The 57671-nt window shown below is 60.9% G+C and carries 45 protein-coding genes and 2 pseudogenes (2 of these 47 only partly in view); 23 read left to right on the top strand and 24 right to left on the bottom strand.

The window, feature by feature from the left end; genetic code table 11:
- The 4 genes from JTY93_RS02205 to JTY93_RS02190 form a co-directional block, all read right to left on the bottom strand.
- Positions 1–75: the 5' portion of a glycosyltransferase family 2 protein gene (locus tag JTY93_RS02205; protein WP_205476201.1), read on the bottom strand. The gene continues 852 nt to the left of window position 1, outside the view; only the first 75 of its 927 coding nucleotides appear in the window; the start codon lies at positions 73–75; its stop codon lies beyond the left edge, outside the window.
- Positions 47–1801 (bottom strand): carbamoyltransferase family protein, encoded by a 1755-nt coding sequence (locus JTY93_RS02200; RefSeq protein ID WP_205476202.1) that lies wholly within the window; start codon positions 1799–1801, stop codon positions 47–49. Before JTY93_RS02200 ends, JTY93_RS02205 begins: the two co-directional genes overlap by 29 nt.
- A 150-nt stretch (positions 1802–1951) precedes the next feature.
- A complete protein-coding gene (locus JTY93_RS02195; protein WP_205518969.1) occupies positions 1952–2293 on the bottom strand; it encodes a YceK/YidQ family lipoprotein in 342 nt (113 codons plus the stop codon).
- Complete coding sequence (locus JTY93_RS02190; protein ID WP_205476203.1) at positions 2290–2625, bottom strand: YceK/YidQ family lipoprotein; 336 nt, start codon at positions 2623–2625, stop codon at positions 2290–2292. The genes JTY93_RS02195 and JTY93_RS02190 overlap by 4 nt, the downstream gene beginning before the upstream one ends.
- 177 nt (positions 2626–2802) lie before the next feature.
- Between JTY93_RS02190 and JTY93_RS02185 the strand changes: the two genes are divergently transcribed.
- Positions 2803–4908, top strand: coding sequence for a TonB-dependent receptor family protein (locus JTY93_RS02185; protein ID WP_205476204.1), 2106 nt, complete (start codon positions 2803–2805; stop codon positions 4906–4908).
- 161 nt (positions 4909–5069) lie between these two features.
- Here JTY93_RS02185 and JTY93_RS02180 read toward each other — a convergent pair whose 3' ends face one another.
- From JTY93_RS02180 to glnE, 9 genes are all read right to left on the bottom strand, one after another.
- Positions 5070–5381: a hypothetical protein gene (locus JTY93_RS02180; protein ID WP_205476205.1), complete on the bottom strand. Its 312-nt coding sequence runs from the start codon at positions 5379–5381 to the stop codon at positions 5070–5072.
- Between the two features lie 212 nt (positions 5382–5593).
- Positions 5594–7045 (bottom strand): lipopolysaccharide kinase InaA family protein, encoded by a 1452-nt coding sequence (locus tag JTY93_RS02175; protein WP_205476206.1) that lies wholly within the window; start codon positions 7043–7045, stop codon positions 5594–5596.
- Positions 7045–7797 (bottom strand): lipopolysaccharide kinase InaA family protein, encoded by a 753-nt coding sequence (locus JTY93_RS02170; protein ID WP_169992152.1) that lies wholly within the window; start codon positions 7795–7797, stop codon positions 7045–7047. Before JTY93_RS02170 ends, JTY93_RS02175 begins: the two co-directional genes overlap by 1 nt.
- Positions 7794–8528 carry a lipopolysaccharide kinase InaA family protein gene (locus tag JTY93_RS02165; RefSeq protein ID WP_205476207.1) on the bottom strand — a complete coding sequence of 245 codons (735 nt, stop codon included), beginning with the start codon at positions 8526–8528 and terminating at the stop codon, positions 7794–7796. The genes JTY93_RS02170 and JTY93_RS02165 overlap by 4 nt, the downstream gene beginning before the upstream one ends.
- Positions 8528–9334 (bottom strand): lipopolysaccharide core heptose(I) kinase RfaP, encoded by an 807-nt coding sequence (gene rfaP / locus JTY93_RS02160; RefSeq protein ID WP_169992148.1) that lies wholly within the window; start codon positions 9332–9334, stop codon positions 8528–8530. The genes JTY93_RS02165 and rfaP overlap by 1 nt, the downstream gene beginning before the upstream one ends.
- A complete protein-coding gene (locus JTY93_RS02155; protein WP_205476208.1) occupies positions 9334–10455 on the bottom strand; it encodes a glycosyltransferase family 4 protein in 1122 nt (373 codons plus the stop codon). The genes rfaP and JTY93_RS02155 overlap by 1 nt, the downstream gene beginning before the upstream one ends.
- A complete protein-coding gene (gene waaC / locus JTY93_RS02150) occupies positions 10455–11516 on the bottom strand; it encodes a lipopolysaccharide heptosyltransferase I (protein WP_205476209.1) in 1062 nt (353 codons plus the stop codon). The genes JTY93_RS02155 and waaC overlap by 1 nt, the downstream gene beginning before the upstream one ends.
- Position 11517: 1 nt before the next feature.
- Positions 11518–12552 (bottom strand): lipopolysaccharide heptosyltransferase II, encoded by a 1035-nt coding sequence (gene waaF / locus JTY93_RS02145; RefSeq protein ID WP_205476210.1) that lies wholly within the window; start codon positions 12550–12552, stop codon positions 11518–11520.
- Between the two features lie 199 nt (positions 12553–12751).
- The gene (gene glnE, locus JTY93_RS02140; protein ID WP_205476211.1) at positions 12752–15691 is read right to left on the bottom strand and encodes a bifunctional [glutamate--ammonia ligase]-adenylyl-L-tyrosine phosphorylase/[glutamate--ammonia-ligase] adenylyltransferase; all 2940 of its coding nucleotides are present in this window, start codon (positions 15689–15691) and stop codon (positions 12752–12754) included.
- A gap of 383 nt (positions 15692–16074) precedes the next feature.
- On the opposite strand from glnE, the gene aceE reads away from it, so the two are divergent.
- From aceE to msrA, 5 genes are all read left to right on the top strand, one after another.
- Positions 16075–18720: a pyruvate dehydrogenase (acetyl-transferring), homodimeric type gene (gene aceE / locus JTY93_RS02135; protein WP_057958114.1), complete on the top strand. Its 2646-nt coding sequence runs from the start codon at positions 16075–16077 to the stop codon at positions 18718–18720.
- A gap of 11 nt (positions 18721–18731) precedes the next feature.
- Positions 18732–20375, top strand: a complete 1644-nt coding sequence (gene aceF, locus JTY93_RS02130) for a dihydrolipoyllysine-residue acetyltransferase (protein WP_205476212.1) — start codon at positions 18732–18734, stop codon at positions 20373–20375.
- 195 nt (positions 20376–20570) lie between these two features.
- On the top strand, positions 20571–21776 hold the full coding sequence (locus JTY93_RS02125) for an ISL3 family transposase (RefSeq protein WP_205480964.1): 1206 nt from the start codon (positions 20571–20573) through the stop codon (positions 21774–21776).
- Positions 21777–22104: 328 nt separating this feature from the next.
- Positions 22105–24795, top strand: coding sequence for a putative bifunctional diguanylate cyclase/phosphodiesterase (locus tag JTY93_RS02120; RefSeq protein WP_205480456.1), 2691 nt, complete (start codon positions 22105–22107; stop codon positions 24793–24795).
- 67 nt (positions 24796–24862) lie between these two features.
- Positions 24863–25510, top strand: coding sequence for a peptide-methionine (S)-S-oxide reductase MsrA (msrA, locus tag JTY93_RS02115; RefSeq protein ID WP_205480448.1), 648 nt, complete (start codon positions 24863–24865; stop codon positions 25508–25510).
- 119 nt (positions 25511–25629) lie between these two features.
- On the opposite strand, the gene JTY93_RS02110 is transcribed toward msrA, so the two are convergent.
- Positions 25630–26466: a 23S rRNA (adenine(2030)-N(6))-methyltransferase RlmJ gene (locus tag JTY93_RS02110; protein WP_169992133.1), complete on the bottom strand. Its 837-nt coding sequence runs from the start codon at positions 26464–26466 to the stop codon at positions 25630–25632.
- A gap of 251 nt (positions 26467–26717) precedes the next feature.
- Here JTY93_RS02110 and JTY93_RS02105 point away from each other — a divergent pair, with 251 nt between their 5' ends.
- Positions 26718–27986, top strand: coding sequence for an O-acetylhomoserine aminocarboxypropyltransferase/cysteine synthase family protein (locus JTY93_RS02105; RefSeq protein WP_205480446.1), 1269 nt, complete (start codon positions 26718–26720; stop codon positions 27984–27986).
- Position 27987: 1 nt separating this feature from the next.
- Here JTY93_RS02105 and JTY93_RS02100 read toward each other — a convergent pair whose 3' ends face one another.
- From JTY93_RS02100 to JTY93_RS02080, 5 genes and pseudogenes are all read right to left on the bottom strand, one after another.
- Entirely contained in the window at positions 27988–28701 is a 714-nt protein-coding gene (locus JTY93_RS02100; RefSeq protein WP_205480444.1) for a DUF4123 domain-containing protein, read from the bottom strand.
- Entirely contained in the window at positions 28698–30734 is a 2037-nt protein-coding gene (locus tag JTY93_RS02095) for a type VI secretion system Vgr family protein (RefSeq protein WP_205480442.1), read from the bottom strand. Before JTY93_RS02095 ends, JTY93_RS02100 begins: the two co-directional genes overlap by 4 nt.
- 148 nt (positions 30735–30882) lie before the next feature.
- Positions 30883–32106: pseudogene (locus JTY93_RS02090) on the bottom strand (IS3 family transposase).
- A 132-nt stretch (positions 32107–32238) separates the two neighbouring features.
- A complete protein-coding gene (gene putP / locus JTY93_RS02085) occupies positions 32239–33723 on the bottom strand; it encodes a sodium/proline symporter PutP (protein ID WP_205480758.1) in 1485 nt (494 codons plus the stop codon).
- Between the two features lie 174 nt (positions 33724–33897).
- A complete protein-coding gene (locus tag JTY93_RS02080; protein ID WP_169991618.1) occupies positions 33898–34152 on the bottom strand; it encodes a hypothetical protein in 255 nt (84 codons plus the stop codon).
- Between the two features lie 29 nt (positions 34153–34181).
- Between JTY93_RS02080 and putA the strand changes: the two genes are divergently transcribed.
- Both putA and JTY93_RS02070 read left to right on the top strand, forming a co-directional pair.
- Complete coding sequence (putA, locus tag JTY93_RS02075) at positions 34182–38135, top strand: trifunctional transcriptional regulator/proline dehydrogenase/L-glutamate gamma-semialdehyde dehydrogenase (protein WP_205480768.1); 3954 nt, start codon at positions 34182–34184, stop codon at positions 38133–38135.
- 468 nt (positions 38136–38603) lie between these two features.
- Entirely contained in the window at positions 38604–40406 is a 1803-nt protein-coding gene (locus JTY93_RS02070) for an acyl-CoA dehydrogenase (RefSeq protein WP_205477368.1), read from the top strand.
- Here the strand turns inward: JTY93_RS02070 and JTY93_RS02065 are convergent, their stop codons facing one another.
- Both JTY93_RS02065 and JTY93_RS02060 read right to left on the bottom strand, forming a co-directional pair.
- Complete coding sequence (locus tag JTY93_RS02065) at positions 40407–40700, bottom strand: cell division protein ZapA (protein WP_169992119.1); 294 nt, start codon at positions 40698–40700, stop codon at positions 40407–40409.
- Positions 40697–40927: a hypothetical protein gene (locus JTY93_RS02060; RefSeq protein WP_029299225.1), complete on the bottom strand. Its 231-nt coding sequence runs from the start codon at positions 40925–40927 to the stop codon at positions 40697–40699. The genes JTY93_RS02065 and JTY93_RS02060 overlap by 4 nt, the downstream gene beginning before the upstream one ends.
- 208 nt (positions 40928–41135) lie before the next feature.
- On the opposite strand from JTY93_RS02060, the pseudogene JTY93_RS30250 reads away from it, so the two are divergent.
- From JTY93_RS30250 to selO, 5 genes and pseudogenes are all read left to right on the top strand, one after another.
- Positions 41136–41924, top strand: a pseudogene (locus JTY93_RS30250) (MCP four helix bundle domain-containing protein); the annotation flags it as partial.
- Between the two features lie 30 nt (positions 41925–41954).
- A complete protein-coding gene (locus tag JTY93_RS30245) occupies positions 41955–42827 on the top strand; it encodes a methyl-accepting chemotaxis protein (RefSeq protein WP_446000215.1) in 873 nt (290 codons plus the stop codon).
- A gap of 353 nt (positions 42828–43180) precedes the next feature.
- Positions 43181–44923 carry a potassium/proton antiporter gene (locus tag JTY93_RS02050; RefSeq protein ID WP_169992115.1) on the top strand — a complete coding sequence of 581 codons (1743 nt, stop codon included), beginning with the start codon at positions 43181–43183 and terminating at the stop codon, positions 44921–44923.
- 70 nt (positions 44924–44993) lie between these two features.
- Positions 44994–48332: a mechanosensitive channel MscK gene (gene mscK, locus JTY93_RS02045; protein ID WP_205477366.1), complete on the top strand. Its 3339-nt coding sequence runs from the start codon at positions 44994–44996 to the stop codon at positions 48330–48332.
- A gap of 48 nt (positions 48333–48380) precedes the next feature.
- Positions 48381–49844: a protein adenylyltransferase SelO gene (gene selO, locus JTY93_RS02040; protein WP_205477365.1), complete on the top strand. Its 1464-nt coding sequence runs from the start codon at positions 48381–48383 to the stop codon at positions 49842–49844.
- Between the two features lie 6 nt (positions 49845–49850).
- On the opposite strand, the gene JTY93_RS02035 is transcribed toward selO, so the two are convergent.
- Together JTY93_RS02035 and JTY93_RS02030 are read right to left on the bottom strand one after the other, a co-directional pair.
- A complete protein-coding gene (locus JTY93_RS02035; RefSeq protein WP_205477364.1) occupies positions 49851–50252 on the bottom strand; it encodes a helix-turn-helix domain-containing protein in 402 nt (133 codons plus the stop codon).
- Between the two features lie 7 nt (positions 50253–50259).
- Entirely contained in the window at positions 50260–50547 is a 288-nt protein-coding gene (locus JTY93_RS02030) for a type II toxin-antitoxin system HigB family toxin (RefSeq protein WP_205477363.1), read from the bottom strand.
- 237 nt (positions 50548–50784) lie between these two features.
- Between JTY93_RS02030 and trxC the strand changes: the two genes are divergently transcribed.
- On the top strand, positions 50785–51219 hold the full coding sequence (trxC, locus tag JTY93_RS02025; protein WP_205477362.1) for a thioredoxin TrxC: 435 nt from the start codon (positions 50785–50787) through the stop codon (positions 51217–51219).
- 116 nt (positions 51220–51335) lie between these two features.
- Here trxC and JTY93_RS02020 read toward each other — a convergent pair whose 3' ends face one another.
- The gene (locus JTY93_RS02020; RefSeq protein ID WP_029296134.1) at positions 51336–52106 is read right to left on the bottom strand and encodes a ParA family protein; all 771 of its coding nucleotides are present in this window, start codon (positions 52104–52106) and stop codon (positions 51336–51338) included.
- 348 nt (positions 52107–52454) lie between these two features.
- Between JTY93_RS02020 and JTY93_RS02015 the strand changes: the two genes are divergently transcribed.
- The 8 genes from JTY93_RS02015 to JTY93_RS01980 form a co-directional block, all read left to right on the top strand.
- Entirely contained in the window at positions 52455–53174 is a 720-nt protein-coding gene (locus tag JTY93_RS02015) for a beta-ketoacyl synthase chain length factor (protein WP_205477361.1), read from the top strand.
- Entirely contained in the window at positions 53150–53962 is an 813-nt protein-coding gene (locus JTY93_RS02010) for a lysophospholipid acyltransferase family protein (protein ID WP_205477360.1), read from the top strand. The genes JTY93_RS02015 and JTY93_RS02010 overlap by 25 nt, the downstream gene beginning before the upstream one ends.
- Complete coding sequence (locus tag JTY93_RS02005; RefSeq protein WP_169992098.1) at positions 53940–54209, top strand: phosphopantetheine-binding protein; 270 nt, start codon at positions 53940–53942, stop codon at positions 54207–54209. Before JTY93_RS02010 ends, JTY93_RS02005 begins: the two co-directional genes overlap by 23 nt.
- 9 nt (positions 54210–54218) lie before the next feature.
- Entirely contained in the window at positions 54219–54473 is a 255-nt protein-coding gene (locus JTY93_RS02000; RefSeq protein ID WP_003209389.1) for an acyl carrier protein, read from the top strand.
- A complete protein-coding gene (locus JTY93_RS01995) occupies positions 54470–55015 on the top strand; it encodes a COG4648 family protein (RefSeq protein ID WP_205477359.1) in 546 nt (181 codons plus the stop codon). The genes JTY93_RS02000 and JTY93_RS01995 overlap by 4 nt, the downstream gene beginning before the upstream one ends.
- On the top strand, positions 55012–56691 hold the full coding sequence (locus tag JTY93_RS01990) for an acyl-CoA synthetase family protein (RefSeq protein ID WP_205477358.1): 1680 nt from the start codon (positions 55012–55014) through the stop codon (positions 56689–56691). Before JTY93_RS01995 ends, JTY93_RS01990 begins: the two co-directional genes overlap by 4 nt.
- Before the next feature lie 113 nt (positions 56692–56804).
- The gene (locus JTY93_RS01985) at positions 56805–57539 is read left to right on the top strand and encodes a glycosyltransferase family 2 protein (protein ID WP_205477357.1); all 735 of its coding nucleotides are present in this window, start codon (positions 56805–56807) and stop codon (positions 57537–57539) included.
- Positions 57536–57671, top strand: partial view of a lysophospholipid acyltransferase family protein gene (locus JTY93_RS01980; RefSeq protein ID WP_205477356.1) — the start only. It continues 803 nt past the right edge of the window; only the first 136 of its 939 coding nucleotides appear in the window; the start codon lies at positions 57536–57538; the stop codon falls past the right edge of the window. The genes JTY93_RS01985 and JTY93_RS01980 overlap by 4 nt, the downstream gene beginning before the upstream one ends.

Below are 57671 nucleotides of genomic sequence, written 5' to 3'. Positions count from 1 at the left end.
CGTGTGTGCGTAGTTATAGGTGGGAATGACGACGCCAATCCGCCTCTCAGTCAATGACTTGCCCTTCCACACCATCTTTGACCACCAGGATGTCCTCCATGATCAGGTACTGCAGGTCGGAGCCGAAGAACATGTTCAACGCGTCGGTTGGCGAGCAAATCATCGCTTCGCCACGGCGGTTGAGCGAGGTGTTCAGGGACACACCGTTGCCGGTCAGCACTTCCAGCTCTTTCATCATGTCGTAGTAGCGCGGGTTGTACTCGCGCTTGAGCACCTGGGCGCGGGAGGTACCATCTTCATGGACCACTTCCGGCACGCGGGTTTTCCATTCTTCCGACACTTCAAAGGTAAAGGTCATGAACGGGGCCGGGTGATCGACCTTGATCATCTGCGGGGCCACGGTGTCGAGCATCGACGGGCAGAAAGGCCTCCAGCGCTCGCGGAACTTGATCTGGTGGTTGATCCGGTCAGCCACACCCACGGCGCTCGGGCAACCGATGATCGAACGTCCGCCCAAGGCACGCGGACCGAACTCCATGCGCCCCTGGAACCAGGCCACCGGGTTGCCGTCGACCATGATCTGGGCGATGCGCTTGGGCATGTCCTCGATCTGGCGCCACTTAGGCTTGCTCGGGTGCTTGGCGCACGCGGCAATCACTTCTTCGTTACTGTAGGACGGGCCGAGATAGACGTGTTCCATCTTCTCTACCGGTACGCCACGGGCATGGGACACATAGGCCGCCGCACCTACCGCGGTGCCGGCATCGCCGGACGCTGGCTGCACGAACAGCTCCTTGACGTCGTCGCGGGCAATGATCTTCTGGTTCAATTTAACGTTCAGCGCACAGCCGCCGGCGAAGGCCAGCTTGCCGGTTTCCTTGAGGATATCGCCCAGATAATGGTCGATCATCTGCAAGGCCAGCTTCTCGAACAGGGCCTGCATGCTGGCTGCGTAGTGAATGTACGGCTCGTCGGCGATGTCGCCTTCGCGCTTGGGACCCAGCCACTCGATCAGTTTTGGCGAAAAGTAGAAACCCTTGCCCTTCTCTTTATAACGACGCAGGCCAATGACGTTGGCGTAGTCGGTGTTGATCACCAGCTCGCCGTTTTCAAAGGAGGCCAGGCGCGAAAAGTCATACTTGCTGGCATCGCCATACGGCGCCATGCCCATGACCTTGAACTCGCCATCAAGCATCTCGAAACCGAGGAACTCAGTAATCGCGCCGTACAGGCCGCCGAGGGAGTCCGGATCGTAGAATTCCTTGATCTTGTGGATCTTGCCGTTCTCGCCATAGCCAAAGAAGGTCGTGGCGTACTCGCCCTTACCGTCGATCCCCAGGATCGCGGTCTTCTCCTGGAAGCCCGAGCAGTGATAGGCGCTGGAAGCGTGGGCCAAGTGGTGCTCAACCGGTTCGATCTTGATCTTCTTCGGATCAAAACCCAGCTGTTCCAGGCACCAGACAATCTTGTTGCGGTAGCGTTTGTAGCGACGGTTGCCCATCAGGATCGCGTCGAGGGCGCGGTCCGGGGCGTACCAGTAGCGCTTGGCGTAGTGCCAGCGGGCCTCGCCGAACAAGCTGATCGGGGCAAACGGGATCGCCACCACATCAACGTCAGAAGGCTTGATGCCGGCTTGTTCCAGACAGAACTTCGCCGATTCGTAGGGCATGCGGTTCTTTGCATGTTTATCGCGTACGAAGCGCTCTTCTTCGGCGGCCGCGATCAGCTTGCCGTCGATATACAACGCTGCGGAAGGATCATGGCTAAGGGCGCCGGACAGGCCAAGAATCGTCAATGCCACTGGGGTCTAGCCTCTTTTAGTCTGCATGCAGGCGCTGACGCCTGAAAAATGTGTGCTCCTCGCCTCGGCGAGAAAAGCTAAAGGGCGGGATTATAGCTTAAAAGCGGCAAAACGCCTCTAGCGGCAAATGGCAGGGAGAAACAAGCGGCATCAGCGGAAGATCTCGATACTGCCATCACGGTGCTGACGATAGACCGTATACGGCAACATCAATGTATCGAGAACACCGGAGGCCATGAAATCGACAGCGACAGAAGGAATATCGTTGATGGCTTGGTCATTCATGCTCCTGCTGCCATTGGGCTCGCCGTTGAGCGAACAAAAACCAGAGATCACACCACTGTAGATACGTGGCACATTTTCACAGTTGCTGCGCAGCGCCTTGAGGTTCTGGCTGGCAACTGCGTCCGGACGAAAGACCGTATTGACCGTGCTGCAACCGCCCGCAACCAGCAGGCAAGCGAGCAACAGGACTTTGGATGTACGACTCATGAACGCCTCGCCTGCCAGTAAATGCCAATGTTGCCATAAGTACTTTGCCGGTAAATAGTGTAAGGCAGCAAAATCGTGTCGACGGCACCTGACGCCACAATGTCCACCAACACCGCCGGCACCAGTACACCGGTAAAATCCGGCTGAGCATTGAGCAGGCAGAAATCGAAGGCTACACCGCTGTAGACCCGAGGAATGGATTGGCAATAGGTTTTTTGCTTGCGTAGCTCACGGGTTGCCGCAAGATCATCACGCAAGACCGTGTTGACTGTTCCGCAACCGCTCAACATCAGAGACATCACACTCAAGGCAGTTGTCACTTTCATGTTCATCACGCGTCTTCTCCTGGCTGTGCGCCACGCTAACATTGCCCCTGGCAGCACCCCAGATCAGACACGCCGATAGGCAACGTAAGAAAACTCTGAAATGGCAAAACCTGGCTGAGTCGTTAAACTCGCGCCCTTTTTCGCACGCAGCCCCCTCTGCGTGCCACGAACACAGGCTTGCCCATGATCAATCACGCCCGTTTCACCCTGCTGCTGCCAGGCCTGTTTGCCTTGTGCAACACCGCTCTGGGCGACGACTCGCCGCTGATCCTCGATCCCAGCGTGGTAACCGGCTCGCGCAGCGCCAGCCCCAGCTTTGACCTGCCCTACTCGGTGGACAGCATCAGCCGTGAGCAGATCAGCGACGGCCAGTTGGGCATCAACGCCTCGGAGGCCCTGTCCCGTGTGCCAGGACTGGTGGTGCAGAACCGCCAGAACTACGCCCAGGACTTGCAGATTTCTTCCCGGGGTTTTGGCGCGCGCTCGGCGTTTGGCGTGCGCGGGATCAAGCTGATTGCCGATGGCATCCCCGCCAGCACCCCGGACGGCCAGGGCCAGGCGGCAACGTTCAACCTGGACACCGCCGACCGCATCGAAGTACTGCGCGGCCCAGCCGCCACCCTGTATGGCAGCAACGCCGGCGGGGTGATCCAGATGTTCTCGCGCAACGGCGAAGGCCCGCCCCGTATCGGCGCCGAAACCCTGGTCGGCAGCGACGGCCTGAACAAAAACCACCTCAGCGCCGAAGGCGCGGTGCAGGGCGCCGGTTTTGTCCTCGACGCCTCGCGCATGGACACCGACGGCTACCGCGACCACAGCAGCGCCCGCCGCGACCAGACCTTCGCCAAGCTCAACGTCGAGCCCGATGACGACAGCAAGCTGGCCCTGATCTACAGCAGCCTGGAACAGAACGGCACCCAGGATCCACTGGGGCAAACATGGGCCGGCTACAAGGCTGATCCGCGCTCGGTCAGCAGCAACGCCCTGGCGTACAACACGCGCAAGAGCATTGATCACCAGCAGTTGGGGATGAATTACGAACGGTATATTGGCGATGCGACTTTGCAGGTCAATGCGTATACCGGGCGGCGGAGTGTGATTCAGTACCTGTCGATACCTGACAAGTTCGCCAATGGAAACCCCAATCCCGCCAATGCTCGCGGAGGAGTGGTAGCTTTTGATCGCAAATTCTACGGAGGTTCGGTCCATTGGCTGCAACCTATCGAAAGCGCCCCCGGAGAACTGACTCTTATCACGGGCGTGGACTACGACCGTAGCGAGGATGACCGCCAGGGTTACTCCAACACTGTCAATGGTGAACACGGCGTAAAAGGCGCCTTGGGCCGTGACGAAATCGATACCGCCACGAGCGTAGACCCATTCATCCAGGCAAACTGGCTCTTGGGCGACTGGACCTTGCAAGCAGGACTACGCCACAGCACGATGAAAATGGACGTAGACGATCACTTTGTCAGTAGCAATGACGGCAACGACAGTGGCAGCAAGACCTACCAAAAAAACACACCTTCAATTAGCGCAATGTACGCCTTCACTCCGGACCTGCACGCTTACGTAAGTGCAGGGAAAGGCTTCGAAACACCAACCCAGGCAGAGTCGGCATACTCCAGCACGGCAAACGGCTTCAATTTCTCGCTCAAACCTTCAGTCAGCACACAGTATGAGGTCGGCCTGAAAGCACGGATTGGGCAAGACACCCGGGTAAATGCAGCACTGTTCCAGATAACCACAGACGATGAACTGGTAGTACAGCAATCCAGTGGCGGGCGCAGCACTTACCAAAACGCAGGCCGCACCCTACGCCGCGGCTTCGAACTGGGTATGGAAAGCCAACTAAGCGAACAGTGGAGCGCCAACCTCGCCTACACCCGCCTGCAAGCCACCTATGACAGTGACTTCACTAACAACGGCAAAACCGTGGACAAGGGCAACTACCTGCCCGGAGTCCCGCAGACCACACTGTTCGCCGAGCTGAACTGGAAGCCACGGGACTGGATCAGCACCGCCGTCGAAGGTATGTACCGCAGCAAGATCTATGTGGAAGACACCAACCAGAAGCATGCTGCTCCGGGTTACAGCGTGTTCAACTGGCGTGCGCGGTTTGAGCAGAAGGTCGAACACTGGACCTTTCACCAGACCTTACGCCTGGACAACCTGCTGGATCGCCAATACGTCGGCTCTGTGATTGTCGGCGACGGCAACGACCGTTATTACGAAGCCGCCCCGGGCAGGTCCTGGTATGCGGGTGCAGGAGCCCAATACAGCTTTTAAACGATACAAACCAATGGGCAACTTACGTTACCCATTGGCTCTCACATTAAAAAGACACTTCCTACAGTCAAACTTCCAAACTTCTACTTCCTAAAAAACAACCAACCAACAAGCGCAATAAATAACTATAGATAAAAAGACCCACTCAACCTTTCAGGCATTTATTTATGAACCTTTAATTGCCACCCCCCATCCTGCCCATAAACCAACTCATGATCTATAGGCTCTCGATAGGGAGAGCCAAAGTTCACATAACCACCACCATTTTTGCCATCAGAAGCGGTTGGCTGCCATTCCTGGGTATCGGCGTTGAAAAATTCGGCGTCATCGCCAGCGGTTGTATCTGTAGGATTGCGCAGACCCGACTGCACCTTGTCTATTGGGCTTGGTGGATTCACCGGGTCTATTGGTTTATTTTTACCAGCTAGATCACTGTAAAAAGAAAATGGATTAAAGCCTGTAATCGAAGTCATCTGCATACTCCTGGGATTAACATTTCGATCACTCAATGAAATCTATCTATATAAGATATTCCCATCAAGCGTCGAGACAACCTATTAACCCCAATGAGCAATGTCCAGAGCACGACTTAATCAAAATATTAAGTCGCGCCCCTACCCATAGAAAACATTACGACTTCCCAACCCTGAAGAAATCACTACGACTTATGACGACCTAACGCAGATCACCTAACCAACTCGCTCAACTTGGGCAGCCGCTGATCAATCACTTGGTAAAGCGCGCTACTCTCAGGCCAATTGCGCAGAAATCGTGCCCGATCCTTGGCGTAGGCCGCAGCAAAGCTAGTCAGGCCCCCATGCTGGCACATCGAATCCAGATCAATCAGCACCCAACGCCCCCCCTGCCAGAACAGGTTGCGCCCCTTGAAGTCGCCATGACTGATCCGCTCGCGAATCAGTTCGCCAAACAAGCGCTCCAGGGCCACCAGCTCAAGCTCGGGTACCTCGCCGTTTTCTACATAAGGGGCCAGATGCTCAATCAGGTCTGGCCCGGCCAAGTGCTCGGTGACCAGATATGCCCGGCTGCGCAGCCAGAAAAAGCGCCGCTCCAGGATTGCCAGGGGCTTGGGCGTGGCGATGCCCAGGAAGGTCAGGCGATTGCCTTCGCACCAGGCGTGCCAGGCGCGGCTTGGCCGCCAGAAGCGCTTGAGCCAGTGCACAAACCCCTTGATGTTGTAGCGCTTGACCACCAACGGCCGCCCGGCGACATCCACCCTGGCCACCGTGGCCGAGGCGCCACCCTTGTACAGCTGGCCCTGGTCGATAAGCTCATCGACGCTTGCCAGTACCGGCAGCAGGGTCGCCTCTTCTTCCCGGCGGATCGCCCGCAGCCCAAAGGCCCCGCGCACGACGCTGAACAAGGTGCACTCGCGGCCGACCTTGCCCAGGAAGTCTTTCAAGCGCCAGGCCCGCACTTTGTGCACCTGCTTTTGCAGGGCTTCGAGGGGCAACGCGTGTTCGCCATTGCTTAACAGGTAGTACACCAACAACTCTTCGGTAAACGGCTCGAGGTTGCTCGGTAACTGGGCAAAAAATACCCCGAGGTTTTCCAGTACCCGGTTGCGTGACAGGGGTTTGCCCGCCTGTTCGACGCAGACTCCACCCCCATCGATCAAATACAGCTTGTCGCCCTGACGCATCAGGTTGTCCAGGTGCAGATCTTCCTGCCACAGGCCCTTGGTGTGCATCTGTGCAATTGCACCCAGCGCTTGCGCCAGAACCTCTTGTTGCTCATCGGCCAATGGCGGCAAGGCTTCGACTGCCGTCCAGTCATCGGCCAGGCTCCGGGCCCCTTCCAGGAACTCGAACAGTAACCAGCCGCCCTCGCCGTCTTGCAGGCCATCGGCGAGCAACAGCGGGGTGCTCAGGCCTTGTTCGGCCAGCAGGCGCGCGCCCTGGAGTTCACGCTGGAAATGCCGGGCGGCGCTGCCACCCACCAGCAACTTGGCCAGCACCGGCCGGCCGCGCCAGATCGCCGCGCCCACATAACGCTGGCCCGGCAACACCCGCAACAGGCTCAACAGCTGCAATTGCCCCGGGCCAGCGGCATCCGCCAACTCAATACTCAAGGGCAGCGCAGGCGTGCGCCCGGCATTTTTGAGTTCAGACAAGCGCATCAGCGGGCCTCCTTATGACTGCGCCGCCCAGCCAGGTAACTTGCCCAGGTATCCACCAGCGAGCTGTCCACCGGCTGGTCGAGGTAAGCCGCCAAAAATTGCCGAACTTGCTCTGCTGTCCAGGCCCCGGCACGACGCAGCAACGGCTCAAGGTCTTTGACCCGATCACGCCGACCCAGCAACAGCGGCCGGGTTTTCTCCAGGTCGATCAACTGCGCCGCATAACCGTCGCCGGTGGCCTGCAGGAAGATATGCTTGGGGTAAAAACAGCCATGCACCTGGCCAACGCCATGGAGCTTGCGCGCCAGTTGACCGCAGGCCACGAGGATCGCATGGTGCTGGGCATCGCTCAGGGCAGGCCACTGCTCCAGCAGCGAATCCAGGTCATTCCAGCCATCCAGCGCGCGGGTCAGCAGCAAGGCGCGATATTCGCCCGCAACTTTGCGCTCACCATAAAACGCGGCCTGCAAAGCCGGGATCGCCTTCTGCCGATAGCGGCTGATATTGCGAAACTCACGGGCAAAGGTCGGCTCGCCAAACGGCCGATGCAGAGTGCGCGTCAGGTAGTTGCTCTGGCGCTTGAGGTAAAAACCGCGACCCTCCAGCTCCAGGCGAAACACGCTGCTCCACCCACCGCGACTGGTATTGGGCTCGTCCACCGCGTCCAGTTGCCTGGCCCACAGGGCGTCAAAGTCAGCCAGGCCATTGCGCTCCAGCAAGGCCCGGTCTTCAGTTGCCAGGAAGTCATTCATTCGCGCCCCTCGAAAAACTTCAGCACATGGCGGATCCGCTGTTTATCCGAAACCCCCAGATGCTTGCGCCGACGATATTGCATGTAGAAACGTAGGCGCTGGGTGGCCGACAAGTGGTATTTGGCAACCTTGTCCAGGCACGCCAAGTCCTTGGTGATCCGGTACTTGAGCCAGAACCCGCGCCAGAAGTCGCCGTTGGGGCAGTCGATCAGGTACAGGGTCTGCTGGTCGTCGATCAACAGGTTGCGCCACTTCAAATCGTTATGGGTAAAGCGGTGGTCGTGCATGGTCCGGGTGTATTCGGCGAGCTGGCGACTGACCTTGTCGACCCACACAGGGTCGGACAATTGCGGGTCCTTGCGTTCAGCCAGGGCCGCCAGGTCTTCGGTGCGCGGCAACTCGCGGGTGATCATCGCCCCACGATCATAGGCCAGGCCCTTGCGCTCCAGGCCCCAGGCTACGACTTCGGCTGTAGGGATGCCCCACTTGGCGAAGCGCTTGAGGTTCTGCCACTCGGACTTGACCCGTGGCTTGCCCAGGTACCGGCGCAAGCCTTTGCCGGCGCCGGTGTAGCGCTTGACGTAATAGTTGACCCCGCCGCGCTCCACGCGAATCACTTCGGACAGCGGATCACGGGTCAGCCGCTCGCCTTGCAGGGCAAACACTGCGTCGAGGCTACCAAAATCGTCCACAAGCTCCGAGTAAGCAGGTTCCAGGTTCCAACCCGCCATCAGAGTGCACCTCCGTACCGGACTTTGCGGTCATAGAGCTTGCCGGCCTTGCGCTCCAGCCACTGCAGCAACGCGCCTTCCTCGGCCAGGATCTGGCGCAGGGGCTGCTGGAAGTAGCCTTTGAGGAAGCGCAACTTGTCGCGGCGGGTCAGGCCGATATCCAGGATCGAGAAATACAGGGCTGCCAGGTCCTTGTTGCGCCAGCGCTGGCTGATGCGTGGCCGCACCTGGGCGCGGTGCAGGTCGATCACCGAGAGTTTGAAGTCATCGGCGGTCACCGGCTTGTCGGTGTGCAGCAGGAAATGACAGATGTAGCAGTCACGATGATTGACGCCAGCGCGATGCATCATCCCAGTCATACGGGCCACTTCGGCAATCAGCGCGCGCTTGAGGCGTGGCTCGGGCGGCTGCTTGAGCCAATCCATGCTCAAGTCTTCCAGGCTGATGGTCGGCGCCAGTTCCTCGGTGACAATAAAGGAATGCTGGTCGGCCGGGTTGGCCCCGCGTTCGCCGTAAGCCACGGCGGTCATGGTCGGTACGCCCACTTCGTGCAGACGCTGGATTGCCTGCCACTCCTGCCCGGCACCCAGCACCGGCAATTTGGCGGTGAGCAAATTCTTGAAGATCTCACCCCAGCCGATGCCACGGTGGATTTTCACAAAGTAGCCGCGCCCATCCACCTCGGTGCGCAAGGTGCGACGGGCTTCCAGTTCACGGTAAACCTCGCCGTTCAACAGCTCGACTTCGGTGAACGCATCGCGTCCGGCCCAAAGGCTCTTGAACGGTTCGGCAAGAATCAACTTCATCAGTGTTGCTCCGCCAGAATTACATCCGCAGCGTGCTGCGGCATGCTATAGAGGTCGGCCGTCTCGGCGAAGGCCAGACCATTGCGGCTCCAGGCCGCACGTTGCTGCTGATCGCTGAGCATCCCAGCCAGATAGTGGTTGAGCTGGGCCTGCTCGAAAGGTTCGTCCAGTACACGGCCGCAATCGGCCTCGCTGATGTAATGGGCATACCCACACACCGCCGTGACCAATACCGGCAACCCGGCCACCAGGGCTTCGAGCAGTACGGTCCCGGTGTTTTCGTTGTACGCCGGGTGAATCAACAGGTCGGCGCCCAGCAGGAAACGCGGGATATCACTGCGCCCCTTGAGGAACTGCACATTATCGCCCAGCCCCAAGGTAGCACTCTGCAATTGGAATACTTTGGGGTCGTCCTGGCCAATTACAAACAGACGGGTGCGCTTTTTCCGGTCTGACGGCAGTGCCGCCAGCGCCTTGAGGCTGCGGTCCACGCCCTTGGTCTTGAAGCCCGAACCGATCTGCACCAGCAGCAAGTCGTCGTCCGCAAGGTTGAATTCGGCGCGGAAGCCGGCGCGGATCTCGGCCGCATTCGGCGGCGCCCGACGGTCCTGGGCGATACCCGGTGGCAGCAGGTGGAAGCGCGCCAGCGGCGTATCGTAATGCTTGATAAACAGCGGTTGCTGGACCTCGGAGATCATCAGGACTTCAGTCTTGGCGTCCTTGGCAAACACCGCGCGCTCGTACTCGGAAAAATGCCGGTAGCGACCAAAACTGCGGTACAGCGAGTGACGCAGGTTCTGCGCCTTGTCTTCAAAACAGCCGTCTGCCGCGTAGTACACATCCAGGCCAGGCATTTTGTTGAAGCCGATCAAGCGGTCCACCGGGCGCTTGGCCAGGTCGGCCTGCATCCAGGCGGTCAATTTTTCGTTGCGCCGATGATTGAAGAACGCCTTGACCGGCGCCACCAGCACTTCAAAACCGGGGGGCACGTCACCTTCCCAGATCAGGGTGTAGACGCGAATCTGGTGGCCGCGCTGCTGGCACTCCAGGGCGATGCGCATGAAGTCGCGCTGCAAGCCACCAAAGGGGAAATATTTGTACAGAACAAATGCCAGTTGCATCAGTGCAGCTCCTCAGCCAATAACAACGTGCTCAGTCGGCTGGCCACACGCTCAGGGTTCAGGCGAGTAAAGCACAGCGGCCACTCGCGCTTGAGATCAAACCGGCGCTGGTCTTCAGCGGTCGGTTGGTAGGTGCATTTCTTTTGCAGGCACGGCGCGCAGGAGAAATCGCTGCCCAAATGGATCTGCGCCTTGCCATACGCACCGGTCAGGCCCGGGTTGGTCGGGCCGAACAGAGAGATCGTCGGCACATCCAGCGCGGCGGCCAGGTGCCCGAGGCCGGTATCCACGGCCACACAGGCCCTGGCGCCGGCCAGTACCCGCGCCACGCCCGCCAGGTTCAGCTTGGGCAGGACTTCGGCATTGGCCAGGCCTTGGGCCAGGCGTTCGGCGCGGGCTTTTTCGGCAGCATTGCCCCACGGCAACTTCACATCCACCCCCAGACTGCCCATGCGTTCGGCCAGGTCGCGCCAGTAGGCTTCGGGCCAGTGCTTGGTGTCCCAGGTGGTGCCGTGCAGCATTAGCACGAACGGTTTCTTCGGCGGCAGGCCCAGCAGTTTTTCGGTACTCAGGCCGTAATCCCCCAGGCCCTTGGGCAGGTCATAGCCCAGGGCCACGGCGAACAGCTGGCGCAGGCGCTCAACCGCATGCTGGCCACGGGCAACCGCCAGCCGACGGGAGTAGAAACGCGCAGCGATGGGTTCGCGAGCTGAATTTTTGTCAAAGCCCGCCACCGGCGCCCGCACATAGCGGGTCAGCCAGGCGCTTTTCAGCAGGCCCTGGGCGTCGATCACCAGGTCGTATTGGGTCGATTGGATCTGCTTCTTGAAGCGGCGCCATTCGCCACTCTTGAAGGTCTGCCAGAGGTTCTTGCGCCAGCGGCGAATCGCCACGGGGATCACCTTGTCCACCGCCGGATGCCAAGTGGGGATTTCGGCGAAGCCCTCTTCCACCACCCAGTCGAAGCGAATCCCCGGAATCGCCCGGGCCGCGTCGGTCAATGCCGGCAAGGCGTGGATCACATCGCCCAGGGATGAGGTCTTGATTACCAGTACCCGCAACTCAATGAACCTCGACCACGTTGCCCTGCAACCGCTGCAAGGCCTCGGCTACCGAATCGGGCAGCAACTGGCGCAGGCAATTGTAGTGGCCGAAACGGCAGGTGCGGTCAAAACACGGGCTGCAATCCAGACCCAGGCGCACCACTTCGACCTTGTCGGCCAATGGCGGGGTAAAGCCTGGCGATGTGGAGCCGTACACCGCCACCAGCGGGCGGTTCAGCGCGGCGGCAACATGCATCAGGCCGGAGTCGTTGGATACCACCGAATCGGCGCAGGACAGCAGGTCGATGGCCTCGGCCAGCGACGTATCGCCACTGAGATTGACCGCCTCTTCGCGCAGGCCGGGGATCAGGCGTTGGCGGATGTCTTCACCCACCGAGTGATCGTTTTTCGAGCCAAACAGCCAGACTTGCCAGCCCTCGCGGATTTTCAGTTCGGCGACCTTGGCGTAATGCTCCGACGGCCAGCGCTTGGATTCGCCAAATTCGGCGCCCGGGCACAGCGCCAGCACCGGTCGATCGAGGGTCAGGCCGAACTTGGCCAGGGCCCCGTCGCGGGTGACCGGATCGATTTGCAGGCTTGGCCGTGGATACGGCGTCGGCAACTCGGCATCGGGCGCGTAGGCCAGGGCCATGAAACGCTCGATCATCAGCGGGTAGCGGGCCTTGTCGAGCTTACGCACATCATTGAGCAAGCCGTAGCGGAACTCGCCGCGCCAGCCGCTACGCTTGGGGATGCCGGCAAAGAATGGCACCAGCGCCGACTTCATCGAGTTGGGTAGCAGGATCGCCTGGTCGTACTGGCCGGCCAGGGACTTGCCGATCCGCCGCCGGGTCGCCAGTTCCAGCGCGCCATGGCCGAGCGGGAAGCTCAAGGCCTGCCGGACTTCAGGCATGCGCTCCAGGATCGGCCGGCTCCACTCAGGGGCGAGCACGTCGATTTGGCAGTCGGGATGACGCTGTTTCAGGCACTGGAACAGTGTCTGCGCCATCACCATGTCACCGACCCAACTGGGCCCAACGATCAGAATATTCATGTAGTTTCCACAAACGATTCGGGGAGGCTCATGCCTCCCCGCCTCGATAATTACTGTAGGTCACGGTTTGTGTAGGAGCGGGCTTGCCCGCGATAGCATCACCGCGTGCTGTCACGCCAGACCGCAGCGCCTGCATCGCGGGCAAGCCCGCTCCCACCTAAAGCCGGTTTCCACATTCAATTGGGGTCGCTGTAGTGTTTTAGCTTAACCCCAGTTCTTGCCAGATCCGTTTCACCTGCCGCCGTTCGTCGGCAAACTGATCCCCGGCAACCACCCCCGCCTCATTCTGCAAGGCTTGGCGATGGGCCGCCGAGCGGTAGGCCTTATACACCTCGCGCAGCAAGTGGGCATCGGCGGCGGGCATCAGCCCGACCTGCTCCAGGCCTTCCAGGATACGGATATTGTCGGTGTAGCGTAGCAACGACGGATGTTGCGCAGACCACGCCAAAGCGGCGTATTGCACCATAAATTCAATATCGACGATACCTCCGGCGTCCTGCTTGAGATCGAACACCGCCGTGGGCTCGAAGGCATTCGTCGCCGTGCCGGCCCCGGTCGACTTGGTGCCCAGGTTGTCGCGCATCTTGGCGCGCATCTCGCTGACCTCCTGGCGCAGCTTCGCCAGGTCCTGCGTGCGCCCCAACACCCGCGCCCGCACGCCTTCAAACGCGCGGCCCACGTCCTGGCTGCCGACCAATACCCGCGCCCGCACCAGGGCCTGGTGCTCCCAGGTCCAGGCCTCGTTTTCCTGATAACGGGCAAAGGCCCCCAGGGAGCTGACCAGCAGCCCGGATGCGCCAGAAGGTCGCAGGCGCATATCCACTTCGTACAATTGCCCGGAGTTGGTCTGGGTGGTCAACAGGTGAATAATCCGCTGGCCGAGGCGGGTAAAGAACTGCGCGCCATCGATGGGCTTGGCGCCGTCGGTTTCGGCCTGCGGGTCACCGTCATGGATAAACACCAGGTCGAGGTCCGAGCCGTGCCCCAGCTCGATGCCGCCGACCTTGCCATAGCCGACAATAATGAATCCGGGATCGCACAAGGTGCCGTCCAGCCGCTGCGGCGTGCCGTGGCGGGCAACGGTCTGGCGCCAGGCCAGGGCCAGCACCTGCTCAAGAATCGCCTCGGCAAGCCAGGTCAGGTAGTCGCTGACCTTCATCAGCGGCAGGCTGCCGGCGATTTCCGACGCGGCGACCCGCAGGCGGTGGGCCAGCTTGAAGTGGCGCAGGGCTTCCATCTGCTGCTCAAGGTCATCCTCGGGGATGCGTGTGAGGCGCTCACGCAATTCGGCGGCCAACTCCGGCGCCAAGGGCGGCTTGAACAACCGGCCTTCGTTGAGCAACTCGTCCAGCAACAGCGGGAAGCGGGTGATCTGCTCGGCAATCCACGGGCTGGCGGCGCACAGGGTCAACAGCCGACGCAGGGCGTCAGGGTTTTCGGTCAACAGCACCAGATAAGCGGAACGCCGCGCCACCGCTTCCACCAGCGGCAGTACGCGCTCCAGCACCAGGTCCGGGTTGGCGTGTTCGACCGCCTGGGCCAACAAGCGCGGGATAAACGCGTCCAGACGCTCACGCCCCAGGCGTTGCATCGCCCGCAACTGGGGGCTGCCGCGCAGGCTGGCCAGGGCCTTGAGGGCCTTGGGCGCGTCGGCAAAGCCACCTTCGGCCAATTGGCGACAGGCCGCCTCTTCATTTTGGGATTCTTCCCACAGCGGCAACCACTCGCCGCCGACCACCAATTCGCTTTCTACGCCCTCCTCTTCGTCCGGATCGGCAATCACCTGACGGAAATGCCAGTCCACCCGGCCACGCCAGTACATCAATTGCTCATGGAACGCGGACCAGTCGGCAAAGCCCATCATGAACGCGATGCGCGCCTGGTCTTCATCGCTGTTGGGCAACATTTGTGTCTGGCGGTCGGCGATGGCCTGGATCGCATGTTCGGTGTAACGCAGGAATTCATAGCCGCTGCGCAACTCGGTAATCACCGCCGGCGGCAGGTAGCCCTGGCCTTCCAGGGTGCCCAGCACCTTCAACAATGGCCGTTGTTGCAGGCTGAGGTCGCGCCCGCCGTGAATCAGCTGGAATGCCTGGGCAATGAACTCCACCTCGCGGATGCCGCCCGCACCCAGCTTGATATTGTCGGCCATGCCCTTGCGCCGCACTTCCTGCTGGATCAACTGCTTCATGGTGCGCAGCGCTTCGATCGCGGAAAAATCCAGGTAGCGCCGGTAGACGAACGGGCGCAGCAGGTCGAGCAATTGCGCACCCGCCACCTGGTCACCGGCCACCACCCGCGCCTTGATCATCGCGTAGCGTTCCCAGTCGCGCCCCTGGTCCTGGTAGTACTGCTCCAATGCATTGAAACTCAGCACCAGCGCCCCGGCGGAACCATAAGGCCGCAGGCGCATATCGACGCGGAACACAAAGCCATCGACGGTCATCGGGTCCAGGGCCTTGATCAGCTTTTGGCCCAGGCGGATAAAGAATTCCTGGTTGTCCAGGGCGCGCTTGGCCCCCACGGTCTCGCCGCCCTCGGGGTAGGCGAAGATCAGGTCGATGTCCGACGAGAGGTTCAACTCCACCGCGCCCAGCTTGCCCATGCCGAGGATGACCATCTGCTGCGGCTCGCCGCTGCGCCCGCCGGTGGGGGTGCCGAATTGCGCGCAATGGCGCTGGTACAGCCACTGGTAAGCCTGATCGATGCTGGCGTCGGCCATGTCCGACAGGTCGCGGCAGGTCTGCACCAGGTCCGCCTGTCGGGTCAGGTCGCGCCAGATAATCCGCACCTGCTGGCGAGTGCGCTGGCGACGCAGCACGCGGCCCAGCTCATCTTCTGTTTCAGCCTGCTGCACCGCTGCGGCAATCTGCCCACACAGCTCATCGGGTGCAAAGCCACGATCCAGTTCGCCCCAGGCCACCAGTTCCAGCAACATCAAAGGGTCACGAACACTCTGTTCAATCACAAAATCACTGGCGGCGCAGACACGGGCGAAGTCGGCCCAACGTTGCGGCGTCCACGCGGACAGGCCATGATCGGCATCCAGCATGGCCGCTGCGTCACGAAATGACTGCTCGGCCCGGCTGGCAAACGGCAACAGAACGGCAGGGAGTTCAACCAGCATTGGAAGGCTCATGGTCTATCCTTGATCGGCGTGTAAATGGCTTGTGGCTGTGAACGCAAGAACCACGCTCGATGAAGGACTGTCGAACAAAAGTTAGAAATAGCTGAAAACTCATTAATTTTGGCAGGCAACATTAAACTTCTACCTTTTCTTGTTCGCAAAAGATCAACAATAACGATTATGCTCACCAGCCAGACCGAGCCATACGCTCAGTCTTGTGTAGTTTTACTACTCGTATATACATTCGAAAGGCTGAAATGGCCGACGATTTGTAGTAAAACTACAGGACGCCGAAGCAACCTTCGGCCATCCAAGAATTTATGTCGTCTGCCCACAAGGCCAGTCGCAAACTTCAGGCAACCGATTCTGGTAGCCTTTCCGCCCTGGAGCAAGCCATGCAAGACCTCGATCCCGTCGAAACCCAGGAATGGCTGGACGCCCTGGAATCGGTTCTCGACAAAGAAGGCGAAGACCGTGCGCATTACCTGATGACCCGTATGGGCGAACTCGCGACCCGCAGCGGCTCGCAACTGCCCTACGCCATCACCACGCCATACCGCAACACCATCCCCGTTACCCACGAAGCACGCATGCCTGGCGACCTGTTCATGGAACGCCGCATTCGCTCGCTGGTACGCTGGAACGCGATGGCGATGGTTATGCGCACGAACTTGAAAGATTCTGACCTGGGCGGTCACATCTCCAGCTTCGCTTCCAGCGCAACCCTGTATGACATCGGCTTCAACTACTTCTTCCAGGCCCCGACCGAAGAACACGGCGGCGACCTGATCTACTTCCAGGGCCACACCTCGCCAGGCGTCTACGCCCGTGCGTTCATGGAAGGTCGCATTACCGAAGACCAGATGAACAACTTCCGCCAGGAAGTCGACGGTGGCGGCCTGTCGTCGTACCCGCACCCTTGGCTGATGCCTGACTTCTGGCAGTTCCCGACCGTTTCCATGGGTCTGGGCCCGATCCAGGCGATTTACCAGGCCCGTTTCATGAAGTACCTGGAAGCCCGTGGCTTCATCCCCGAAGGCAAGCAGAAAGTCTGGTGCTTCCTGGGCGACGGCGAGTGCGACGAGCCGGAATCCCTGGGCGCCATCTCCCTGGCCGGCCGCGAGAAGCTGGACAACCTGATCTTCGTCATCAACTGCAACCTGCAGCGCCTCGACGGCCCGGTTCGCGGCAACGGCAAGATCATCCAGGAACTCGAAGGCGTATTCCGCGGTGCTCAATGGAACGTGACCAAAGTCATCTGGGGCCGTTTCTGGGACCCACTGCTGGCCAAGGACGTCGACGGTATCCTGCAACGTCGCATGGACGAAGTCATCGACGGCGAGTACCAGAACTACAAGGCCAAAGACGGCGCGTTCGTACGTGAACACTTCTTCAACACGCCTGAACTCAAGGCGATGGTTGCCGACCTGTCCGACGACGAGATCTGGAAACTCAACCGTGGCGGCCACGACCCGTACAAGGTCTACGCGGCGTACCACGAAGCGGTCAACCACAAAGAACAACCTACCGTCATCCTGGCCAAGACCATCAAGGGTTATGGCACCGGTGCCGGCGAAGCGAAGAACACTGCGCACAACACCAAGAAAGTCGACGTCGACAGCCTGAAGTTGTTCCGTGACCGCTTCGACATCCCGGTCAAGGATGAAGAGCTGGAGAACCTGCCGTTCTTCAAGCCAGAGCCGAACAGCGCCGAAGCCCGCTACCTCAGCGAGCGTCGCACTGCCCTGGGTGGTTTCGTGCCACAGCGCCGCGCCCAGAGCTTTAGCGTACCGACACCGGACCTCAGCACCCTCAAGGCAATCCTTGATGGTTCGGGCGACCGTGAAATCTCCACCACCATGGCCTTCGTACGGATCCTCGCGCAGCTGGTCAAGGACAAGGAAATCGGCCCGCGCATCGTCCCGATCATCCCGGACGAAGCCCGTACCTTCGGTATGGAAGGCATGTTCCGTCAGTTGGGCATCTACTCCTCCGTCGGCCAGCTCTACGAGCCAGTCGATAAAGACCAGGTGATGTTCTACAAGGAAGACAAGAAGGGCCAGATCCTCGAAGAAGGTATCAACGAAGCGGGCGCCATGAGCTCCTTCATCGCTGCCGGTACTTCGTACTCCAGCCACAACCAGCCGATGCTGCCGTTCTACATCTTCTACTCGATGTTCGGCTTCCAGCGCATTGGCGACCTGGCTTGGGCAGCAGGCGACAGCCGTACCCGTGGCTTCCTGATCGGCGGTACTGCCGGCCGTACCACGCTCAACGGCGAAGGCCTGCAACACGAAGACGGTCACAGCCACATCCTGGCTGCCACCATCCCGAACTGCCGCACCTTTGATCCAACCTACGGCTACGAGCTGGCGGTGATCATCCAGGACGGCATGAAGAAGATGACCGAAGAGCAGCAGGACGTTTTCTACTACATCACCGTGATGAACGAGTCCTACCAGCAACCTGCCATGCCGGCCGGTGTTGAAGAGGGCATCATCAAGGGCATGTACCTGCTCGAAGAAGACACCAAGGAAGCGGCCCACCACGTCCAACTGATGGGCTCCGGCACCATCCTGCGCGAAGTGCGTGAAGCGGCGAAGATCCTGCGTGAAGAGTTCAACGTCGGCGCTGACGTGTGGAGCGTTACCAGCTTCAACGAACTGCGTCGCGACGGCCTGGCCGTGGAACGCAGCAACCGTCTGCACCCAGGCCAGAAGCCTGCGCTGAGCTACGTCGAAGAGTGCCTGGCTGGCCGTAAGGGTCCGGTTATCGCCTCTACCGACTACATGAAGCTGTTTGCTGAACAAATTCGCCAGTGGGTCCCGTCCAAGGAATTCAAAGTTTTGGGCACCGACGGTTTCGGCCGCAGTGACAGCCGCAAGAAGCTGCGTCACTTCTTCGAAGTCGATCGTCACTTCGTGGTGTTGGCAGCCCTGGAAGCCTTGGCTGACCGTGGTGAGATCGAACCCAAGGTGGTGGCTGATGCCATCGTCAAGTTCGGGATCAACCCGGAAAAACGCAACCCACTGGACTGCTGAGGAAACTATCTGTGAGCGAACTCATTCGCGTACCTGACATCGGCAGCGGTGAAGGTGAAGTAATTGAACTGTTTGTGAAGGTCGGCGACAAAGTCGAAGCCGACCAGAGCATCCTGACCCTGGAATCGGACAAGGCGAGCATGGAAATCCCTGCTCCCAAGGCCGGCGTGGTCAAGAGCCTGAAAGTGAAGCTGGGCGACCGCCTGAAAGAAGGCGACGAACTGCTGGAACTGGAAATCGAAGGTGCCGCTGACGCGGCACCGGCGGCGGCGCCTGCTGCAGCTGCTGCCCCTGCGCCGGCTGAAAAGCCAGCTGCTGCTGCCGAGGCCCCAGCGGCCCCGGCTGCTGCACCGGCGGCAGCGACTGTCCAGGACATTCACGTCCCGGACATCGGTTCGTCGGGCAAAGCCAAGATCATCGAACTGCTGGTCAAAGTCGGCGACACCGTCGAAGCCGACCAGTCGCTGATCACCCTGGAGTCCGACAAGGCCTCCATGGAAATCCCATCGCCGGCTGCCGGCGTAGTGGAAAGCATCGCGGTCAAGCTGGAAGACGAAGTCGGCACTGGCGACTTCATCCTCAAGCTGAAAGTACAAGGCGCTGCCCCGGCTGCGGCCCCAGCGCCAGCCGCTGCTGCTCCTGCCGCCAAGGCTGAAGCTGCACCTGCCGCCGCTCCGGCTCCTGCGGCAAAAGCCGAAGCTGCCCCGGCCCCGGCTGCTGCCCCTGCGCCAAGTGGCGCCAAGGCTCACGCCGGCCCTGCCGTGCGTCAACTGGCCCGTGAATTCGGTGTCGAGCTGAGCGCTGTCAGCCCTACCGGCCCACACGGTCGCGTGCTCAAGGAAGACGTGCAGGTCTACGTCAAATCCATGATGCAAAAAGCCAAGGAAGCTCCGGCTGCCGGCGCTGCTACCGGTGGTTCGGGCATTCCGCCGATCCGCACCGTGGACTTCAGCCGCTTCGGCGAAATCGAAGAAGTGCCGATGACGCGCCTGATGCAAATCGGCGCAGCCGGTCTGCACGCCAGCTGGCTGAACATTCCGCACGTGACTCAGTTCGACCAGGCCGACATCACCGACCTGGAAGCTTTCCGCGTTGCGCAGAAAACCGTGGCCGAAAAGGCCGGCGTGAAACTGACCGTACTGCCACTGCTGCTCAAGGCCTGCGCGCACCTGCTCAAGGAACTGCCGGACTTCAACAGTTCGCTGGCACCGAGCGGCAAAGCGATCATCCGCAAGAAGTACGTGCACATCGGCTTTGCGGTCGACACCCCGGATGGCCTGCTGGTACCGGTCATCAAGAACGTCGACCAGAAGAGCCTGCTGCAACTTGCTGGCGAAGCGGCTGCACTGGCGGCCAAGGCCCGCGACAAGAAGCTGACTCCGGACGACATGCAAGGCGCCTGCTTCACCATCTCCAGCCTCGGGCACATTGGCGGCACTGGCTTCACGCCAATCGTCAACGCGCCGGAAGTGGCGATCCTCGGTGTTTCCAAGGCCACCATCCAGCCTGTGTGGGACGGTAAGGCCTTCCAGCCGAAGCTGATGCTGCCGCTGTCGCTGTCCTACGATCACCGTGTGATCAATGGCGCGGCCGCTGCACGCTTCACCCAGCGCCTGAGCCAGTTGCTGAACGATATCCGCACCATCCTGCTGTAAGCCGCAGCGGCCTCCCCTTTCAACGGGGAGGCTGGCTGCAACGATTTCCGAGCGCCACGCTCGTACCTCAACCCCGCCAATTTGGCGGGGCTTTTTTTGGGTTCTTCACGGAATCCCGGGAAACACAGAAACAAGAACGCCGATTTGATTGATGATGTTCGTGCGAGCAAACACATCTAACAAACCGGCGTTCTTATGCGCGATATTAATACTTTCCTTCCCTTTTGGGAGGGCTTTTCTATCGTCACGATCAAGCCTGATGGTGACGACCTCCAGATCGATCTGACACCCAACGCCAACCGATTCCCGTCCTGTGGCGTGTGCCAGAAACCCTGTTCAGCCACGCATGAGTATTGCAAGCGAGTCATTCGCGATTTGCCCATTCTCGGTCACGCAGTTCGCCTGAACGTTTTGCTCCGGCGCGTTGGTTGTCGCGACTGTGGCAAACGCATGGAAGCTGTCAGTTGGTTGGATCGCTATGCCCGCATGACGCGGCGTCTGGCAGAGGCGGTCATTCAAGCCTGTGAGCGTCTTCCCACGCTACACGTGGCGCAGATGTTCGGACTGCATTGGGACACCGTTCGGTTGCTAGAGCGTCGAGCCTTGCAAGCGGCATTAAGTGCCCTGCCGAAGGCGCAACCGCGACGTCTGGTGATGGATGAGTTCGCGCTGTTCAAAGGTCATCGTTACGCGAGTGTGGTGCTGGATGCGGATACGCGGCGGGTGCTGTGGATCGGCGAAGGCCGCAGCCGGGCGGCGGTCAGACCCTTTTTCGAAGAACTGGGGCCAGAGGGTTGTGCTCGAATCGAAGCGGTGGCGATGGACATGAACACGGCCTTTGATCTGGAAGTTCGCCAACATTGTCCAAAAGCGCGAGTGATCTATGACCTGTTCCACGTGGTGGCCAAATATGGCCGAGAGGTGATTGATCGAGTCCGTGTCGATGAAGCTAACCGGCTACGTCATGACAAGCCCGCTCGAAAGGTCATCAAACAAGCGCGATGGCTGTTGCTACGCAACCCGGAGAACCTGAAAAAGCCGGAGCAGCAGGTTCACTTGCATGATTTGCTGGCGGCCAATCAATCGTTGATGACGGTCTACTTGATGAAGGCTGAACTCAAAACGCTGTGGTCGCCGAGTACTGCCTGGGACTGGAGATCGGCCTGGAAGCAATGGTTGCGTCACGCCCATGAAAGCGAGATACCTGCTCTGATCCAGTTCGCCAAAAGGCTGAAAAACTACTGGAGAGGCGTCATAAGCCGAGTTCGCTGGCCGATGCACACGGGGCAGTTGGAAGGAATAAACAACCGAATAAAGGTCATCAAGCGCATGGCGTACGGCTACCGGGACAGCGAATTCTTTTTCATGAAGATCAAGAGCGTCTTTCCCGGTAATCCGTGAAGAACCTTTTTTTGCCTGTTTGAATTGCCCGTGCCCCTTCTGCAGGAGCGAGCTTGCTCGCGAAAAACTCGAGGACGCCACACTCATTCAGGTCAGGCGCGTTATCGTTAACGATTTTCGCGAGCAAGCTCGCTCCTACAAAAGGCATGGAGGATAACCGTCCATCATTGCGACTGTAGAAAACCGCTCTGCGGCCGATAACCCACATATAGCACTTAGCCTTCATCCTCTCTTGTCAGTCCGCTCTGCATGATGCAACCTTGCCGCAGACAGCAGTAACGAGGGCGATAGCCCGGCGCGATGCGCATTTTTCCAAGCGAGTTTCCCCATGAAAAGCCAACCCGATGTCGCCCGAACGGCGGCCGAGGTAGTGACGCAATTACCGGTGCCTTCGCGCCTCGGTATGCTGCGTTTCGAACGGCTTAATGAGGCTAGCTGGGCGCTGCTGTACCTCGATCCCAATTGTGAACGCCAATTCGGCTTGCCCGCGGTAGAGCTGTGCTCGCTGATCGGCTCGCCCTATGCCAGCCTGATGGAACCCCAGGCACGTTACCAGTTGCATGATGCGATCCAGCAACAACTGACCGCCAGCCCCCATTACTTGGTGCGCTACACCCTGCACACCAACGACGGCCCGCTGAGCCTGCTGGAGGTGGGCGAGGCCTACAAGCAACACAATCGTCACTTGCTGCGCGGCTACCTGATGGTGGTAGACGGTTTGTTCAGTAACCTGGCACCGATGCCCGCCGCCGACCTGGAAGACCAGAACAGCCGCCTGCAGATCGCCCTGGAGCTCAACCAGCGCGCACAACAGGAGCAGTTGCAACACCTGGAGCGGGTGCGCGCCCAGCAGGAACTGATCCTGCTGCTGGCCCGCCAGCGCTACAGCACCACCAATTCGCTGCAAGAAGCCGCCGAACTGATCACCCGCAGCGCCTGTGATATCTACCAGATCGACTGCGCCAGCATCTGGAACCTCGAAGGCCAGCAACTGGTGCCGATCTCTGCGTTTCATCGCGCCGACCAACAGCACCATATGCCAGCGCCGATCGATGCCAGCGGCTTCCCGGACTACCTCGAAGCCCTGCACAGCAGCCGTGCCATCGACGCCAGCAATGCGATGCGCGACCCGCGCACCCGGGAAATGGTCGAAAGCCTGCGCCCCATGGACATCCACGCGATGCTCGACGCCAGTGTCCGTGTCGATGGTCAGGTGGTGGGCGTGCTGTGCCTGGAGCAAAGCACGGGCACTCGGGATTGGCTGTCCGATGAGATCGCCTTTGCCGGCGAGTTGGCCGATCAGTTCGCCCAGGTCATCAACAACCACAACCGTCGTACCGCCACCAGCGCCCTGCACCTGTTCCAGCGCGCGGTGGAGCAAAGTGCCAATGCCTTCCTGCTGGTCAATTGCGACGGCGTGGTGGAGTACGTCAACCCCAGCTTCACCGCGATCACCCAATACAGCACCGAAGAAGTCCACGGCCATCGCCTGGCGCAACTGCCGGCCCTGGAAAACCTCAGCGAACTGTTGTTCGACGCGCCCTCCAGCCTGGCCAAAAGCAATAGTTGGCAGGGCGAATTCAAGAGCCGGCGTAAAAACCTCGAACCGTACTGGGGCCAGCTGTCGATTTCCAAGGTCTATGGCGACAACCGCGAACTGACCCACTACATCGGCATCTACGAAGACATCACCCAGACCAAGCTCGCCCAGCAGCGTATCGAGCGCCTGGCCTATACCGACAACCTGACCAATCTGGGCAACCGTCCGGCGTTTATCCGCAACCTCGATGAGCGCTTCGCCCGGGACAGCGACGCGCCCATCAGCCTGCTGCTGGTGGACATCGACAACTTCAAGCGGATCAATGACAGCCTCGGCCACCAGACCGGCGACAAGCTGCTGATCAGCCTGGCCCGGCGCCTGCGCAACAGCCTCAATGCCGGCGGCAGCCTGGCGCGCTTTGCCAGTAACGAATTTGCGGTACTGCTGGACAACGCCGACCTTGAAGCCGGCCAACAAATGGCCTGCCAGTTGTTAATGACCCTCGACAAGCCGATGTTCGTCGACAACCAGTTGATCAGTGTCACCGGCTCTGTAGGCCTGGCCTGCGCGCCGCTGCATGGCCGCGACCCGCAGACCCTGATGCGCAACGCCGGCCTGGCGCTGCACAAGGCCAAGGCCAATGGCAAGCACCAGGTGCAGGTGTTTACCGAGGCCCTGAATGCCGAGGCCAGTTACAAACTGTTCGTCGAAAACAACCTGCGCCGCGCCCTGACCCAGAACGAGCTGGACGTGTTCTACCAGCCCAAACTGTGCCTGCGCAGCGGGCGCCTGCTGGGCATGGAAGCGCTGCTGCGCTGGAACCACCCGGAAAAGGGCATGATCCGCCCCGACCAGTTCATCAGCGTCGCCGAAGAGACCGGCCTGATCATCCCCATCGGCAAATGGATCGCACGCCAGGCCTGCCGCATGAGCAAGCAGTTGAGCGCCGCCGGCATGGGCAACCTGCAGGTAGCGATCAACCTGTCGCCCAAGCAGTTTTCCGACCCGGACCTGGTGGCTTCCATCGCCAGCATCCTCAAGGAAGAACAACTGCCGGCCAACCTGCTGGAGCTGGAGCTGACCGAAGGCCTGCTGCTGGAGGCCACCGAAGATACGCGCCTGCAACTGGACCAGTTGAAGAGCTTCGGCCTGACCCTGGCCATGGATGATTTCGGCACCGGTTACTCATCCCTGAGCTACCTGAAGAAATTCCCCATCGACATCATCAAGATCGACCGCAGCTTTATCCATGAAATTCCGGACAACCAGGACGACATGGAAATCACCTCGGCGGTGATCGCCATGGCGCACAACCTCAAGCTCAAGGTGGTCGCCGAAGGCATCGAGACCGCCGAGCAACTGGCGTTCCTGCGCCGCCATCGATGCGACGTCGGCCAGGGCTACCTGTTCGACCGGCCAATCCCCGGCTCCGAGTTGCTGGACAAGCTCAAACGCTATCCGCGCGGGCCAATCGCCTGACAGCGCTGTAACACTCGGGCACACTGGTGGTCTGAACTGTTAACTCAACCTGACGAGAGGACTGATCATGGTCTTGCGCTCGGAAATCCTGGTGAATAAAAACGTGCTGCCTACTGCCGAACAAGCCCTGCCTGGTCGTGAAACCCCGATGAACCTGCCCGAGACGCACTTCGTCAACGGTAACCCGCTGCTGGGCCCGTTCATGGACGATGTGGGTTTTGCGATTTTTGGCCTGGGCTGTTTCTGGGGTGCCGAACGCAAGTTCTGGCAACGCGATGGTGTAGTCAGCACAGTGGTCGGCTACGCCGGCGGCTTCACGCCCAACCCGACCTATGAAGAAGTCTGCTCGGGCCTGACCGGCCATAGCGAAGTGGTGCTGGTGGTGTATGACCAGGCCAAACTCAAGTACGAAGACCTGTTGAAGATGTTCTGGGAGCTGCACAACCCGACCCAGGGCATGCGCCAGGGCAATGATATCGGCAGCCAGTATCGCTCGGTGATCTACGCCACCACCCCTGAGCAACTGGCCGCTGCCAATGCCAGTGCACAGGCTTACCAGCAAGAGCTGACCAAGGCTGGCCTGGGGGAAATCACCACCGAAATCGACCAGGCGCCGACGGTGTACTTCGCCGAGGCCTATCACCAGCAGTACCTGGCGAAGAATCCCCAGGGTTACTGCGGGATTGGCGGGACTGGCGTGACCTGCCCGATCTAAAAATGTGGGAGCGGGCTTGCTCGCGAAAGCGGTGTGTCAGTCAGAGAATATGGCGACTGATACACCGCTTTCGCGAGCAAGCCCGCTCCCACATTTGTTCTGTGACCGACTTGATGCCGTTATTCGGCGATCAGCCAATCCATCTGCCACCCACCCTGGGTCTGCCCCAGCTTCTTCGACAGCCACGGCAGCAACTCACGCAACTCCTCCTCCAACCCCCACGGCGGGTTGGCAATCGCCAGGCCCGAGCCGGTCAGGGTGTTGGGGGTGTCCAGCGGATGCACCAGCAATTCCACGCGCAGCAGCTTTGGCGCGCCGGTGCCGGCCAGGTCCTGATAGAAGCGGCGCAGCATGCGCTGGTCTTTCACGGGGTACCAGATTGCGGCGACCGTCTGACGCATGCGGCCCACGGCTTCCTTGAGGGAGGCGGCGCAGCGCTGCATCTCATCGAGCTTCTCGAACGGCGGGTCGATCAGCATCAAGGCACGCTTTTCCGGCACCGGCAGCAAGGCCCGTGGCACATGCCAGCCCTCGCCCAGATGGACCTTCACGCGGCGGTCGCCCTTCATGTTGTCTTTGAGCAGCACGCCGTCTTCCGGGTGTTTTTCGTTGAGCAACACGCGGTCCTGTGGCCGGGTCAGGCGCCGCGCCAGTTCCGGCGAACCTGGGTAATAGCGCAATTGGCCGTCCGGGTTCATCTCGTGCAGCACCCGCATGTAGTCAGCAGTCAGCGCTGGCAGGTCCTCCTCGCCCCAAAGACGGGCGATGCCTTCCAGGTATTCACCGGTGCGATTGGCCTGGTCGCCTTGCAGGTCGTACAGACCGATCCCGGCGTGGGTGTCGAGATAGGCAAACGGCTGCTCCTTGCGCGACATCAGGGCGATGAGGCGGGTCAAGGTCAGGTGTTTGAAGACATCGGCGTGGTTGCCGGCGTGAAAGGCGTGACGATAATTCATGGTTGCTCCTGCGCAGGGGGCGAAGTTTACCTTTTACGCGGGCAAAGGTGCAGGGCCGCATGCCAGGCGGTGCTTATGCCACAAACGTAGGGCACGCACCGAAAACGTTCTAGCCGGTTATGTGGGAGCGGGCTTGCCCGCGATGCAGGCGACGGGGTATTACCCATACGCCGCGGTGACGCTATCGCCGGCAAGCCAGCACCCCCATTGTCCGGGGCTGCCCATGCAATCCAAGGAGGTCAAACAGCATCATGAAAGACGCCACCCTCGCCCTGCACCACGGCTTCAAATCGGACCCCACCACCAAGGCCGTCGCCGTACCGATCTACCAGAACGTCGCTTTCGAGTTCGATAACGCCCAGCACGGCGCCGACCTGTTCAACCTCGACGTGCCCGGCAATATCTACACGCGGATCATGAACCCCACCAATGACGTGCTGGAACAGCGCATGGCGGCGCTGGAAGGCGGGATCGCGGCCCTGGCCGTGTCGGCAGGCAGCGCGGCGATCCACTATGCCATCCAGGCCCTGACCCGCGCCGGCGACAATATCGTCTCCACTCCACAGCTGTACGGCGGCACTTACACCCTGTTCGCCCACCTGCTGCCCAGCTTCGGCGTTGACGTGCGCTTTGCCCGCGATGACTCGGCCCAAGCCATCGCCGAACTGATCGACGAAAACACCAAGCTCGTGTACTGCGAGAGCATCGGCAACCCGGCCGGCAATATCGTCGACCTGCAGGCCCTGGCCGACGCCGCCCACGCCCGCGGCGTACCGCTGATGGTGGATAACACCGTCGCCACGCCGATCCTGTGCAAGCCGATCCAGTTTGGCGCGGACATCGTCGTGCATTCCCTGACCAAATATGTCGGCGGCCACGGCAATTCCCTGGGCGGGGTAATTGTCGACAGCGGCACCTTCCCCTGGACCGACTACCCGCAAAAATTCCCCGGCCTCAATGAGCCGGAGCCGGCCTACCACGGCGTGGTCTACACCGAAAAGTTCGGCCCGGCGGCCTTTATCGCCCGGGCCCGCACCGTGCCACTGCGCAATACTGGCGCGGCCTTGGCGCCGATGAACGCCTTCCTGTTGCTGCAAGGTCTGGAAACCCTGGCCCTGCGCATGGAGCGCCACACCGAAAACGCGCTGAAAGTCGCGCAGTTCTTGCAGGCCCACGAACAGGTGGAGTGGGTCAGCTACGCCGGCCTGCCAGATCACCCCCACCATCATCTGGCGCAAAAATACATGCAGGGCAAGCCCTCGGCGATCCTGTCCTTTGGCCTCAAAGGCGGCTATGAAGCCGGGGTGCGCTTCTACGATGCGCTGCAAATCTTCAAACGCCTGGTGAATATCGGCGATGCCAAATCCCTGGCCTGCCATCCGGCCTCCACCACTCACCGGCAGATGAATACACAAGAGCAAGCCAAGGCCGGTGTGCGTCCGGAGATGATCCGTCTGTCGGTAGGCATCGAGGCGATTGAAGACCTGCTCGATGACTTGCAGCAATCCTTGAACGCCTGATTCAACCCCGCTCGCCGGCCAGGTAGGCAACCAATGCCTGGTCTGCGGCGTAGGGCTGGCGCACAAAATACGCGACCTTGTGCTTCAAGGTCGCGGGTGCGTAGGCGTCGTGCAGGTCGGGGTGCTCTTGGGCCAGCCATTGCAGCAGGTTGTCCACCAGGGTCACGCTGGACTGCTCGCCAAGCTGCTTGAGCAGGGTGGCCGGCACATCCCACCACGGGCTTTGCCTCGCCGCCCCCGCCACCCTGGCCGGCACTTGCTGAGGCTGCCCATTGAGCCAGTAGCGGCGAAACACTGGAATGACTTCCGCCGCCCCAGCCCCCAGCGTTTGCAGGATCGGCAGCAGATAGCCGCCATCCCAGAAACGAAAGAACACCTCTTGCCCCTCGGGCAACCGCACCTTGGTCAGGCTCGCGAGATGTTCGACCACCGTGGCGAGCGGGCTGGAGGACACGGCCAGCCAGCCCCAATCGGTAGCGGTACATTGCGCCGCCCAGTCGAGAAACCCACTGCTGTCGCTGACCAACGCCACATAGGGCATCACCTCACCCCAAGCGCCGTACTCGCTGCCGGCCCACACCGGGCTCAGCGGCCCGCCATCCGCCTGGCGCCAGGCCGCCACCGGTTGGCAATCACTGGTGCTGGCCAGGATGACAAACACCTGCTCGCCGTCCTGCAGCGGCTCCTGGGCCAGCCATTCGCGCGGAGTCATCATTGCAGGCCTCCGGCTCGATGCCGAGGGGTGTCGCAGACGCCCTGCTTGCAGCGCTCACACTCCTCGCAGAATGGCGCACTGCGCTTGAAACTGAACACTTGTGCGGCACTCAACGGCGCGGCCAACGCCGCCAGCAGGGTTTCCTGAACACCCGGGCGCAAAGGTGATGACGCTGCAGCCGCCGACGGTGCGCCGCCCAACTGGATCGGCGTACTGCTGAAAATCCCCCCAGCCGACAGGGTCAGCCATTGCCCACCAGCCTGCAGCGTCAGGCTGGCACCACCATCGACCACCATTTGCTGGCCCGCGCCAAGGCTGATCTGCTGGCCCGCCTGCAACGAGTAGCGCGCCACCTGCACCTGCTGCTGCCCAGCGATCACCAGATGATCGTCCTGCTTCACTTCCGTCAGCCGGTCGCCGTGGGTAATCCGCTGCTCTTGGCCGTGCAACTCGTGGTGCGACTCGCCGCTTACCTGCACATGGCGCTGGTGATCCACCTGCAGGCGCAAATCGTGGAGCACGTGCTGGGTCCAGTCACGCTGGGCACGCAGATAGATCTGCTCGGCGCCCTTACGGTCTTCGATGCGCAGCTCGTTATAGCCGCCACCCCCCGGGCTGCTCTGGCTGCGGAAGATACTGCGGGTCTTGTCCGCCGGCAGGTCGAGGGGCACCGGCGTCGCGCCGTTGGCCAGGCAACCCACCACCAGCGGCATGTCGATATCACCGTTGACGAAGCCCACCAGCACTTCCATGCCCACCCGCGGAATCACCACGCTGCCGTAGTGCTCATGGGCCCAGGCGCTGGCGACCCGCAGCCAGCAGCTGGAATGTTCGCCGGATTGGCCGTGGCGATCCCAAGCCAGTTGGACCTTGACCCGGCCAAACTCGTCGCAATGGATTTCGCTGTCCACGGGCCCAGTGACCACGGCGTTCTGATAACCGGCAATCGGTACCCTGGCCTCAGGCAGCGGCGGGCGAAACGGCACATCCCAGGGCGTGGCAAAAAACTCGTTGCGGTACCCCTGCTCATCCACCGCGCCCACGGATTCCTCCAGCACTTGCGGTTGCCGGCCCTGGTGGATCACCCGCGTCACCAGCCACAGGCCATTCCATTCCTGACGCGGATGGTCGGCCAGCGTGAGGAACTGCCCGCTGACCAACGCCGCCTGGTCGCCCTCACCCCGGGCCTGCCGCTGGTCGCTGCGGTAACGCTCCAACGCCCGCTGCGCCAGGTGCTTGCCATGGCCACGGTCGGTGAAATGCCCGGGATAGCCCTGGACCTCCAACGCCGGCAGTTGCTCGCCAAGGGCAGTGCTTTCCAGCGTCAGGCGCGGCTTGCGAAAATCATAGTCGCGCAGGTTGACCCCGGTGGTCCGCGCCTCCAGACGCACGCTGAAACGCTTGATCACGGGCACCGCCGCAACCATCCCCGAGCCCGGCGCATAGCCTGTCGGCTGGTCTGCCTGGGCGAATACCGTCTGATCATCGCCGAACACCAGCAGATGCCCGTCCGGCGAATGCTGAAAGTGAAAGTGAATCCCCAGTTCGGCACACAGCCGCTGGATAAACGCCAGATCGCTCTCATCGAACTGCACGCAGTACTCACGTTCGGGATAGGTCGTGCCCAGCCGCCATTCAAAGGCATCGCGTTGGATGCCCTGCCCTTCAAGCACCAGGCTGATGATCTGCGGCACCGTCTTGTGCTGGAAAATACGTTGCTGGGCACTGTGTTGCAGGTAAGCCAGTTGCGGCACCAGGCTCAATTGATAGCGGGTCAGGCGCCGCCCCGAGTCACCTTGCGCAACGCTCTGGATTTGCCCGTGAATGCCGTGGCCCAACGCATCGAAGGCGAGAAAGGCTTGGCGGTGCAATAGGTTTTCCAGATCCAGGTCCGGCTGCTCGCCGACCAGTTCAACATCAAAACGATAAGGCTGGCTGATTGCCTCCTCGCCCTTGAATGCCAGGACCTTGAGGTCACTGGGCTGGCCGTCGACGGTCAGGCTAAATGCACTTTGATTGGCAGGAGCGAACATCCGGTGTTTCTCTGCAAGTGGAGGGCCTGGGATTCTGCACCAGCCATTTGCCGAGCTGCGCGGGCTGCAGGCAATTCAGTAATTCCCTACAAGACAACCGACACCGTCGCATGTCTAGTCCTGAAATAGGTTTACACCTGTTTCAGTCTCAAAACGCCCGATGCACCGCATCGGGCGTTTTGTATTTCAGGGACAGGTGTGGCCGTTCCCCGTTGTAGATCAGCACCGATTCATCCACCATTTTCACTGCTTCCGCCAGGTTTTTAGGGGCGGCACAGCAAAAGCTCGGTCTTCAAGATCCCGTTTATCCTTTCTGCCAGAGCATTCTGGTAGCAGTCATATCCGTCGGTCATTGAGCATCTAACGTTATGGCTAGCGTGCAAGCGCTGGTAAAGCTCGGAGCAGTATTGGGCGCCACGGTCTGAGTGATGGATCAGTGGCAGCTTGCTTCGACGTTTGCTAATTGCTTTTTCCATCGCTTTGATCACCGACTCGGTATGCAAGCTCTCATGCACATGATGGCCTACGATCTTGCGCGAGTAAGCGTCTGTCACGAGGCTCACGTAGGCGACGCTTTCCTGTGTCGGCAGGTAGGTTATATCTGCGACCCAGACATGCTCGGGCCTGCTGGCAACGATTTGTCCTGGACCCTCTTTGAGCAAATTCGGATGGCGGCGAAAACGGTGATGGCTGTCCGTCGTTTTGTGGTAAGCCCGTTTGCGCACCACCAGTTCTCGAGCGTTGCGCAAGATGCTAAACAGGCGGTCTCTACCGACCCGCACTGGCGCGCCAACTTCGACGCTCATCAGGTAATGCAGCTTGCGCGTGCCTATCCTGGGCTGGCGGCGGCGCTTTTCAAGAACAAAGTCCATGACCTCTTGATCTTGACGAGTCCTTGCGTCAAAAGCTCGATTACGTTGGTAATACGCTTGGCGCGAAATGCCCATGAACAGGCAAGCCCTGGTGATGCTCAGGTCTTGGATTTGCCCTTGCGAGAGGACTTGCCGGGTCGCTTTTTTACGACGCAAACACCGTAGTCATTCTTCAGAACATTCACGACGGCTTCGAAGAATTGCGCCTTCTGATTGCTTAGCGCCAGCTGTTCTTCGAGCTCTTTGATCCGCTGCTCGGGTGTCAGCGGGAGGGTTTGCTCGGTCATGGACCTGCTCCTCGGCTCTCGAATTGAGGCGCCTTGGCTCCAGTCCTGCCGGCCATGCTTGCGTAGCCAGACCAGTACCGTGGACCGGCCCTGAATGCCGTAGCGCCGTTGAGCCTCTTTATAACTCAACTCGCCCTTTTCGACCTGGTCTACGACCGATAATTTAAAGGCTAGCGTGTAGTCACGCTGGCTCCGCCTTTTGCCCGAATCCATTGGTTCCTCCTGAAGATAGGTCAGAAGGTGTAAACCTTATTCAGGACGGGACAGCACCAAAAAAAAGGCCCGCCATCCAGGGATGCGGGCCTTTTTATCAGTTCAGCGGGCCATCACGGCCTGCCGAACGCCTCACTTGTTGAGGTTGTAGTCTTTCTCGGCAGCGGCGAAGCGCTCAACCATACCGGCAGTCGGGGCGCCCATCTTGCTCACGAAGTAGATCGCCAGGCTGGCGAACAGGAAGCCTGGGATGATTTCGTACAGCCCCAGCAGCTCGAAGTGCTTCCACACGATCACGGTGATCGCGCCGACCAGGATACCGGCCAGTGCGCCGTTGCGGGTCATGCCTTTCCACAGGACCGAGATCAGGACCACAGGACCGAATGCAGCACCGAAGCCGGCCCAGGCGTAGCTCACCAGACCCAGTACGCGGTTTTCCGGGTTGGCGGCCATCGCGATAGCGATCAGCGCAACCACCAGCACCATGATGCGACCTACCCATACCAATTCAAGCTGGGAAGCGCCCTTGCGCAGGAAAGCCTTGTAGAAGTCTTCGGTCAGGGCGCTGGAGCACACCAGCAACTGGCAGCTCAGGGTGCTCATCACGGCAGCCAGAATGGCCGACAGCAGCACGCCAGCAACCCAAGGGTTGAACAACAGCTTGGCCAGTTCGATGAACACACGCTCTGGGTTTTCGGTCACGGGACCGGCGACTTCAGGGTGTGCCGAGAAGTAGGCAATACCGAAGAAACCTACAGCAACGGTGCCGGCCAGGCACAGGATCATCCAGGTCATGGAGATGCGGCGCGCCTTGGCAATCGACTTGACCGAATCCGCCGCCATGAAGCGCGCGAGGATGTGCGGCTGGCCGAAGTAGCCCAGGCCCCAGCCCATCAGCGAGATGATGCCGATGAAGGTGGTGTTTTTCAGCATGTCGAAGTTGGTTGGATCCTTCGCTTCAATGGCCAGGAAGGTGGTATCGACACCGCCGGTAGCCAGCAACACGATGATGGGCGTCAGGATCAACGCGAAGATCATCAGGGTGGCTTGTACGGTATCTGTCCAGCTTACTGCCAGGAAACCACCGATGAAGGTGTAGGCAATCGTTGCTGCAGCACCGGCCCACAGCGCGGTCTCGTAGGACATGCCGAAGGTGCTTTCAAATAGACGGGCACCGGCCACGATGCCGGAAGCGCAGTAGATGGTGAAGAACACCAGGATTACCACTGCCGAGATGATGCGCAGCAGGCCGCTTTTGTCTTCAAAGCGGCTGGAGAAGTAGTCCGGCAGGGTCAGGGCGTCGCCGTTGTGTTCGGTCTGCACGCGCAGGCGACCGGCCACAAACAGCCAGTTCAGGTAAGCACCGACGATCAGGCCGATGGCGATCCAGCTTTCCGACAGGCCCGACATGTAGATGGCGCCTGGCAGGCCCATCAACAACCAGCCGCTCATATCCGAGGCGCCAGCCGAGAGTGCGGTAACGACGCTGCCGAGGCTGCGACCACCGAGGATGTAATCGGAAAGGTTATTGGTGGAGCGATAGGCCATCAGACCAATCAACACCATTGCCGCGATGTAGATCACAAATGTGATCAGGGTTGGATTACTTACGCTCATTGAGTTACGCCCTGGCTTTGTTTTTATGTAGCGGCGGTCTGTCAGCCCACCTACAAGAGAGTAGCTTGTAGACGAAACTGCATGCCGCGCATTTATGACTGACGTTTCCCCAGGAAAGCCATCAGCCGATGAACCGAACCTTGCAGTTGGTTGCACCTTGGGCGCGAATGCTATTCAACAAAGCAAATAAGGTGCAACCAGTTTCGCGAGAATAAGTTGCACCCAGGGATGATTTTCGGCAAACGGCGGTTTTTTGCTCCTTTTCGGAGCAAGAACAGCCAAATCCAGAAGCAAATGCACCAATACCCAGCCGATTCCGTCGAGTAAAAATGATTTCTGACGAGCAGCGTGGATTTCATGAAGAAAATGGGTTGCACCCGGTTGCACCTCGTACTGCGCAAAGCTAATCTTGCCGCCAGCTGATGCCACGCAGTAGTGGCACCCATGAGGATAAAAATATGGCTACGACCACCCTTGGGGTCAAACTCGATGACCCGACCCGCGAACGCCTGAAGGCCGCCGCGACCTCCATTGATCGCACGCCGCACTGGCTGATCAAGCAGGCAATTTTCAATTACCTGGAGAAACTCGAGGGTGGTGCAACCCTGACCGAGCTCAACGGCTCGGGCATCAAGGACGCAGACGACGCCGGTGAGGTGCAGAACGACCACGCCCACCAGTGCTTCCTCGAATTTGCCGAAAGCATTCTGCCGCAATCGGTACTACGTGCATCGATCACCGCCGCTTACCGCCGCCCCGAGCCGGAAGTGGTGCCGATGCTGATCGAGCAGGCCCGCCTGCCGGCCCAGATGGCCGAAGCCACCAACAAGCTGGCTGCCTCGATTGCCGAAAAACTGCGCAACCAGAAGAGCGCCGGCGGCCGTGCCGGGATCGTCCAGGGTCTACTGCAAGAATTCTCCCTGTCGTCCCAGGAAGGCGTGGCACTGATGTGCCTGGCCGAAGCGCTGCTGCGCATCCCGGACAAGGGCACCCGTGACGCACTGATCCGCGACAAGATCAGCACCGGCAACTGGCATCCGCACCTGGGCAACAGCCCATCGCTGTTCGTCAACGCGGCCACTTGGGGCCTGCTGCTGACCGGCAAACTGGTCGCCACCCATAACGAGGCCGGCCTGACCTCGTCCCTGAGCCGCATCATCGGCAAGAGCGGCGAGCCGATGATCCGCAAGGGCGTCGACATGGCCATGCGCCTGATGGGCGAGCAGTTCGTCACCGGCGAAACCATCGCCGAAGCCCTGGCCAACGCGAGCAAGTTCGAAGCCAAGGGCTTCCGCTACTCCTACGACATGCTCGGTGAAGCCGCACTCACCGAACACGACGCCCAGAAATACCTGGCCTCGTACGAACAAGCTATTCACTCCATCGGCAAAGCCTCCCATGGCCGTGGGATTTATGAAGGCCCGGGCATTTCCATCAAGCTGTCGGCCCTGCACCCTCGCTACAGCCGCGCCCAGTACGAGCGCGTGATGGACGAGTTGTACCCACGCCTGCTGTCCCTGACCCTGCTGGCCAAGCAATACGACATCGGCCTGAACATCGATGCCGAAGAAGCCGACCGTCTGGAACTGTCCCTGGACCTGCTCGAGCGCCTGTGCTTCGAGCCGCAACTGACCGGCTGGAACGGCATCGGTTTCGTGATCCAGGCGTACCAGAAGCGCTGCCCGTACGTGATCGACTACGTAATCGACCTGGCCCGCCGCAGCCGTCACCGCCTGATGATCCGCCTGGTAAAAGGCGCGTACTGGGACAGCGAAATCAAGCGCGCCCAGGTCGAAGGCCTGGAAGGCTACCCGGTCTACACCCGCAAGGTGTACACCGACGTTTCCTACATCGCCTGCGCACGCAAGCTGCTGTCGGTACCGGAAGTCATCTACCCGCAGTTCGCCACGCACAACGCCCACACCTTGTCGGCCATCTACCATATTGCCGGCCAGAACTATTACCCCGGCCAGTACGAGTTCCAGTGCCTGCACGGCATGGGTGAACCGCTGTACGAACAGGTTGTAGGCAAGGTTTCCGAAGGCAAGCTGAACCGTCCGTGCCGCGTGTACGCTCCGGTCGGCACCCACGAAACACTGCTGGCCTACCTGGTGCGTCGCCTGCTGGAAAACGGCGCCAACACCTCGTTCGTCAACCGCATCGCCGACCAATCCATCTCGATCCAGGAGCTGGTGGCCGATCCAGTGGCCAGCATCGAGCAGATGGCGACGCTGGAAGGCGGCTTCGGCCTGCCGCACCCGCGTATCCCACTGCCGCGTGACCTGTATGGCAGCGACCGCGCCAACTCGGCCGGCATCGACCTGGCCAACGAACACCGCCTGGCGTCGCTGTCCTGCGCGTTGCTGGCTACCGCGCACAACAACTGGAAAGCCGCGCCGATGCTCGGTTGCGCCTCCAGCAATGAACCCGCTGCGCCGGTGCTGAACCCCTCCGACCTGCGTGATGTGGTCGGCCACGTCCAGGAAGCCACCGTCGAAGACGTCGACAATGCGATCCAGTGCGCCCTCAATGCCGCTCCGATCTGGCAGGCCACTCCACCGGCCGAGCGCGCCGCGATCCTGGAACGTGCCGCGGACTTGATGGAAGGCGAGATCCAGCCACTGATGGGCCTGCTGGCCCGTGAAGCCGGCAAGACCTTCGCCAACGCCATCGCCGAAGTGCGTGAAGCCGTGGACTTCCTGCGTTACTACGCCGTGCAGGCGCGTAACGATTTCACCAACGATGCCCACCGCCCACTGGGCCCGGTGGTCTGCATCAGCCCGTGGAACTTCCCGCTGGCGATCTTCAGCGGCCAAGTCGCCGCCGCACTGGCCGCCGGTAACCCGGTACTGGCCAAGCCGGCCGAACAAACCCCGCTGGTCGCCGCGCAAGCCGTGCGTCTGCTGCTGGAAGCCGGTATTCCGCAAGGTGTGCTGCAACTGCTGCCGGGCCAAGGCGAAAGCGTCGGTGCCCGCCTGGTGGGTGATGATCGCGTCAAAGGCGTGATGTTCACCGGCTCCACCGAAGTGGCGCGCCTGCTGCAGCGTAACGTCGCCGGTCGCCTGGATGCCCAGGGTCGCCCGATCCCGTTGATCGCCGAAACCGGTGGCCAGAACGCGATGATCGTCGACTCCTCGGCCCTGACCGAGCAGGTGGTGATCGACGTCGTCTCCTCGGCCTTCGACAGTGCCGGCCAGCGTTGCTCGGCCCTGCGTGTACTGTGCCTGCAGGAAGATTCGGCAGACCGCGTCATCGAAATGCTCAAGGGTGCCATGGCGGAATGCCGTCTGGGCAACCCGGAGCGCCTGTCCGTGGATATCGGCCCGGTGATCGACGCCGAAGCCAAGGCAGGTATCGAGAAACACATCCAGGCCATGCGCGACAAAGGCCGCACCGTGTACCAGGTAGCGATTGCCGACAGCGAAGAAATCAAGCGCGGCACCTTCGTGATGCCAACCCTGATCGAGCTGGAAAGCTTCGACGAGCTGCAACGGGAGATCTTCGGTCCGGTGCTGCACGTGGTGCGCTACAAGCGCAAGGAAATCGACCAGTTGATCGGCCAGATCAATGCCTCGGGCTACGGCCTGACCCTGGGCGTGCACACCCGTATCGACGAGACCATTGCCAAGGTGATCGACAACGTCCATGCCGGTAACGTCTACGTCAACCGCAATATCGTTGGTGCCGTGGTCGGCGTGCAGCCATTCGGCGGCGAAGGCTTGTCGGGTACCGGTCCGAAAGCCGGTGGCCCGCTGTACCTTTACCGCCTGCTGTCGACCCGTCCTACCGATGCGATCGAGCAATCCTTCGTGCGTGGTGACGCACTGGCCGCGCCGGATGTACGCCTGCGTGACGCCATGAGCCAACCGTTGACCGCCCTGAAAACCTGGGCCGAAAGCAATAAGTTCAGCGACCTGAGCGTGCTGTGCAGCCAGTTTGCTGCGCAATCGCAAAGCGGTGTTACCCGCCTGCTGGCCGGCCCGACTGGCGAGCGCAACAGCTACGCCATCCTGCCCCGCGAGCACGTACTGTGCCTGGCAGAAGTGGAAGGCGATCTGCTGGCACAACTGGCGGCCGTACTGGCGGTGGGTAGCTCGGCGGTGTGGCCGGAATCTGACCTGACCAAGGCGCTGTTCCCACGGTTGCCGAAGGAAGTTCAGGCAAAGATCCAGCGTGTGGCCGACTGGACCAAGGACGAAGTGATCTTCGATGCGGTCCTGCACCATGGCGATTCCGACCAACTGCGTGGGGTTTGCCAACAAGTGGCCCAGCGCAGCGGCGCGATTGTCGGGGTCAATGGCCTGTCTTCGGGCGAAACCAACATTGCGCTGGAGCGTTTGGTGATCGAGCGCGCGTTGAGCGTCAACACCGCTGCGGCCGGTGGTAACGCGAGCTTGATGACGATCGGCTGATCACTGCCAAAGTGGGGCACCTGCAATGGGTGCCCCACTGCATTGCATCTGTCGAAACCGGATAAATGTAGGAGCTGGCCTGCCTGCGATGGCCATAGGTATCTACACAACTTTCAGACACTGACGAACTCCCCTGTGGCGAGCGGGCTTGCCCCGCGCTGGGCTGCGAAGCAGCCCCAAAACCAGCCGCTACGGAGTGTCTGATACACCGCACTCGGCTTACTGGGGCTGCTTCGCAGCCCAGCGCGGGGCAAGCCCGCTCGCCACAAGAGCCCTCTCTGCCAGGATTTATGCGCTGCGGCAAAAATTGTGTAGATACCGATGGCCATCGCAGGCAAGCCAGCTCCTACATTGACCGCGTCAGACCTTTACGTTGTGTTTTGCTGCTCCATCACCCAGATCAATCTTGCTATCGCGCCTCTATTCGCGCACTTAGACTGCGGCCTATTCCCACATAGGTAAGCCGCCATGTCCGAGACGCTCCTCAGTTCCCGCAATCTGGCTTTCGAGCTGTATGAAGTCCTCGATGCCGAGGGCCTGACCCAGCGCGAGCGGTTTGCCGAACATAATCGCGAAACCTTCGACGCTGCGATTGGCACTGCGCGCAGCATCGCCGAAAAGTACTTCGCACCGCACAACCGCAAGGGTGACGAGAACGAACCGCGCTACGAAGACGGCCAGGCGATCCTGATCCCGGAAGTGAAACCCGCAGTCGACGCCTTCCTCGAAGCAGGCTTTCTCAACGCGGCCCGCAGTTTCGACGCCGGTGGCATGCAACTGCCGACGCTCCTGTCCCAGGCCTGCTTTGCGCACTTTCAGTCAGCCAATGCGGCCTCTACCTCCTACCCGTTCCTGACCATGGGCGCGGCCAATCTGATCGAGAGTTTTGGCACCGAGGAGCAGAAACAACGCTTTCTGCAACCGATGATCGAAGGCCGATTCTTCGGCACCATGGCCTTGACCGAGCCCCATGCCGGCTCGTCGCTGTCGGACATTCGCACCCGCGCCGAGCCGGCGGCGGATGGCACGTACCGGCTCAAGGGCAACAAGATCTTCATCTCCGGCGGCGATCACCCGCTGTCGGAAAACATCGTGCATATGGTCTTGGCCAAACTGCCGGACGCACCGGCCGGGGTGAAGGGCATTTCGCTGTTTATCGTGCCCAAGTTCCTGGTCAACGATGACGGCAGCCTGGGCCCGCGCAACGATGTGTTGCTGGCCGGGCTGTTCCACAAGATGGGCTGGCGCGGCACCACCTCCACGGCGTTGAACTTCGGCGATAACGGCGAATGTGTCGGCTATCTGGTGGGCAAGCCACACCAGGGCCTGGCCTGTATGTTCCAGATGATGAACGAAGCGCGGATTGGCGTCGGCATGGGCGCGGTGATGCTGGGCTACGCCGGTTACCTGTATTCCCTGGAGTACGCCCGGGAACGCCCGCAAGGCCGCCTGCCCGACAGCAAGGACCCGAACACCGCACCGGTGTCGATCATCCAGCACGCCGATATCAAGCGCATGCTGCTCACGCAAAAAGCCTATGTGGAAGGTGCCTTCGACCTGGGCCTGTACGCGGCACGGCTGTTCGATGACACCACCACCCTGGACAGTGAAGCCGGACGCAAGCAGGCCCATGAACTGCTCGACCTGCTGACCCCGATCGTCAAGTCCTGGCCCTCGGAGTTCTGCCTGAAGGCCAACGAATTGGCGATCCAGATTCTCGGCGGCCACGGCTACACCCGCGAATACCCGGTGGAGCAGTACTACCGCGACAACCGCCTGAACCCGATCCACGAAGGTACCCACGGCATCCAGTCCCTGGATCTGCTGGGGCGCAAGCTCGCGCAAAACGGCGGCGCGGGTTTGAAGCAGTTGGTTCGCCTGATCGCCGAGACCGGTGCACGGGCCCAGGAATATCCGTCACTCACGGCCCTGCGCGAGCCGCTGGAGCAGTTGGTGACGCGCCTGCAAAGCGTAACCCTGGGGCTGTTGACGGATCTCGCCCAGGGCAAGGTCAACAGCAGCCTGGCGAACTCGGCGCTATACCTGAAAGTATTTGGGCATACGGTGATTGGCTGGCGCTGGCTGGAACAGGCGATCCGCGCCGAAGAAGGCTTGGCCAAAGGCAATGCAGCGGATGTGGCCTTCTATAAGGGCAAGCTGCAAGCGGCCCGGTACTTCCTGACCTGGGAGGTACCGGGCTGCCATCATGAACTGTCGATCCTGCAGGCACGGGACGATACGTGCCTGGCCATGCAGGATGAATGGTTCTGATCAGGGCTGGCCGATGGCCTTGGAAATCACATCGACCGTGGCGCTGACTTGCTCTTGGTAACGGTCGAGTTCCTGCTGGTGACGCTGCTGCATCTCGATCTGCTCGGCACATAGATTCAGCGCCGCCAGCACCAGCAGTTTGTCGCCGATCAGGGTCGGGTACTTCTGCTTGGTGGTGGCCAAGGACGCCTTGAGCATGGTCACGGCTTTGAGCAGGGTGTTGTCTTCCCCATCCGGCGCCTTGATCGAGTAATCCTCACCGAGAATCGAAACGACCTTTATCCCTTCACTCATGCGCTCACAGGACCTGCGCTCACACGCTCAACCAACGCCTGGATACGGGCCGCGGTGGCGCCCTGCTTTTCTTCCTGTTCCATCAGGTTCAGTTGCAGGCTGTCGTTCTCATCCTTGGCGCGAGCCAGTTCTGCCTTGAGGGATTCGTTGGTGCCCAGCAATGCTTGATTCTGCTGCACCAGGTCACTGACCAGTTGTTCCAGTTGGCTGAGGGATGTTTCTAACATTTTGAATTCTCGGGCTTTTTCAAAGGGCGGTGACGATAAAGAAAATTCACCGTGGAAGCCAGGGTTATCCTGGCGCGCAGCCCTGATTTCACGGGTCAGGCCACGCTGTGGAGCCTTAGTGACTGCATTTACGCCATCTGGTTCCTGAATCCCTGCCAATCCGTGCCGGGTGCGACAAAAGCGCACAGCCCCTCAAGACTTTGGTCGCATGTCCGATAGGTCATGCTTACCCCGCCTCAAAGCCGCACGGATCGCGCCTCTCCCAGGACCACTCATGTCTCTTCGTAATATGAATATCGCGCCGCGCGCGTTTCTCGGCTTCGCGTGCATTGGTGCGCTGATGTTGTTTCTCGGTATTTTTGCGCTGAACCAGATGAGCAAGATCCGTGGGGCCGCCGAAGACATCACCCAGAGCAGCGTGCCGAGCATTCGCGCCCTCGAGGACTTTACCCAACTGACCCTGCGCCTGCGTGTCCTGTCTTATCGCCTGCTGACCAACCGCGAGCCAGACGTGCAACAGAAGACCCTGGAAGCCTTTGAACTGCGCAACCAGCAGATTCGTACAGCCCAGGGCACTTATGAAAAGCTGATCGAAAGCCGTGAGGAACGCTTGGCCTACGACGAGTACGTACGCCTGCTGGGCCAGTACCACCAGATTGAAGAGCGGATGAAGAGCCTGTCGCGCAACAACCAGATAGAAGAACTGCGCACCCTGCTCAACACGCAATTGCTGAACAACTCCGAGCAGGTCAACGCGGCCCTCACACACCTGCTGGACCTCAACAACAACATGGCCAATGCCACCAACCAAAAGGCTGCCGATCAATATGACTCGGCCTTTGACCTGGTAGTGGCCCTGCTGGTGCTGTCCACCGCACTGACCGTGCTGTTTGCCTGGCTGCTGACCCGCAGCATCACCCTGCCCATCGCCCAAGCCCTGGACGCCGCCGAGCACATTGCCGAGGGCAACCTGACCCAGTCGATCAAGGTCGATGGCGATGACGAAGCCGGCCGCCTGTTGCGCGCAATGAATAAAATGCAGGAGAAGTTGCGCGACACCCTGCAGCGCATTTCCGGCTCCGCCACCCAACTGGCCTCGGCTGCCGAAGAGCTGAACGCCGTCACCGACGAAAGCGCCCGTGGCCTGACCCAGCAAAACAATGAGATCGAGCAGGCGGCCACCGCCGTCAACGAGATGACCAGCGCCGTCGAAGAAGTCGCACGCAATGCGGTCAGCACTTCCGAAGCCTCGAAAAACGCCACGACCTCTGCAGGCGACGGTCGCGACCTGGTGCAGGAAACCGTCAGCGCCATCGAACGCATGAGCGCCGATGTGCAGGGCACCGCCACGCTGATCGGCGCCCTGGCCGAAGAGTCGCGGGATATCGGCAAGGTGCTGGATGTGATTCGTGGCCTGGCCGACCAGACCAACCTGCTGGCCCTGAACGCCGCCATCGAAGCCGCACGTGCCGGGGAAGCCGGGCGTGGTTTTGCGGTGGTGGCCGATGAAGTGCGGGCCCTGGCCCATCGCACCCAGCAATCGACCAGTGAAATCGAGCGGATGATCGGCAGTATCCAGGCCGGCACCGAACAGGCGGTGGACTCGATGCGCAACAGCACCGAGCGCGCTGAATCCACACTCAATATCGCCAAAGGCGCGGGGATGTCCCTGGATACCATCAATAGCGCGATCATCGAGATCAACGAGCGCAACCTGGTGATCGCCAGCGCCGCAGAAGAACAGGCGCAAGTGGCGCGGGAAGTGGACCGCAACCTGGTGAACATCCGCGACTTGTCGGTGCAATCGGCCACGGGCGCCAGCCAGACCAGTGCGGCGAGCAGTGAGTTGTCGCGCCTGGCGGTGGATTTGAATGGGATGGTGGGGCGTTTCAGCCTCTGAAATACAGTCACCCCCTGTAGGACCTGGCTTGCCTGCGATGGCCATCGGTATCTACACAACTTTTCAGAAACTGACGAACTCTCCTGTGGCGAGCGGGCGATGCGGCGTTCCGACAAGCCCGCTCGCCACAACAGCCCTCTCTGCCTGGATTTAGGCGTTGCGGCCAAGTTGTGTAGATACCTATGCTGCGATGGCAGCGCCGCGGTGAGCCTGAATCACCGAGGCGCTGCCATCGCAGGCAAGCCAGCTCCTACAAAAGCTTTTTGACAGCGCAGCAATTGCACAGGTTAGAATCGCTGGCACGCAGACTGCATGGTCAGACTGCGCCTCGCCTTATTGCCGGAGTACTGCCTTTGAATGCGACGACCATCAACAGCCTGTTCTTGATCGGCGCGTTGCTGGTAAGTGCGAGCATTCTGGTGAGTTCTCTTTCGTCCCGCCTGGGGATCCCGATCCTGGTGATCATCCTGGCCGTGGGCATGATCGCCGGCGTCGATGGCGGCGGGATCATTTTCGATAACTACCCGACCGCGTACCTGGTGGGCAACCTGGCGTTGGCAGTGATCCTGCTCGATGGCGGCTTGCGCACGCGGGTCGCGAGTTTTCGCGTGGCACTGTGGCCAGCCCTGTCGCTGGCGACCGTGGGGGTGTTGATAACCACCGGCCTCACTGGTATGGCGGCGGCCTGGCTGTTTAACCTCAATATCATCCAGGGCCTGCTGATCGGTGCCATCGTCGGCTCCACCGATGCCGCCGCCGTGTTCTCGCTGCTGGGCGGCAAGGGCCTGAACGAACGGGTCAGCGCCAGCCTGGAAATCGAATCCGGCAGCAACGACCCAATGGCGGTGTTCCTCACCGTGACCCTGATCGACATGCTCGCCAGCGGCCAGACGGGCCTGCACTGGAGCCTGTTGACCCACCTGATCCGCGAGTTCGGCATCGGCGGCATCATCGGCCTGGGCGGCGGCTGGTTGATGCTGCAACTGGTCAACCGGATCAACCTGGCCAACGGCCTGTACCCGATCCTGGTGATCGCCGGTGGCCTGTTCGTCTTTGCCTTGACCAACGCCCTGCACGGCAGCGGCTTCCTCGCCGTGTACCTGTGCGGCCTGGTGATCGGCAACCGTCCGGTGCGCAGCCGCCACGGCATCCTGCATATGCTCGACGGCATGGCCTGGCTGGCGCAGATCGGTATGTTCCTGGTGCTGGGCCTGCTGGTCACGCCCCATGACCTGCTGCCCATCGCCCTGCCGGCCCTGGGCCTGGCGCTGTGGATGATCCTGTTTGCCCGGCCGCTGTCAGTGGCGGTTGGCCTGCTGCCGTTCAAGGCCTTTCATGGCCGCGAAAAAGTGTTTATCGCCTGGGTCGGCCTACGTGGCGCGGTGCCGATCATTCTCGCGGTGTTCCCGCTGATGGCGGGCCTGCCCCACGCCCAGCTGTATTTCAACCTGGCGTTCTTTATCGTGCTGGTGTCGTTGCTGGTGCAAGGCACCAGCCTGCCGTGGGTGGCCAAGCTCTTGAAAGTGACGGTACCGCCCGAGCCCGCACCAATTTCCCGGGCCGCCCTGGAAGTGCACGTCACCAGCGAGTGGGAGCTGTTCGTCTACCGCCTGGGTGCCGAAAAATGGTGCATCGGCGCCGCTCTGCGCGAGCTGAAAATGCCCGAAGGCACACGCATCGCCGCCCTGTTTCGCGGCCAGCAACTGCTCCATCCGTCGGGTAGTACCGTGCTGGAAGCTGACGACCTGCTGTGCGTGATCGGCCATGAACACAACCTCGCCGCCCTCGGCAAACTATTCAGCCAGGCACCGCAACGGGGCCTGGACCTGCGCTTCTTCGGCGACTTCGTGCTCGAAGGCGACGCCCAACTGGGTGCGGTGTCGGCGCTGTACGGGCTCAAGCTCGACGGGATCGATCCGGATATGCCCCTGGGCCAGTTCATCACGCAGAAGGTCGGTGGCGCGCCCATCGTCGGCGACCAGGTGGAGTGGAACAACACCATTTGGACAGTCGCCGTGATGGACGGGAACAAGATCGGCAAAGTCGGCGTCAGATTCCCCGAAGGAAGTCGCCCGGCCCCTGGACTCTTCCTCTAAACTGCGGGGCGACGGTGTGCCATTGGCCATCAGCACGCCCCCTATTCTTCATCTTGTTCGACCGGTCTCTATGACAATCCTGCGCACTTTTTTAGCCACTGCCCTGCTGGGCCTGAGTCTCTGCGTCAGCCCCGTGTTCGCCGCCGATCCGCCAAGCATCGAAAGCGTGCAACAGACCCTGGACAAACTGCCGGATCGCAAACTACCCGACGCCGACATGAAGGCGCTGCAAAACGTTTTGCAGCAGACCTTGACGTTGCTGGGCAACAAGCAGGACTACGAGCAACGCCTGAGCGATCTCAAGCGCCAATTGCACGATGCGCCACGCCAGACCACGGAAAACGCCCGTGAACTGGCCCGGCTCAAGGGCACCAAGGTTGTCCCGGTGGCCCAACGCTACGCCAGCCTGCCGGTGCCGCAGCTCGAACAACTGCTGGTGCAGCGCAGCACCCAGCAAGGCGACCTGCAAAAAGAATTGGCCGACGCCAACAGCCTGAGCATCGCCGCCCAGACCCGCCCCGAGCGCGCCCAGACCGAAATCAGCAACAGCCAGACGCGCATCCAGCAGATCAACAGCATCCTCAAGGCCGGCAAGGACAATGGCAAGCCGCTCAATGGCGACCAGCGCAACCTGCTGAACGCCGAACTGGCGGCGCTCAACGCCTTGATCCCGTTGCGCCGCCAGGAACTGGCCGGCAACAGTCAACTGCAAGACCTGGGCAACAGCCAACATGACCTGGCGGTGGAAAAAACCGCGCGCCTGGAGCAGGAAATCCAGGACCTGCAAACGCTGATCAACCAGAAACGCCTGGCCCAGTCCCAAGAGACCGTGACCCAGCAGTCCATCGAGGCTCAGAAGGCCGGCGGCAGCAGCCTGCTGGCCACGGAAAGCGCAGCCAACCTGAAGCTCTCCGACTACCTGCTCAGAAGCACTGACCGGCTCAATGAGCTGACCCAGCAGAACCTGCAAACCAAACAGCTGCTGGACAACGTGACCCAGAGCGATGCGGCCCTGGACGAGCAGATCAACGTGCTCAAGGGCAGCCTGCTGCTGTCGAAGATCCTCTATAAACAGAAGCAGGCCTTGCCACGCCTGAAGGTCGATCGCGACCTGGCCGACGATATCGCCAACATTCGCCTGTACCAATTCGAGGTCAACCAGCAACGCGAACTGATCAGTTCACCGAGCGCCTACGTCGACAACCTGCTGGCCAACCAGCCAGAGGACCAGGTCACGCCACAGCTGCGCCGCACCCTGCTGGAACTGGCCGTGACCCGTAGCGACCTGCTCGAACGCCTGAGCCGGGAACTGAGTTCGCTGCTCAACGAATCCATCACCCTGCAACTGAACCAGAAGCAACTGCTCAGCACCGCCGCCAGCCTGCGCGCGACCCTCGACGAACAGATGTTCTGGATCCCCAGCAACAAACCGCTGGACGTCGAATGGCTCGAAGGCGTGCCCAACCGCCTGAGCAAACAGGTCGACACCCTGCCCTGGGCCTCCAGCCTCAGCGAACTGTACGACGGTCTGGCCCAGCGGCCGCTGCTGTTTTTGCCCCTGCTGCTGCTGATCGGCGCACTGCTGTGGCGACGCAGCAACCTGTATGAGCGGCTGAAAAAAATCCACATGGATATCGGTCACTTCAAGCGTGACAGCCAGTGGCACACCCCAATCGCGATCCTGGTGAATATCCTCCTGGCCTTGCCCGTGACCCTCGGCCTGGCGCTGTGCGGCTACGCCCTGCAAATCGATGCGCGTGGGCAGAACGCCAACCTGGGTATGGCCCTGGTGCAAATCGCCCAGGCGTGGCTGGTGTTCTACACCGCCTACCGGATCCTCGCGCCGGGTGGCGTGGCCGAATTGCATTTCCGCTGGGAAAAACCCCAGGTCGAATTCCTCCAGGGCTGGATCCGCAAACTGGGGCTGGTGGTGCTGGCGCTGGTGGCCGTGGTGTCCATCGCCGAGCATCAACCCGCGGCCCTGGCCGATGATGTGCTGGGCATCGCCGTGGTCCTCACCTGCTATGGGTTGATGGCCTGGCTGCTCAGCCGCCTGTTGCTCAACAGCCCGACCCACGAAAAAGCCTCGCTGTTTCGCAAGGTCGTCGGCGTCGCGTTTACCGCGCTGCCCATCGCGCTCTTTATCGCCGTGTGCTTTGGCTACTACTACACCGCGCTCAAACTCAGCGACCGCCTGATCAATACCCTGTACCTGCTGATGTTCTGGCTGGTGATCGAAGCCACCTTCGTCCGTGGCCTGGGCGTTGCTGCACGGCGCCTGGCGTACTCGCGGGCACTGGCCAAGCGCCAGGCCGCCAAGGAAGCGGGCGACGGCGAAGTGGTGATCGAAGAACCGACCCTGGATATCGAGCAAGTCAACGAGCAGTCCATGCGCCTGATTCGCCTGGCCTTGCTCGGTGGTTTTATCGCGGCGCTGTACTGGGTCTGGTCCGACCTGATCTCGGTGTTCTCCTACCTGGACAACGTCACCCTGTACGAATACACCAGCGGCACTGGCGCCAATATCAGCATGGTGCCCATCAGCATCGGCGACATGCTCGGCGCGCTGATCATCATCGGCATCACCTTTGCCCTGGCGCGCAACCTGCCGGGCCTGCTGGAAGTGCTGGTGCTGTCGAAGCTGGACCTGGCCCAGGGCAGCGCCTATGCCACCACCACCTTGCTGTCGTACGTGATCGCCGGCGTAGGTTTTGTGTCGACCCTGTCAACCCTCGGGGTGAGCTGGGACAAGTTGCAATGGCTGGTGGCCGCACTGTCGGTGGGCCTGGGCTTCGGCATGCAGGAGATCTTTGCCAACTTTATCTCCGGCATCATGATCCTGTTCGAGCGCCCGGTACGCATCGGCGACACCATTACCATCGGCAACCTGTCGGGCACGGTGAGCAAGATCCGCATCCGCGCCACCACCATCACCGACTTTGACCGCAAGGACATCATTGTCCCGAACAAAACCTTTATCACCGGGCAACTGATCAACTGGTCGCTGACCGACACTATTACCCGGGTCACCCTCAAGCTTGGCGTGGACTACGGCTCCGACCTGGACCTGGTGAAGGAATTGTTGCTCAAGGCCGCCAGGGATAACCCGCGCGTGCTGAAAGACCCGGAACCCCACGTGTACTTCCTGAATTTCGGCGAAAGCACCCTCGACCACGAGTTGCGCATGCATGTGCGCGACCTGGGCGACCGTAACCCGGTGATCGATGAGGTCAACCGCTTTATCAACCGTGAGTTCAAGAAGCAGAGCATCAATATTTCGTTCCGGCAGATGGAGGTTTACCTGAAGAACCTGCACGGCCAGGAATACAAACTGGTGGAAATCGAACCCCTGAACAAGCCGGCCAATGACGGCTCGCCACAACCCACTCCGCCGACCAAACTCGACTAACCGCTTTATCCCCAGCAGAATGCTCGGACATTCTGCTGGAGATGGCCGGTGAAAGCCCTCGACGACCTGACCTTCGACAACCGCTTCGCCCGCCTGGGCGATGGTTTCTCAACCCACGTACTGCCCGAGCCCATCGACGCGCCACGGCTGGTGGTGGCGAGCAGTGCCGCCATGGCCCTGCTTGACCTCGACCCGGCTGTCGCCCAGACGCCAGTGTTCGCCGAGCTGTTCGGTGGCCATAAGCTGTGGGCCGAGGCCGAACCACGGGCGATGGTCTATTCGGGGCATCAGTTTGGCTCCTACAACCCGCAACTGGGGGATGGTCGCGGCTTGCTGCTGGGCGAGGTGTATAACGCGGCGGGCGAACACTGGGACTTGCACCTCAAGGGCGCGGGGCAAACGCCTTACTCACGCATGGGTGATGGCCGTGCAGTGCTGCGCTCTTCTATCCGCGAGTTTCTCGCCTCCGAAGCCTTGCACGCCCTGGGCATTCCCAGCAGCCGCGCCCTGTGCGTGATCGGCTCCGACACCCCGGTATGGCGTGAAAAACAGGAGCGTGCGGCCATGATCCTGCGCCTGGCACCGAGCCATATCCGCTTTGGGCACTTCGAATACTTCTATTACACCCAGAAAACCGAGTTGCACCAGCAACTGGCCGAACACGTGCTGAAGTTGCACTTTGCCCAATGCCAGGAACAACCCGAGCCGTACCTGGCGATGTTCCGCGAGATTGTCGAGCGCAACGCCGAGCTGATCGCCAAGTGGCAGGCTTATGGCTTTTGCCATGGGGTGATGAACACCGACAACATGTCGATCCTGGGGATTACCTTCGACTTCGGGCCGTTTGCCTTCCTGGATGACTTCGACGCCCACTTCATCTGCAACCACTCCGATCACGAAGGCCGCTACTCCTTCAGCAACCAGGTACCGATTGGCCAATGGAACCTCAGCGCCCTGGCCCAGGCATTGACGCCGTATATCAGCGTTGAAGCCCTGCGCGAAACACTGGGCCTGTACCTGCCGCTGTACCAGGCCCACTACCTGGACCTGATGCGCCGCCGCCTGGGCCTGACCACTGCTGAAGAAGACGACCAGAAACTGGTGGAGCGCTTGCTGCAACTGATGCAAAACAGCGGCGTGGACTACACCTTGTTCTTCCGCCGGCTGGGGGATGAATCCGCTGCACTGGCCGTGGCACGCCTGCGCGATGACTTCGTCGACCGCGCGGGCTTTGATGCCTGGGCCGATGAGTACAAGGCGCGGATTGAACGCGAAGGCAATGCCAGCGAGACACAACGCCGCGAGCGGATGCACGCCGTCAACCCGCTGTACATCCTGCGCAACTACTTAGCCCAGAACGCCATCACCGCCGCCGAGTCCGGCGACTACAGCGAAGTGCGCAGGCTGCATGAAGTGTTGAGCAAGCCGTTTGAAGAACAGGCCGGGATGGAGCAGTACGCGCAGCGACCGCCCGATTGGGGCAAGCATTTGGAGATCAGTTGTTCGTCATAGCTCTTTTCAGATGAACATATCCACAGGCACTTTAAAGTGCTCTGCCAGCCAACGAATCTGTCGCACGTTGAGCTGGCGCTTGCCACTGAGAATTTCAGAGACCACCGATTGAGGACCTACGCCCGGTAAATCACTCTGGGTCAAACCGTGCTCCTGCATCATTGACCGCAACACTTCGACACCACTCACCTCGGGTATCGGCCAATGCTCCAGATCGTAGGCCTCGACCCAGTCGCCGATAATATCCACCAACCCCATCAGGGGGTGGGTTTCGTCGTCCCCGACAATATCCAGCAATTCATCGAGGGCCTCGACCAGCACATCGTAGTCAGCCTCGCTTTTGGGTTTGCGCAACAGCGGTGACACGAATTCCCAGTGCTTAACAGCCTGCTCAATCAATACGCTCATTTTCCTGTCACTCCTTCCACTTGCCCTTGTCATATTCGCGATCGTCCAGAACATGCCGAATGTAGAGGCGCTGCATGCGGTAACGCACAACGGCTATGAGCCGCAGCTTGTTGCCACCGATATTGAAAACATGCAACGACCCGACCTTGTCCACTGAAGGAAAGACAGATCGCAATGCCGCGAAGTCCTCCGGGGTAATAACCCTGACTTTGCGATACCACTCATCCAGAGCACTGGCTGAGTGCGGCCATCTATCCTTGGCATTTCGAATGGGTCTCACACTGATTACTCGCATGCAATATCCTTATCGCATCTTGCTATGGAGGTTAGTCTCGGCATCAAATTATCGCAATATGCGATAGGTGCTCAGCAGACCAGCGGTGCAATCTCAAACTTGCATACGTAGCCTAGGTAGGCGGCCAAACGTGCGCACAGGCAAAAATGTGAACACATGCGTCGCCACCGCCGAGCCTTGATAATTTCGGTCTTGGCTCCAAATAGAGTTCATTGGCAACTTCAACGGAATCCCACCATGTCCGATCCCCTGGTAATCCCCTGCCCTCATTGCAACGGCCTCAACCGCATCCCAAACGAACGCCTGGGCGATGCCCCAAAGTGCGGGCGCTGCAAGCAGCCGGTTTTGCTGAGCAAACCGTTTGAACTGAAACAGGGCGACTATTCCAGCCAGATCAAGGGCGACTTGCCGCTGCTGGTGGATGTGTGGGCGCAGTGGTGCGGGCCGTGCAAGTCGTTTGCGCCGGTGTTTGAACAGGCAGCCGGGCAGTTGGCGGGCAAGTGTCGCCTAGCCAAGCTCGACAGCGAAGCCAACCAGCAGCTTTCGACACAATTGGGGATTCGCTCCATTCCCACCCTGATCCTGTTCAAGAATGGCCGGGAAGTGGCACGCCAGAGCGGCGCGTTTGCGCTACCGCAATTGATGAGCTGGTTGCGCAGCCAAGGGGTGTAACCCTGTAGGAGCTGGCTTGCCCGCGATGACGGTGGGGCAGCTTGATGGATATGCAAGCTGACCCACCGTCATCGCAGGCAAGCCAGCTCCCACATAGACCGTGTTCACCCTTAAGATCAGGTGTTTTCCAGCAGGTTATGCAGCTCCACGAACTGTCGGGTCAGTTTGTGGCGCGGGTCGAGGTGGATCAGCGGTTTGCTTTCCTGGTGGGATTCGCGCATGCGCACCGAGCTGGCCAGGTACACCGGCAGTACCGGCAGGCCTTCGGCAATCAACTCGTCGAGCATCTGCTGCGGCAAGCTCGCCCGGGCCTGGAACTGGTTGACCACGATGCCTTCCACTTCCAGGCCTTCGTTATGGTCATCTTTGAGTTCTTCGATTTCCGCCAGCAGGCCGTACAGCGCCTGGCGCGAAAAACTGTCGCAATCGAACGGGATCAATACGCGATCAGCGGCAATCAGCGCGGAAACCGCATAGAAATTCAAGGCCGGCGGCGTATCCAGGTAAATCCGGTCGTAATCCTCGGCCAACTCATCGAGCAGCTTTCGCAGCTTGTTGATCTTGTGCTTGGCCTCAAGCTTGGGCTGCAGGTCCGCCAGTTCTGCGGTGGCGGTGATGACGTGCAGGTTGTCGAATGGGGTTTCGTAGATATCCACCTGGTTTTTCTTCGAAAACGGCCCGGATGACAGGGTCTGCTTGAAGAAATCGGCAATGCCCATGGGAATATCGTCACCCGTCAGCCCCGTCAGGTACTGGGTCGAGTTGGCCTGTGCATCGAGGTCCACCAACAGGGTTCGATAGCCTTCGCTGGCGCTGACCGCCGCCAGGTTGCAGGCGATGCTGGATTTGCCAACGCCGCCTTTTTGATTGAACACCACGCGCCGCATGGAAAAACCTCCGTGTATCAATGAATGCCCGAGTGTAGAGGGCAAAAGCGCCCGCTCGCTACCTTGATCAAGCATGTACTACAGCATCAGAGGATCGATCCCGCATAACTATCTCGTATTACGCCAACCAACAAAGACCTGCCTGACACCAGACACCCACAGCCATTGGCGGACAATCGATGATTCTTTTCGCTGAATTTGTAAAACCTCGTGAACAATTCTTTACCAAAGTTTGCTAGAACCCCACCGCACCGGGATAATGCGCGCCACTCGGCCATCGCGCCATGTCCCGCCATTGCGGGGCAAACAGCAGCACAAGGAAGCCCGCAGGGGCGGGAAATCTTCTCAGTGATCAATTTCAACATCGCCCAATGGCGCGCCTGGGCCCCTGGGCTCGACAGCGTGGATGCCTGGCGCGACTGGTGCCAGGCCCCGACGTTGCTGGCCCAAAGCGATGCCGCGCCCGATGTGTCGTTCCTGCCGGCCATGCAGCGCCGGCGCCTGAGCCGCCTGGCCCGGATGGCCTTCAGCGTCGGCTGGCCCTTGGCCGAAGGCCTGCAGGACCTGCCGCTGGTGTTTGTCTCACGTCATGGCGAAACCCCGCGCACCCTGGATATCCTCAGCGACCTGGCCAATGACCAGCCCCTGTCGCCCACCCAGTTCAGCCTGTCGGTACACAATGCGGTGATTGGCCTATGGTCGATCCTGCGCAATGAAACCAGCGAAATGACCGCCCTGGCAGCGGCAGGCGACGGCCTGGAGCATGGCATGCTCGAAGCTGCGGCCCTGCTCAACGAAGGCGCGCCGGCCGTGCTGCTGGTGATTACCGAAGAACAGCCACCCCCGGCCTACGCGCGCTGGATCGATGATGTGCCGTTCCCCTATGCCCTGGGCCTGCTGCTGACCCCAGGCGACGAATGGCAACTGGCGCTGCACACCGCAACGGTCCAACCCACCGAGACCCAGTGGCCCCACGCCCTGAACCTGCTGCGCACCCTGCTCAATGAGCAAGGTGCCTGCCAACATGCCTGGAAGAACCGAGTATGGAACTGGCAACGCAAACCCTGACCGACAAGCCCCGGGACGCCTACTACTGGCGCCTGTTCGCCACGGCGGCCAGCTTCGTGCTGTTCGGCCTGGGCGGCTTGTGCCTGCGCCTGCTGGTGTTTCCGCTGCTCAGCTGCCTGCCGGGTGACGCCCGGCAACACCAGCGCCGCGCACGGCTGACCGTCGGTCGGTTGTTCTGGTTCTTTATCAACATGATGTACCGCGCCGGCATTCTGACCTACAGCGTCGAAGGCGCCGAAAAACTCGGGCGGCCCGGGCAGATGATCATCGCCAATCACCCGTCGCTGATCGACGTGGTGGTGCTGATCGGCCTGGTGCGCCAGGCCAATTGCGTGGTCAAGCAGAGCCTGTGGCAAAACCCCTTCACCCGTGGCCCGGTGAGCGACGCAGGCTACATCAGCAACGACGGCAGCATCGATATGCTCGATGCCGCCGCAGGCGCGCTGCGTGACGGCCAGACCCTGATTATCTTCCCCGAAGGCACCCGCACCGTGCCTGGCGCAGCGCCAGCCTTTCATCGCGGGGCCGCCGCCATCGCCCTGCGCGGTGCGACAATCATCACCCCCGTGGTGCTCAAGGTCAGCCCGACCACGCTGACCAAGGCCGAGCCCTGGTATCGCATCCCCCACCGCCGCTTTCACTTCAGCTTGCAGGTGGGTGCCGATATAGACCCACAGGTGTTTGCCTCACAAGGGCCCGCACCCCAGGCCTCACGCAAGCTCAACGATTACCTGCATCACTATTTCATTAAGGAGCTCGCCGAAGATGAGCAACCCCAACAGCCTTGAGCACGACATTAAAACCCTGATCATCGAGGCCCTGGGCCTGGAAGATATAGAGGTCAGCGACATCGGCAACGAGCAAACCCTGTTCGGCGAAGGCCTGGGCCTGGATTCGGTAGATGCCCTGGAATTGGGCCTGGCGATCCAGAAAAAATACGGCATCAAGATCGATGCCGACGCCAAGGACACCCGCAATCACTTTATCAACGTGGCCAGCCTCGCGGCGTTCGTCACGGCCAAACAGGCAGCTTGAGACCCGACCATGCAAACTCGTGACGATATCTTCAACACCCTGCGCGACGCCCTGGTGGAACTGTTTGAACTGGAGCCAGAGCGCGTCACCCTCGACGCCAACCTGTACCAGGACCTGGAAATCGACAGCATCGATGCGGTGGACCTGATCGACCATATCAAGCGCCAGACCGGCAAGAAAATCGCCGCCGAAGAGTTCAAGGCCGTGCGTACGGTCAATGACGTGGTCGAGGCGGTCTACCGTCTGGTCCAACCGGCCGCATGAGCCGGCTGATCGGCCTTGGCCTGTTGCTGGTAGGGCTGCTGTACCCTTTTGCGGTGTATTACGGCACAGAGCATTTCGCGCCTTGGCAATTCGGCCTGCTGCTGGCCAGCCTGTGGCTGTTGCGCGCGCTGACCGGCGCACGGCGCCCCGGCAGTGGCTGGATGGCCTTTGTCGCGGTGGTGTTTTGCCTGCTACTGGCCTGGTTCGACAACCCGCAACTGCTGCGCTGGTACCCGAGTCTGGTCAGCATCTTCATGCTCGCGCTGTTCGGCCTGAGCCTGAAATACGGCCCGCCGATGGTCGAGCGCCTGGCCCGCCTGAGCGACCCGCATCTGCCTGAAAAGGCCATTGCGTACACGCGCCAGGTCACCGTGGTCTGGAGTGTGTTTTTTCTGTGTAACGGCCTGCTCGCCGCCGCGCTCACCCTGTGGGCACCGTTGAGCTGGTGGACGTTGTACAACGGCCTGATCGCCTATGGGCTGATGGGGTTGTTGTTTGCCGTGGAATGGCTGATACGACAAAGGGTTCGAGGCCGCGTATGAATTGGGTCAATCTTGAGCATCTGTTGCTTGAGCCTGTGGAACTGCGTTCGGTCACCACTGAACCTGCGATGAACCATGCACAGCTGTGCGAACGGGCCCTGAGCCTGGCAGCCGGTCTGCAAGCCCGTGGCATCCAGCGCCTGGCGGTGCACCTGAACGACGCCGGCGAGCTGGCGATTGCCTTGCTGGGCGCCTGGCAGGCCGGGGTCAGGGTGTTGCTGCCCGCCGACCTGCAACCCCAGACCCGCCAACGCTGGGCCTCGGATGTTGACGCCTGGCTGACCGAAGCGGGCGACCTGGATGCGCTCTACCAACCGCCACTGGCCGCCACCGCCCTGGACCTGGACGCCTGCCAATTGGGGCTGTGTACCTCCGGCTCCAGCGGCGAGCCCAAGCGCATCGACAAGACCCTGCGCCAACTGGCCAACGAGGTGCAGGCCCTGGAAGCCTTGTGGGGCGCCGACCTGGGCCAGGCGTGCATCATCGGCAGCGTCGCCACCCAGCATATCTATGGCCTGCTGTTCCGCGTGCTGTGGCCGCTGTGCGCCGGTCGCAGCTTTGTGCGCCAGCAACTGCCGTTCCCCGAAGACGTGCAGCGCATCAGCCGCCAGCACCCGCATTTTGCCTGGGTGGCCAGCCCGGCCCTGCTCAAACGCATGGGCGACAACCTCGACTGGGCGGCCTTGAGCACGGTCAAGCGGGTGTTTTCATCCGGTGGCGCGCTGCCCGCCGATGCCGCCGACAGCCTGCACCAACGCCTGCAACAGTGGCCGACCGAGATCCTCGGCAGCTCGGAAACCGGCGGCATTGCCTGGCGCCAGGGCCACACGCCGTGGCAGCCGTTTGCTGATGTGCATCTGAGCCAGGATGCCGATGGCGCCTTGCGCATTGCTTCGCCGTACCTGCCGGCAGGGCATGTCGAGCAGACTGCCGACGCCGCGCAGATCCACGCCGACGGCCGCTTCGAACTGCTCGGACGCCTGGATCGGATCGTCAAGCTGGAAGAAAAACGCATTTCCCTGCCCATGCTCGAACACGCCCTGGCCGACCACGCTTGGGTTGCGGAAGCGCGCCTAGGGGTGGTCCAGGAAAACCGCGCATCCCTCGGCGCCCTGGTGGTACTCAGTGGCGACGGCCTGCACGCCTTGCGTAACCAAGGCCGGCGCAGCGTTACCCAAACCTTGCGCCAACACCTGAGCCAACACTGCGAAGCCCTGGCCCTGCCCCGTCGCTGGCGCTTGTTACGCCAGTTGCCGCTCAACGCCCAGGGCAAACTGCCCCAGGCGCAAATCGAAGCCCTGCTGCTGACGCCGCGCCCCAAGGCACCTGAAGTGCTGGCGCAAGTCGAGACTGACGGCGAATGGACCCTGCAACTGAGCATCCCGCCGGACCTGGCCTACTTCAGCGGTCATTTCCCCCACACTCCGGTGTTGCCAGGGGTGGTGCAGGTGGAATGGGCGTTCAACCTGGGCCAGCAACTGCTCGATCTGCCACCGACCTTTGCCGGCATGGAAGTGCTCAAGTTCCAGCAACTGGTACGCCCTGGCGACGTGATCGAACTGCACCTGCGTTTTGATCGCGAGCGCGGCAAGTTGTACTTTGCCTATCGCAACGACAGTGCGGCGTGCTCCAGTGGGCGGGTTTTGCTGGAGAACTCCCATGTATCAGTCGGATGAGCGCTTCGCGCTCAATCGCGGGCAAGCCCGCTCCCACATGGAGTACGCATTCCAAATGTGGGAGCTGGCTTGCCTGCGATGCAGGCAACTCGGTCTCGCAGGGAACCCCGATCATGCATAACCCCTGCGCCCTGATCCCGGTCTACAACCACGAAGCCGCCGTGCCCGCCGTGGTCCGTAGCCTGCTGGACCACGGCCTGCCCTGCCTGCTGGTGGACGATGGCAGCAGCCCGGCCTGCGCGGCGGTGCTGGCGCAACTGGCGAGCCTGGATAACGTGTCGCTGCTGACCCTGCCCACCAACCAGGGCAAGGGCGGGGCAGTGCAGAACGGTTTTCGCGAAGCCGCACGCCTGGGCTTCACCCACGCCCTGCAAGTAGACGCCGACGGCCAGCACGACCTGCGCGAAGTCGCGCTGTTTCTCGACGCCTCGCGCACCCACCCTGACGCGGTGATCTGCGGCTACCCCGAATACGACGACAGCGTGCCCAAGGGCCGCCTCTACGCCCGTTACCTGACCCACGTCTGGGTATGGATCAACAGCCTGTCTCTGCAGATCCGCGATTCGATGTGTGGCTTTCGCATCTACCCCCTGTCACCGGTGCTGGCGCTGATGGACTCGGCGCGGATCGGCAAACGCATGGATTTCGACTCCGACATCCTCGTGCGCCTGTCGTGGCGCAACCAGCCGATGCGCTGGCTGCCGACCAAGGTGCATTACCCGGCCGATGGCCTGTCGCACTTTCGGCTGTTCCACGACAACCTGCTGATTTCGTCGATGCACACCCGGCTGTTTTTCGGCATGTTGATACGCGCGCCAAAGATCCTGTGGCGTCGGTGGCAGGTATGAGCGAAAACACCCGGCACTGGGCCGACCGCCAGGAGCGCGGCAGTTTCTGGCTGATGAAACTCACCGCGTTCGCCGCCAAAGTCCTCGGGCGCCGGCTGCTGAGCCCGTTGCTGTATGGCATCGTCCTGTACT

Origin of the sequence: Pseudomonas hygromyciniae, from assembly GCF_016925675.1 — a bacterium.
GTDB lineage: Bacteria > Pseudomonadota > Gammaproteobacteria > Pseudomonadales > Pseudomonadaceae > Aquipseudomonas > Aquipseudomonas hygromyciniae.
The sequence above is the reverse complement of the archived record's forward strand: the minus strand, read 5'-3'. Positions and strand labels throughout refer to the sequence as shown.

Excerpts from the sequence above, each read along its gene's own strand:
- JTY93_RS02065 (WP_169992119.1), bottom strand. The coding sequence starts at position 40,700 with ATGAGTGAAGGGATAAAGGTCGTTTCGATTCTCGGTGAGGATTACTCG.
- glnE (WP_205476211.1), bottom strand. The coding sequence starts at position 15,691 with ATGAGCCTTCCAATGCTGGTTGAACTCCCTGCCGTTCTGTTGCCGTTT.
- JTY93_RS02070 (WP_205477368.1), top strand. The coding sequence starts at position 38,604 with ATGTCCGAGACGCTCCTCAGTTCCCGCAATCTGGCTTTCGAGCTGTAT.
- JTY93_RS02155 (WP_205476208.1), bottom strand. The coding sequence starts at position 10,455 with ATGCAACTGGCATTTGTTCTGTACAAATATTTCCCCTTTGGTGGCTTG.
- aceE (WP_057958114.1), top strand. The coding sequence starts at position 16,075 with ATGCAAGACCTCGATCCCGTCGAAACCCAGGAATGGCTGGACGCCCTG.
- JTY93_RS02190 (WP_205476203.1), bottom strand. The coding sequence starts at position 2,625 with ATGAACATGAAAGTGACAACTGCCTTGAGTGTGATGTCTCTGATGTTG.
- JTY93_RS01990 (WP_205477358.1), top strand. The coding sequence starts at position 55,012 with ATGAATTGGGTCAATCTTGAGCATCTGTTGCTTGAGCCTGTGGAACTG.
- JTY93_RS02110 (WP_169992133.1), bottom strand. The coding sequence starts at position 26,466 with ATGAATTATCGTCACGCCTTTCACGCCGGCAACCACGCCGATGTCTTC.
- rfaP (WP_169992148.1), bottom strand. The coding sequence starts at position 9,334 with ATGAAGTTGATTCTTGCCGAACCGTTCAAGAGCCTTTGGGCCGGACGC.
- JTY93_RS02035 (WP_205477364.1), bottom strand. The coding sequence starts at position 50,252 with ATGAGCGTATTGATTGAGCAGGCTGTTAAGCACTGGGAATTCGTGTCA.
- msrA (WP_205480448.1), top strand. The coding sequence starts at position 24,863 with ATGGTCTTGCGCTCGGAAATCCTGGTGAATAAAAACGTGCTGCCTACT.
- JTY93_RS02000 (WP_003209389.1), top strand. The coding sequence starts at position 54,219 with ATGCAAACTCGTGACGATATCTTCAACACCCTGCGCGACGCCCTGGTG.
- JTY93_RS30245 (WP_446000215.1), top strand. The coding sequence starts at position 41,955 with ATGAATAAAATGCAGGAGAAGTTGCGCGACACCCTGCAGCGCATTTCC.
- trxC (WP_205477362.1), top strand. The coding sequence starts at position 50,785 with ATGTCCGATCCCCTGGTAATCCCCTGCCCTCATTGCAACGGCCTCAAC.
- putP (WP_205480758.1), bottom strand. The coding sequence starts at position 33,723 with ATGAGCGTAAGTAATCCAACCCTGATCACATTTGTGATCTACATCGCG.
- JTY93_RS01995 (WP_205477359.1), top strand. The coding sequence starts at position 54,470 with ATGAGCCGGCTGATCGGCCTTGGCCTGTTGCTGGTAGGGCTGCTGTAC.
- mscK (WP_205477366.1), top strand. The coding sequence starts at position 44,994 with ATGACAATCCTGCGCACTTTTTTAGCCACTGCCCTGCTGGGCCTGAGT.
- JTY93_RS02180 (WP_205476205.1), bottom strand. The coding sequence starts at position 5,381 with ATGACTTCGATTACAGGCTTTAATCCATTTTCTTTTTACAGTGATCTA.
- JTY93_RS02105 (WP_205480446.1), top strand. The coding sequence starts at position 26,718 with ATGAAAGACGCCACCCTCGCCCTGCACCACGGCTTCAAATCGGACCCC.
- JTY93_RS02175 (WP_205476206.1), bottom strand. The coding sequence starts at position 7,045 with ATGCGCTTGTCTGAACTCAAAAATGCCGGGCGCACGCCTGCGCTGCCC.
- JTY93_RS02030 (WP_205477363.1), bottom strand. The coding sequence starts at position 50,547 with ATGCGAGTAATCAGTGTGAGACCCATTCGAAATGCCAAGGATAGATGG.
- waaF (WP_205476210.1), bottom strand. The coding sequence starts at position 12,552 with ATGAATATTCTGATCGTTGGGCCCAGTTGGGTCGGTGACATGGTGATG.
- JTY93_RS02185 (WP_205476204.1), top strand. The coding sequence starts at position 2,803 with ATGATCAATCACGCCCGTTTCACCCTGCTGCTGCCAGGCCTGTTTGCC.
- JTY93_RS02165 (WP_205476207.1), bottom strand. The coding sequence starts at position 8,528 with ATGGCGGGTTGGAACCTGGAACCTGCTTACTCGGAGCTTGTGGACGAT.
- JTY93_RS02195 (WP_205518969.1), bottom strand. The coding sequence starts at position 2,293 with ATGAGTCGTACATCCAAAGTCCTGTTGCTCGCTTGCCTGCTGGTTGCG.
- JTY93_RS02060 (WP_029299225.1), bottom strand. The coding sequence starts at position 40,927 with ATGTTAGAAACATCCCTCAGCCAACTGGAACAACTGGTCAGTGACCTG.
- JTY93_RS02095 (WP_205480442.1), bottom strand. The coding sequence starts at position 30,734 with ATGTTCGCTCCTGCCAATCAAAGTGCATTTAGCCTGACCGTCGACGGC.
- JTY93_RS02170 (WP_169992152.1), bottom strand. The coding sequence starts at position 7,797 with ATGAATGACTTCCTGGCAACTGAAGACCGGGCCTTGCTGGAGCGCAAT.
- JTY93_RS02125 (WP_205480964.1), top strand. The coding sequence starts at position 20,571 with ATGCGCGATATTAATACTTTCCTTCCCTTTTGGGAGGGCTTTTCTATC.
- JTY93_RS01985 (WP_205477357.1), top strand. The coding sequence starts at position 56,805 with ATGCATAACCCCTGCGCCCTGATCCCGGTCTACAACCACGAAGCCGCC.
- JTY93_RS02010 (WP_205477360.1), top strand. The coding sequence starts at position 53,150 with ATGGAACTGGCAACGCAAACCCTGACCGACAAGCCCCGGGACGCCTAC.
- JTY93_RS02120 (WP_205480456.1), top strand. The coding sequence starts at position 22,105 with ATGAAAAGCCAACCCGATGTCGCCCGAACGGCGGCCGAGGTAGTGACG.
- putA (WP_205480768.1), top strand. The coding sequence starts at position 34,182 with ATGGCTACGACCACCCTTGGGGTCAAACTCGATGACCCGACCCGCGAA.
- JTY93_RS02020 (WP_029296134.1), bottom strand. The coding sequence starts at position 52,106 with ATGCGGCGCGTGGTGTTCAATCAAAAAGGCGGCGTTGGCAAATCCAGC.
- JTY93_RS02100 (WP_205480444.1), bottom strand. The coding sequence starts at position 28,701 with ATGATGACTCCGCGCGAATGGCTGGCCCAGGAGCCGCTGCAGGACGGC.
- JTY93_RS02005 (WP_169992098.1), top strand. The coding sequence starts at position 53,940 with ATGAGCAACCCCAACAGCCTTGAGCACGACATTAAAACCCTGATCATC.